The following is a 57,120-nucleotide window of genomic DNA, read 5'->3' as shown; positions in this document are numbered from 1 at the left end:
GAACACGCAGATCAGCGTGCCGTCCTGCTTGTAGCCCCTCGTCTCGACGTACACGATGCCGCGGTCGCTCTTGGACCTCGACGGCGTCTTGTCGAGCACGGTCGTCTCGCCGTAGACCGTGTCGCCGTGGAAGGTCGGCGCGACGTGCTTCAGCGACTCCACCTCCAGATTGGCGATCGCCTTTCCGGAGACGTCCGGCACCGACATGCCGAGCAGCAGCGAATAGATGTAGTTGCCGACGACGACGTTCTTTCCGAAATCGGTCGTCTTCTCGGCGTAGTTGCTGTCCATGTGCAGCGGGTGATGATTCATGGTCAGCAGGCAGAAGAGGTGGTCGTCGTATTCCGTGACCGTCTTTCCGGGCCAGTGCTTGTAGACAGCACCGACCTCGAACTCCTCGTATGTGCGTCCGAACTGCATGATCAGGCCTCCGGAGCTTCGAACGTGGAGGTGCGCTGCATGCCTGCCGCGCGTCCCTTGCCCGCGATGACCAGGGCCATCTTGCGGCTGGCCTCGTCGATCATCTCGTCGCCGAGCATCGCCGAGCCCTTCTTGCCGCCCTCCTCCGAGGTGCACCAGTCGTACGCGTCGAGGATGAGCTCGGCGTGGTCGTAGTCCTCCTGCGAGGGCGAGAACACCTCGTTCGCCGCGTCGACCTGACCGGGGTGCAGCACCCACTTGCCGTCGAAGCCCAGCGCGGCGGCGCGGCCCGCGACCTCGCGGTACGCGTCCACGTCGCGGATCTGCAGGAACGGGCCGTCGATCGCCTGGAGGTCGTGCGTACGGGCCGCCATCAGGATGCGCATCAGGATGTAGTGGTACGCGTCCGCCGGGTAGCCGGGCGGCTGCTGACCGACGACCAGGGTCTTCATGTTGATCGAGGCCATGAAGTCGGCCGGGCCGAAGATCAGGGTCTCCAGGCGGGGCGACGCGGCGGCGATGTCGTCGATGTTCACCAGGCCCTTGGCGTTCTCGATCTGCGCCTCGATGCCGATACGGCCCACCTCGAAGCCCATCGTCTTCTCGATCTGCGTCAGCAGCAGGTCCAGCGCGACGACCTGCTGCGCGTCCTGGACCTTCGGCAGCATGATGCAGTCGAGGTTCGGGCCCGCGCCCTCGACGACCGTGATGACGTCGCGGTACGTCCAGTGCGTCGTCCAGTCGTTGACCCGCACGACCCGGGTCTTGCCGGTCCAGTCACCGTCGTTCAGGGCGTCGACGATGTGGTGCCGGGCGCCCTCCTTGGCGAGCGGCGCGCAGGCGTCCTCCAGGTCCAGGAAGACCTGGTCGGCCGGCAGGCCCTGGGCCTTCTCCAGGAACCGCGGGTTCGAGCCGGGCACGGCGAGGCAGGAGCGGCGCGGACGCATCCGGTTCACGGGCGTCGTGGGCGTGGTCATGCGGAGACCTCCAGAGGGTCGAGCTTGTTCGCTTTCCGGATCTCGTCGACGATACGACCGATGATCCGGGTGATGCCGAAGTCCTTCGGGGTGAAGACGGCGGCGACGCCGGCTTCGAGGAGGGCGTGCGCGTCGGCCGGGGGAATGATGCCGCCGGCGATCACGGGGATGTCCGGCGCGCCGGCCTCGCGCAGCCGGTTCAGCACGTCCGGCACCAGCTCGGCGTGCGAGCCGGACAGAATGGACAGGCCGACGCAGTGCACGTCCTCGGCCAGCGCGGCGTCGGTGATCTGCGCGGGCGTCAGCCTGATTCCCTGGTAGACGACTTCGAAGCCGGCGTCCCGCGCGCGTACGGCGATCTGTTCCGCGCCGTTGGAGTGCCCGTCGAGGCCCGGCTTGCCGACCAGCAGGCGCAGTCGTCCGACGCCCAGGTCCCCGGCGGTGCGTGCCACCTTCTCGCGGACCAGAGCCAGAGGGGTCCCGGCCTCCGCGGTGACGGCCACCGGCGCGGACGAGACACCCGTCGGCGCCCGGAACTCGCCGAACACGTCGCGCAGCGCCCAGGACCACTCACCGGTGGTGACACCGGCCCGTGCGCACTCGACGGTCGCCTCCATCATGTTCGCGGTGCCCGCCGCGGCCTTCTTCAGGGCCGTCAGCGCCTCCGTGGCGCGTGCCTCGTCACGGTTGTCGCGCCACTCGTGCAGCGCGGTGACGACCCGGGCCTCGTTCTCGGGGTCCACCGTCATGATCGCCGCGTCCAGGTCGGCGGTCAGGGGGTTGGGCTCGGTCGTCTCGTAGATGTTGACGCCGACGATCTTCTCCTCGCCGCCCTCGATCCGGGCCCGCCGCGTGGCGTGCGAGGAGACGAGCTCCGACTTGAGGTAACCCGACTCCACGGCGGCCATCGCGCCGCCCATCTGCTGGATCCTGTCGATCTCGGCCAGCGACTCGGTGACCAGCTCGTCGACCTTGGCCTCGATGACGTGCGAACCGGCGAAGATGTCCTCGTACTCCAGCAGATCGCTCTCGTGCGCCAGCACCTGCTGGATGCGGAGCGACCACTGCTGGTCCCACGGACGCGGCAGCCCCAGTGCCTCGTTCCAGGCGGGCAGCTGTACGGCGCGGGCGCGGGCGTCCTTGGAGAGGGTGACGGCCAGCATCTCCAGCACGATGCGCTGGACGTTGTTCTCCGGCTGCGCCTCGGTCAGCCCCAGGGAGTTGACCTGCACGCCGTAGCGGAAGCGGCGCTGCTTGGGGTCGGTGATGCCGTACCGCTCGCGTGTGATCCGGTCCCAGATGCGGCCGAAGGCGCGCATCTTGCACATCTCCTCGATGAAGCGGACTCCCGCGTTCACGAAGAAGGAGATGCGGGCGACGACGTCGCCGAACCTCTCCTCGGGCACCTGGCCGGAGTCGCGCACCGCGTCGAGGACCGCGACGGCCGTCGACATGGCGTACGCGATCTCCTGGACCGGTGTGGCCCCCGCCTCCTGCAGGTGGTAGCTGCAGATGTTGATCGGGTTCCACTTCGGGATGCGGTTGACCGTGTACGTGATCATGTCGGTCGTCAGCCGCAGCGAAGGACCCGGCGGGAAGACGTGCGTCCCCCGTGACAGGTACTCCTTCACGATGTCGTTCTGCGTGGTGCCCTGCAGCTTGTCCGGATCGGCGCCCTGTTCCTCGGCGACGACCTGGTAGAGCGCCAGCAGCCACATCGCGGTGGCGTTGATCGTCATCGACGTGTTCATCTGCTCCAGGGGGATGTCCTGGAACAGCCGCCGCATGTCACCGAGGTGCGAGACGGGGACCCCGACCCGGCCCACCTCGCCTCGGGCGAGGACGTGGTCCGGGTCGTAGCCCGTCTGCGTGGGCAGGTCGAAGGCGACCGAGAGCCCCGTCTGGCCCTTGGCGAGGTTGCGCCGGTAGAGCTCGTTGGACGCCTCGGCGGTCGAGTGACCGGCGTACGTCCGCATGAGCCAGGGACGGTCCTTCTGACGTTCGGTCATCGTCGGCCTCAGACGTCACGGAAGCGGTTGATGGCGTCGATGTGCTGCTCGCGCAGCTCCGTGTCGCGCACGCCCAGGCCCTCGCGGGGCGCCAGCGCGAGCACGCCGACCTTGCCCTGGTGGCGGTTGCGGTGCACGTCGTACGCGGCCTGGCCGGTGTCCTCCAGGAAGTAGACCTTGGAGAGCGTCGGGTGGATCCTGCCCTTCGCCACCAGCCGGTTGGCCTCCCAGGCCTCGCGGTAGTTGGCGAAGTGCGAGCCCACGATCTTCTTCAGGGACATCCACAGGTAGCGGTTGTCGTACTCGTGGTTGTAGCCCGAGGTCGAAGCACAGGTCACGATGGTGCCGCCCTTGCGGGTCACGTACACGCTCGCGCCGAAGGTCTCGCGGCCCGGGTGCTCGAAGACGATGTCCACGTCCTCGCCGCCGGTCAGTTCACGGATGCGCTTGCCGAATCGCTTCCACTCGCGCGGGTCCTGGTTGTGCTCGTCCTTCCAGAACCTGTAGTCCTCGGCGTTGCGGTCGATGATCGCGGTCGCGCCCATCCTGCGGCAGATCTCCGCCTTCTGGTCACTGGAGACGACACAGATCGGGTTGGCGCCGCCGGCCAGCGCGAACTGTGTCGCGTAGGAGCCCAGTCCACCGCTGGCACCCCAGATCAGCACGTTGTCACCCTGCTTCATGCCCGCGCCGTTGCGCGAGACGAGCTGGCGGTACGCGGTGGAGTTGACCAGGCCCGGAGCCGCGGCCTCCTCCCAGCTGAGGTGCTTCGGCTTCGGCATCAGCTGGTTGGACTTGACGAGGGCGATCTCCGCCAGTCCGCCGAAGTTGGTCTCGAAGCCCCAGATGCGCTGCTCCGGGTCGAGCATCGTGTCGTTGTGGCCGTCGGAGGACTCCAGTTCCACCGAGAGGCAGTGCGCGACGACTTCGTCACCCGGGGTCCAGGCGTTGACGCCGGGACCGGTGCGCAGGACGACACCCGCCAGGTCGGATCCGATGACGTGGTACGGGAGGTCGTGGCGCTTGGTCAGCTCGCTGAGCTTTCCGTAGCGCTCCAGGAAACCGAAGGTCGACAGCGGCTCGAAGATCGAGGTCCAGACGGAGTTGTAGTTCACCGAGCTGGCCATCACGGCCACGAGGGCCTCGCCGGGACCGAGTTCGGGCACGGGCACCTCGTCCAGGTGCAGCGACTTACGCGGGTCCTTGTCGCGGGTGGCGAGACCGGCGAACATCTCGGTCTCGTCCTTGTGCACGGTCACCGCGCGGTACGACTCGGGGATGGACAGGGCCGCGAAGTCCGCAGCCGTGCTGTCCTGCGATTGGATCGCGTCCAGGATTTCCTTCACGGTGATGCCTCCGGCAGATCGGGTGTCCGGCGTCGGGGGAAACGCTCGGAGGACCCCTGTGGTCAGGGGAGTGGTGCGGTGTGGAGGTGTGCCGTCGGTTCGGCGGGTGCTGCTCTGGGCCTGCTCGGTGGAGCAGAAGGGTTTGCCTGTGACGCAGGCGTCCGGGCGCGCGGACACGTGGTCTGCGGGGACAGCCGGCGTACGAGAGATCTCTGCACGCCGGCCGCCCGGACACTTTCAACGTATGGCACTGCGTGACAGGTGGCAAGGCACCCAGTGCCAACAATTTCTCTCAGTTGTCATCTCGTAGGCACGCATGAGCAACATCATGGGCGGTATGTCATGGTGCTCCCCCTTTTATGCGTGCTACGGCGCGGTGCGGTACACGTACGGCGTCGTCGTGCTCAGGGCGGTGAAGCCGAGCCGCCGCAGGATCGGGGCGGACTGATCCGTAGCGTCGACCTGGAGGAAGCGGTAGCCGAGCCCGGCGGCGAGGCTCGCCCGGTGGGCGATCAGGGCCCGGTAGATCCCCTTGCCCCGCCAGGGCGCCGCGGTTCCTCCTCCCCACAGCCCGGCGAAGCCGGTACCGGGGTGCATCTCCATGCGGGCCGAGCTCACCGGTTCGTCGCCCGCCATGGCGACCACCGCGACGAACGTGTCCGGTGCCTCGGCGAGGCGGGCCAGCGTCCGGTGGCGCAGCCGCGAGCCGTCGGTGCCGAAGGCCAGCTCATGGGCCCGGACCATCAGCTCCACCCCCGCCTCATCGGTCACGTCCCGCATGACGACGCCCTCGGGAAGCTCCACCGTCGCGGCCTGCTCCGCGACCGGTGCCACCAGCAGGGTCTCCGGCGGTTCGGACGCGAACCCGGCCGCAGCGAGGAGTCCGCCCAGGCCATCCGGGCCGTCGTGCGCGTACAGCTTCCACTCGAACTCGTCGAGCCCCCGGGCGGTGTAGTGCTCCACCTGTGCCGCGATCCCCGACTCCGCCCGGGCGGGGGTGAGGTCCGGAGCCGTCCACACGATGCCGTTCCAGTCGTCGGGGCCGCCGGTCTGCCGTACGACGTCACCCACCCTCTCGACTCTGGTGCCGGGGCCGTCGGGCCGGGCGTGTTCGCGCATCTCGCGGTCGAAAAGGGCCAGCGTCCCGTCAGGTTCCATCCGCGCATCAGAGCACGCCGGCCCCGGCCCGACCACCGGGTTTACCCGGCCGGTGCGTCAACCGGCGGCCGTGGGGCAGACGGAAGTGATCTTGATGTGGCCGTAAGGGACAAGGGGTGGGTACGCGATGGGCCTACAGGTGCGCAGAGGCGTCCGGAAGGGCCGCACGCCCGAGTTCGACGTCCGGCGGACAGCGTTCGGCTTCGTGCTCCTCGCCGTCCTGGTCTGCGGAGCCGGACTCGCGGTGCGCACGGTCCTGACGAGCGCCGAGCGGCATCCGGTGGTGGCTGTGGCCTCGGCCGTCGTGCTGGTGGCCGGGATCGCGGCGCTCCTGCGCGTGCGTCGCAACCGGAGGGCGGCGGCCAGGGCGGCCGCGGCAGCCGTCGGGACCGCGTACGAGGTCGTGGACGCCGCCCTGGAGGAGCCGCCGACGGCCGGCGCCGTCCCGGGGGGCCCCGAGCCGGTACGGCCGGTCGACTACGCGGCCATGGACCCGTACGACTTCGAGGAGGCCGTGGCCGCTCTCTGCCGACGAGACGGCTGCCTGGACGCCGAAGTCGTCGGAGGCGCCGGTGACCTGGGCGCGGACGTGGTGGCCACCACTCCGGACGGCCGCCGCCTGGTCGTGCAGTGCAAGAGGTACACGAGCGGCAACAAGGTCGGCTCGCAGGAGCTGCAGCGCTTCGGCGGCACCTGTTACGCGGTGCACGAGGCCGAGGCGGCCGTCGTCGTCACCACCGGCGAGTTCACCGAACCCGCCCTGGAATACGCCGGACGGTGCGGCATCGTCTGTGTCGGCCTCGACGAGCTCGCCGCGTGGAGCGAGGGCGCTGCGCCGCCGCCCTGGTACGCGGGAGCGGCCGTGCGGCCCGCCGAGGGGTGAGAACGCCCGCCGGAGACAGGCTTCAGCGGTCCTTCAGGGCCTGCTGGATCGTGCGCATGACCTCGTCGAGCGGCGCGTCGGTCCGGGCCACGGCGACCAGCACCTCACCCTCCCTGGAGACCGACGCCGCGGGGGCCCTCCCGGAATCGGCCCCCACGGTCCGACCGGCCCCGATCCCCGTGCCGAAGGTCTCCCGCACGATCGCGAACGCGTGGTCGAGCTGCGACTCCACGTCGCCCTGACCGTCCGCGCGCAGCCAGCGCCGCAGTACGTGGTTGTGCGCCGTCACCACGGCGGACGCGGCGACCTCGGCGAGCAGCGGGTCGTCATTGCCCACGTGGTGGTCGCGCTCATCGAAATGGCCCAGTAGATAGCGCGTGAACAGTCGCTCGTAGCGGGCCACCGAGGCGATCTCGGCCTCGCGGAGCGTGGGTACCTCGCGGGTCAGCTTGTAGCGCGCCACGGAGACCGCCGGCTTCGCCGCGTACATCTTCATGACCTCTTTGATGCCGCGGCACACGGTGTCGAGCGGGTGCTCGTGCGCGGGTGCGGCATGGAGGACGGCCTCGGCCCTGACGAGGGTGTCGTCGTGGTCCGGGAAGATGGCCTCTTCCTTGGAGCGGAAGTGGCGGAAGAACGTGCGCCGGGCGACTCCGGCGGCCCCCGCGATCTCGTCGACCGTCGTCGCCTCGTACCCCTTCGTGGCGAACAGTTCCATCGCCGCGGCCGCCAGTTCGCGGCGCATCTTGAGCCGTTGGGCGGCGGCCCGGGTGCCGGCGGCGCTCTCCGGGGCGTCCGTCGTGGCGGAGGAACGAGGGGACTTGGCGGGTTGGGACATGAGGTGAACGTAACCCATCGGTGCAGGGGAGTGCGCCTGCGGGTGCGGGGCGCCGGAGGGTCCCAGCAACCCGCCCCACCCGGCCCCGGGGGCAGAGGGCCCGGTTGCGGGCGTCGTGGCGTCGCGGGGGCGGGGCACGCACCTCGCGGCGTTGTCGTCCCTCATGGCTCCTTCATCCACGACGCCTGCCGCCGACTCCTCAGCGGCGGGCGTACTCGCGGAAGCCGCGCCCCGTCTTACGGCCGAGGCAGCCCGCCGCCACCAGATGCTCGAGCAGCGGCGCCGGGGCGAGACCCGGGTCGCGGAACTCGCCGTGCAGAACCTTCTCGATGGCGAGCGAGACGTCCAGGCCGACGACGTCCAGGAGCTCGAAGGGCCCCATGGGGTAGCCGCCGCCCAGCTTCATCGCCGCGTCGATGTCGTCGAGCGTCGCGTAGTGCTCCTCGACCATCTTGATCGCGTTGTTGAGGTAGGGGAACAGCAGCGCGTTCACGATGAAGCCGGCCCGGTCCCCGCAGTCGACGGGGTGCTTGCGCACCTTCACGCAGACCTCGCGGACCGTGGCGTGGACATCGTCTGCGGTCAGCACCGTGCGGACGACCTCGACCAGCTTCATCGCGGGCGCCGGGTTGAAGAAGTGCATCCCGACGACGTCCTCGGGGCGCGAAGTCACCCGGGCGACCGCCACGACCGGCAGCGACGAGGTGGTGGTCGCGAGCACCGCGCCCGGCTTGCAGACCTTGTCCAGGGTCTGGAAGAGCTGCCGCTTGACCTCCAGGTCCTCGGCGACGGCCTCGACCGCGAGATCGACATCGGCGAAGGAGTCCAGTGAGCCCGCCGGGGTGATCCGGGCGAGCGTCCCGTCGCGTGCCTCCTCCGTCATCCGTCCCTTCGAGACGGAACGCCCCAGGGACGTGGCGATCCGCGACTTGGCCGTGTCCGCCTTCTCCTGGCTGCGCGCGGCGAGCACCACGGAGTACCCGGCCTTCGCGAAGACCTCCGCGATGCCCGAGGCCATCGTGCCCGACCCGGCCACGCCCACCGAGGACACCTCGCGCCCGGCGACCGCGCCCGCGCTCTCCGTCGGCGTCAGCGCGTCCGGCACCACGGCCTGGCCGCCGGGGGCGTCGTACGTGTAGAAGCCGCGGCCCGCCTTGCGCCCGGTCAGACCGGCCTCGCTGAGCTGCCCGAGGACCGGGGCCGGTGCGTGGAGCCGGTCGTGGGACGCGGAGTACATGGCCTCCAGGACCGTGCGGGCCGTGTCGACGCCGATCAGGTCGAGCAGAGCCAGGGGACCCATGGGCAGCCCGCAGCCCAGCTTCATCGCGGCGTCGATGTCCTCACGGGAGGCGTAGTTCGCCTCGTACATCGCCGCGGCCTGGTTGAGATAGCCGAACAGCAGACCGTCCGCGACGAAGCCGGGCCGGTCACCGACCGCGACCGGTTCCTTGCCCAGTTCACGGGCGAGCCGGGTGACGCTCTCCACGGCGGGCGGGGCGGTCAGCACGGAGGAGACCACCTCGACGAGCTTCATCGCGGGCGCCGGGTTGAAGAAGTGCAGGCCGAGAACACGCTCGGGGTGCTGGGACTCGGCGGCGAGCCGGGTCACGGACAGGGCGTTCGTGCCCGTCGCGAGGATCGCGGTGGGGGAGACCACCGCGTCGAGCTCCCGGAAGACCTGCTGCTTGATCTCGTACGTCTCCGGCACGACCTCGATGACCAGCTCCGCCTCCGCGGCGGCCTGCAGGTCGGTGAACGTACGGAACCGGGCGAGGACGTCGTGCCGCTCCTGCTCCGTGATCCGCTCACGGAGCACGGCGCGTGCGGTGGAGGCCTCCAGGGAGGCGACGGCCTGCCGGGCGGCGGCTTCGCTGATGTCGATGCCGATGACCTCGCGGCCCGCACGGGCCAGGACCTCGGCGATGCCGGTGCCCATGGTGCCGAGGCCGACGACGGCAATGGTGGTGAGCGGGGTGTCCATCACGGGACTCCAGGGTGAGTGACGACTGAGAGGAGCACGGCGGCGCGCATGGTCGGGATCAACCGGCGCTCGGTGTGCGGAAAACGCGTGTCGTGGTGCACGGTCCCGGCCGCTCGGAGCGCACCGGGGGAAGGGTGACGGGCTCTGTCCCGAGCCACGTCTCTCGAACTGCCGAACCGACAAGCACTCCGGATGGCTGCGTCACCAGGCCACCGGAGCCGGCGGGTGTGTGTCCCGCTCACTTGAGATTAACCGGCGAGTAATGAGCGCGCCAGCCCTGGCCGTCTGTGCACTGGCACACACTTCGGTGAACACAGTGCGTGCGCGTCGATAAACTCACCGTCATGGATGAGGAGTTGCGCTCGCTGACGGACCGGCTCGGGGACGAGGCCGGTGAACCGGAGGTCTTCCGCCGGCTGCTCGCCACGGAGGACGACGAGGAGCTGGCCGGGGTCCTCGTGGAGCGCGAACGCCCGCTGTGGGCCCGCGAGATCGCGGCGTTCCGGCTCGGCTGCCGGGGCGACCGCCGGGCCTTCGAGGCGCTGGTCCTGCTCCTCAACCACCGCGATCCCGACCGCTGCGTATCGGCCGCGCACGCCCTCCGGCTCCTCGGCGACCCCCGGACGCCCAGAGCGGCGGCCGCGCTGGCCACCAACAGCCTGCGGACGGCCTACGCCCTGCATCCGGTGCGGCTGCTGACCGCCCTGCGCGCACCCGAATCGGTGCCTGCCCTGGTCAGCACCCTGAACAGGCTGCTGGCCCCCGACGAGCCGCACTGGCGCGTCGCGCTCGCCTGCGTCGAGGGTCTGGGGAGCCTGGAGGACGCCAGGGCCCGCCCGGTCCTGGAGGCAGCCCTGCCGCACCCGCGCCTCGGCACGGCGGCGGCGGAGGCGCTCAGGCGGCTGCCGGCCCGTTGAGCGCGCGCACGGTCTCCTTGGCGGAGCGGCCCACAGCATGATCCGTCGTGCCGAAAGGAGGACGCGGTGGTCCGGGACTTCTCATCGTCCGGCGGCCACCAGCGGCGCCAGGAACGGGCTCGGTGTGCCATGCCAGAAGATGTCCAGGCTGTCGCGGGCCCGCGTGGTGGCGACGAACAGCAGTGAGCGTGCTTGCTGGACCTCGCGCCGGTAGCGGACCGGATCGGTGCCACGCCTCCGATTCACGTCGTCCCTGGGGATCAGCCCGTCACTGACTCCGGCGACGACCATGCGCTGGTACTCGAGACCTTGAAGCGGAACATCGTGCCGATGTGCACGCCGCCGTCACCCCGTGGACCGTCGGGGACGATCTCCACGGCCCGGATTCCGTGCTCCGCCAGAGTGGTCGCCGTTTCGCTCGCCATCTGGTTCGTCGGCACGCAAATCGCGATCTGCTCGTGCGGGATGTCGTCCCAGCTGCCGATCAACATGGCGATGGCCTCCCGTTCGGCCCCCCAGGCGGTGCACCCGTGCAGGTCGGGCACTCCGCCGCTGAGGACCGACCGATACCCGGCAAGCGTCTCCTCGTTGCCGTCAAGGTCGTCGTACTTCTCCCGGCTGAGTACGTGGAGCGCCGAGCGCAGGATCTGCCGGGTCGTGCGGTAGCTCAGGCTCAGCTTCGACGCACGTCCACGGATGTTGATGCCGAGGCTGCCGAGCGTCACCTGGTTCTTCGAGCCGGCGGTGCCGAATCCCGCCGCGCGTCCGCATCCGCTCCAAGAGCCGTCGTGAGGTACTGGGTCAGACTGCCGCGCAACTGTGCGGTGGCCAGGGTGGGTTCACGAGGCGCCCTTTCGCGTACATGTCCGGAGGGGGCGGTCGGCGACAGCCGACGATCACGGACAACCGTATTCCCGGTCACCGACAGTTGCTCCCGCAGTGCTGGAGATCCGTCGCCACCCGGCCACCGCTCGTCGCCGCCGACGAGCGACCTCGGCCGAGTACTGCCAACTGGGAAGACGGACCTGCTGGGCTGGACGGTTCGGCGAGGGAAGAGCGCCCGTTGAACAAACGCCTGCAGGTGGTACGAACTCAATATGCGACGGGGCATGTCTGAACAAGCCATTGACGGCCGGAAAATGGAATCTGCTTGTACGTGCGTGAAGTGAATCAGTAGTCTCAGGCGGATTGGATCTGAGCGAGGGTGCATACGGGGGAAGGTTCCGAAGCTATGTCCTGGGATGAGTGGGAACATCTGAAGTCCGAGGCAGCCGAACGGTAGTCGGCAGGGATGCAGATAAACCAGGCGCCGGCCGGCCCCGGAGGCAGCACGGGTGCAGGACGGGGCGACCTCGTGGTCAACCAGGATGACCTGGGTGCTGTGGGAAATGAAGCCTTCATTCTGCACGATCACCTCCGAAGGCAGGCGGACATCGCCGGCGCAGGCATGGACAAGAACGGCTCCGGCTCATCCATGCAGGCCGCAGCATCGCTGAAGGGGCACAACTTTGGCTTGGGCTCCGCGCTTGAGACGACCGTGTCCATGTGGGACTCCCAGCTCAAAACACTGCTCCAGGCCTGCGCGCATATATCGAACCACTTGGACTACTCCAAGGCTCTGCATGCCAACGATGAAGATCAGATCGCCGCATCCCTTCGCCAGCGGAACGGCGAGGCTGTGCCAGCGTCACGGCTCAACGAGTACTTCAAGTAGAGGAACCTGCGGTGCCTACCCTGACTTTCATGGATGTAGCCGAGGTTGACCTCGGCAAGCTTGGAACTGCCGTCACGGACTGGAAGAAGGCCGTAGACAATCGACGAGGCGCGCTCCCATCAGATTCGCGAAGATTTCAAGGACCCTGAAGAGCAGCGCAACTTGGAAGAGGAGAAGAAGGGCGAGTGGCGAAAGTTCGGTGTCAGTACCGGTGTCGCCACGGTGGTCGGTGTCGGAACCGCTCTCGTCGTCGGCCCGGCGGCGGGCGTTGTGGCCGCCACGGCTGTACCTCTTCTCATGGAAACGGGCGGCGGGGCAGTCAATACGGCTTACGGAAGTCATACCTTGCAATATCTGAAGGACAACGAGTACAAGAACGATCACGAAGCGGTACAGGGTGTCCAGACACACGAATGGATCGCCGAACGTGGGGCTTGGACCCCCGTCGCCAACTATGCCGACACGCTCGGTATGACGACAGAGCAGAAGGACGTCCTCAGTACGCGCGTCGAGCAGTCTTACCAGTCCGGAAAAGACATGGTGGAAGATCTGGAGAAGGTGAACTAGGTTGACCAGGTGGGCCGTCGGCAGTGTGTTGTTCGTGGCAATGTCCCTGGTCGTCACTGGGTGCTCCAGCGAGGAGCCCAGGCGTGGGGAAGCCCCCAAGGGCTGGGCCGCCTGTGACGACTTCTTCGGCGCCGAGAACGTCGACGCTCTGGACAAGCAGATGGGCGAAGGTGTTCTGCGGGTCGAAGGCCAACTCGCTTCCGTCGACGAGGTGGCGAAATGGATGGCGTCACTGGCCCTGCACTGGGAGCCGGGCAGCACCGCCCACTGGGTGAACAGGGTCACGCCATGTGAGATCGGCCTGTCGGACACGAGGCAGCAGCTCTCCTCGGCGGTGAGTTGGTCCAATTCTTCTCTCGAAGACTTGAAGTCCGGTAAGCAGCCACGGGGCTGGCGCAGCGTAGGCGGAGATGTCTTCGCTTACGAGGAGGCCAATAGGAGGACGCTGATAGCAGCCTTTCCCTGCAAGGTGCCGGACGCGGGTGAGCAGCAGGAAGCCGGCCTTCCGATGGAGGTGAGAGTCAGCGGCAGAGCGATTCCCGGCTTCAAGGATCACTTGAGGGGAAAGTTGGCTTCCGCTCTCGCCCGAACGATGAGCGGCGCGTTGAAGTGCGTCAACGAGCCCGTCATCCCCTCAAGGTTGTAAGCGTCGCACACTCCCGTACGGCGAGCCCGAGCAGTGAGGCGGGTAACGGCGTGCCCGTCCACGCTCGTCCTCAACCCGAGAGTCCCTGCCGTCGACACGGGCAGCCGCAGCACTGAGCCGGCACTCGTCGGACCGTCCTCTTCGCGGTGCTCAGCGCACCCGGTGGAGTTCCGTGATTGCGGCCTCCGTGTTGGACGTCCTGATGTGCGTGGTGCCGTCCGTGTCGCCCAAGGTGTAGCTGTACAGCCCGTTGAAGGGCGGGCACCGGGGATAACCTGCGCGCGGTTGGGCGCCGGTGGTACTCAGGTGCCCTTCCTCGTATGCGAGCGGAGCAGCCTGCCAGCGGCAGGTGCGGCCCTCATCTGTCAGTTCACCGAGCACCGCGGTCTGACCGAGGCCGCCGTCACGGATCGTGATCCGCAGCCCTGACTCGTCTTCCCAGACGCCCTTGAGCTCGGGAGGCACGTAGGCAGGGCCAGGTTCCATGCTGTCCACGCCCTGACCGCCCTCACCGTTTACCAGACTGACCCCCCTGTCCCCCTCGTAAATAAAACGCATGGTGGCAGAGACGCCACAGGCCTGAACGGTGCCGGAAGTGGCCTGCAAGGTGAAATCGGTGACGACAAGGATGCTGCTGTGCTTCGGAACAGTATGAGCGGTCGCGCTGCCCACACACACGGCGTCCGCAGTGGCTGCCGCCACTTCCACCTCCACGTTCGTGTCGGATCCGGGTCTCGCAGGCACATCCATCCGCATGGTGAACAGTGGTTTCGGAGGATCCTGGACGAGCACCCAGGCACCCGAAAAGTCGAACTCCGGGGCGGCCACGGCTGCCGGGTCCGGCCGCTGGGTGTCGTCCGCCGACCACCCCGCGTAGGTCAGGGCCGAGGCCACGAGCACCCCGGCGGCGACAGCGGCGACCTTCGTTCTGCGGCGCCGCTGTCGCGTGCTTTCCGAGTGCGCCGTCTCCTCAGTCGGCTGGGACGTCGTTGCGCTGTCTGCGAGGACCTTGTCCAGCTCCGTGTCCCACTCGACGGAGGGCACCGACACACACAAGGACAGGACGCCCACCTTCGGACGGGTGCCATCCGGCTCACGAGCGGCGTTCCGCGGCACCGGGGCCGAGGCCATGTCGACGACTCGGGCGAGCAGGGAGGGCGGTAGCCACGCGCCGTCCGGGGCAGCCTCCGTCCACTCCGCTATCCGCGCAGGGCTCGGACGGTCGGCGGGATCCTTCGCCAGGCACTCCTGGACGAGATCGGCCACCGACTCGGGCACCCCGGCGAGGTCTGGATCCTCATAGGCGATACGGAAGAGCAGGGCGTGCACCCCGGCTTCCGCACCACCGAACGGCGTCCGCCCTGTAGCCGCGTACGCGAGTACACAGCCGAGGGAGGACACGTCGGTCGCCGGTGTCACCGCCTGGCCACGGACCTGCTCAGGGGCCATGAACTGCGGTGACCCGGCGGCGGAGCCGGTCGACGAGAGCGTATCGGCGTCGGTCCCCTCAAGGGCGCGCGCGATGCCGAAATCAATGACTCTCGGTCCGTGCGGCGTCAGCAGTACGTTGGAGGGCTTGACGTCCCGGTGGACGATTCCGGCCTCATGGACGGCCATGAGCGCCAGCGCCATCCGGTTGGCCAGGACATGGGCGGAGGCCGACGGCAGCGGACCGAAATCGCTGTCCACCACCTGCTGCAGGGTCGGCCCGGCGACGTACGCGGTCGCGATCCAAGGAGGCGTCGCCTCGGTGTCCGCGTCGAGCACCGGGGCCGTCCACGTATCGCTGACCCGCTGGGCCGCGCGAACCTCCCGGGCGAACCTTGCCCGGAACCTGGCGCTGTCGGCGGTCTCGGTCCGGATCGTCTTCACAGCGGCCAGCCTGCCGGTCGGGGCATCGCGGTGTCGGCCGAGATACACGCGTCCCATTCCGCCGGCTCCGATACGGCTCAACAACCAGTAGGGCCCCAGATGTGTTGGGTCGTCCTGCGTGAGCGGCTGCATGAGTGAAGTACTCGCCCCCGAGAGTCTGCGTGGGCTGATGATGCCATGCCAACAACACGCTGATGGAAGACTTCTCGACGTTGGGCGCTGGATGCATCCCTGCCGGGGTCCGCGACGTGTGGGAGTGTGGGAATCCCGGCGCATGAGCTCGTGAGGAAGCACCGACCCGGTCGCCACCCTGCCCGTATGTGTAGCCCCGGGGGCAGCTCGTGAGGGCCGGCGCGTCAGTCGCAGGCGGCAAGCAGCTCGCGGACGGCGGTTCTCACGGATTCATCCTGGACAAAGCCCCGCCATCCGCCGCTGCTGCGAAGCCGCTGATCATGGGCGGGCACACCACGCACGAGCTCGGCGGCGGGCCGGGCGGCACGGCCGATTCGAGTCAGGTAGCGCACTGTGGGGAGCATGACCGGTAGCCATGTACCCTCGGCCAACCCCCGTACGGCAGTCATCAGCGCCGGTACGGAGCTTTCGGTGTCACCGGTCACTGCCCACAGGGCGTGTGCTGCTTCGACACGGGTCCAGGGTTCGGGATCGGAGGTCATGGCCCGGAGCCGGTCCGCGTGGTGGGCGGCGTGCGTGCCCAGGTCGGCGAGCATCTGCAGGGCAGGGCGCGGGAAGCCTCTCTCGGCGACGGTTCGTCCGAGTGCTTCCAGGGCGGGGGCGGGTTCGCCACCGACCTTCCAGTAGGCCCAGGCCGCGAGTTCCGTGTTTGCCCCGCCGGCGGCCGACCGGGCCAACAGAAGTTCAAGCGCCTCGTTCCCAGCTCTTCCGATCCCGGCTAGCGCTTTCGCTGCCGAAGTCCAGGTCTGGTCGTTCTCCAGCAGGCCGAGCAGTTGCGGTACCGCTCCATCTGCAGCGGGCCCCCAGCCCGCGAGCACCTGGCAGTACGAGCTGAGTACGTGGTCGTCCGTAGCGGTATCGAGCTGGCCGCAGACCATGGGAAGGAGCAGATCGGCATGGTCGGGAAGATGGCCGACGACCTCATGGAGCGCAGGGAGGACCGCGTAATGCCAGTCAGCGGAGGGGTAGTGAGCAGAATTCGAAGCGAAGCCGGATTTGGGGTGAGCCGCCGCATCGATCAGGCCCGGCACGCAGCGAGGGTCGTTCATCCGGGCCAGCGCCCACACGGCGGCCTCGGCGACGGTCTCCCGTTTACGCGTGGTCCGGGCACAGGTGTCGCCGATCAGCGCGGCGACCTCATCGGCGTGAGCCGAGGCCGCCGAACCCAGGCAGGCCAGGAGCTCGGCCGCCCGGAAACGGACCTCGCCGCCGGCATCGTCCAGACGCGCGACGAGGTGTGGAAGAAGCGCAGTGGTAGGTGAGCGCCACTGGGCCAGCAGCCCGCCTGCACGGGCCAGGCCGCCGATCCGCTGTTCGACGTAGGGGTGGTCATCCAGCAGGCCGAGTGTGAAAGAGGGAGACGGGCCGGTGAGCAGCGCAGCCGTCCAGTGGTGAACACCCTGCACACCGGTCTCCACCGCGCTCGTGTGCTGCCACAATTCGACGCTCGGATCCCGTACGGCTTCCAGCAGTAGGCCCAGCTGTTGCGCCGGAAGGGCCGGGTCGGCCGGGGCGATCGCGTGCACCGCTGCCAGGCGAATTTGTGTCTCCGGAGCGTCGAGCAGCCCGCGGAGCAAGGCGCGGGCCCCGGGGCCATGTTCGCCGGTCGGCTCCTGGAGCACCGCATGGCCGAGTGCAAGGACCAGGTCAAGACGCGTCGCCGGATCGTCCTCCGCCTCCCAGTGCCGTAGCAACGCAGGCAGAGTGAGCTCACCGGGACTCCGGCAGGAGCCGATCACGTCGGCTGCGGCTCGCCGTATCTCCGGCTCAGGAGCGTAGAGCAGAGCAAGAACCTCCGGCAAGGCGCGCTCCCATGCCGATGGCCACCCGGGGTCCACCCACTTCTCGGCGACCTGCACGGCCTCGGACGCCAGCCTCGATACCAGGTCCAGCAGCGTGCCACGGCTCGGCACGTCCGGCGTCGCGGCCAGGCGCAGCAGAAACGGACGCGCGGCCGGGGCGGCGGAGCATATCCAGCCACCCTGATGGAAGAGGTGATTGAGGAGGTCGTCCGCAGCGCGCTCCGCATCTTCCGGATTCTTCCCCGCGCACCGGCGCAACAGTCCGGGCACGTCCTCGGCGGACCCGTAGTTGTGCCTCAGCGCTGCCCAGTCGATCAAATCCACTTCCGCCCACATGCGCGCGACCCTACGTCGGACGGTCAACCGTCGTCGCAGCGGACGTGGTGAGATGCCTTCGCACACCCGGAGCCACGCGCTCGCCACGATGCAACGGCGGGTTGAGCTGTCTCAACAGTTGGACGAGCGGCGTGGGGCGTCGGCAGGAGATGAGACGTACGCGGCTCCGGCCAGGTAAAGCTTCGGTGTGAGGTCACCGTGTGATCGGCCAAGCGCCCGCATCCCCACCCCTGGTCTGACAGGAGTAGCAGTCATCCCGGAAGCGTGACGGTCCCGCAGGCTAGGCCTCCGAGGGCAGCGCAGGGAACACGACCACCGAGCCGTCCTTGTCGCCGGCGATCTCGATCGCCACGTCTGTCGCGCGGTTGTTGACCGTGATGCCATCGTCCAGCTGGTGAATCCGGTGGGTCGCGCGCATCAGGCGATCGACTTCACCAGGCATGAAGACGGGCCGCAAACCGTTCGGGCGGGCCAGCTCCAGCGCCGACAGGCGCACCAGGACACCGGCGATGCCCGACTCCAGTTCACCGAGGCGCTGTTGGTCGCGCCTGAGTACGCGGGTGAAGCTCTCGAACAGGTGGCCAGGGTCGTTCTGGACATGCTCGACGGCTTGCAGGACGATGACCCGACGCTTCAGCGCAAGGGCCAGGGCGGCGAGTCCGAGGTGGGCGCGGAACGTGCCTCCCTGGTCATCCACACCGGGGAACTTGTCGAGTGCGCTCCGCCACCGGGCAAGGCGACGATCAGCCCTGCCCGGCGTTGTGTTGATGGCATGCACCGCCGAGTCCAGCCCCAGCGAGACACCGAGCTTGCCCTGGTCGAGCAGGATGGCGGTGGCTTTGTCGATGGCGTCGCGGCAGCCGTCGAGTTCACTGTGCTCGTCATCGAGCTTATCTTCGTGCAGCCGCTCCAGCAGCTCTGTGATGTGTTCGATGGCCTGGTGGCGCTGGTGGTCGGCATGGGGCCGCCACCCTCCAGCGGGCGGACGTGCGGGAACGCGGCAGGGAAGAGGAGTAACCACGCCTCCGACTCCCAGGCTGCCAAGGAGAGTGCCGCATCGCATGGGCTCTGGCGCGCGAGCTCACCGGACAGCGTCTTGCGTACAGTGCGGTAGCGGTCGTCCGTGAAGCGGTCCAGGTCTTCGTGGATGGCCAGACCGACCAGCGGGCCGCGCTGCTGGAGCGGCTCACCCTTGGCCTTGCCGACCAGTGTGCTTACTGGCGGCGCAGTCGTCGAGGATCATGCCGCGTACACGCACGCCGGGGGCGTAGGCGGAAGTGGCTGCGTGGTCACGCCGTCCATCCTCGCGTACGCCCCCGGTGAGGGGCCCGGCATCCCTCAGCCGCGGAAGCCCAGCAGCCCGTGCAGCGTGCTGCCCCTCGTGTTCGCGCCCGCCTTCGTGGCCGGGGCGGGCTTCGGCTCCGGCAAGGCGTCGCAGACGGCGTCCGCGCCGCTGCCGCCGCCGGCCGGGAGGGTGCCGTCGGTGAGGTAGTCCACCAGGTGGGCGTCCAGGCAGTCGTTGCCGCTCAGCGTGATGCCGTGGTTGCCGCCGCCCTGCTCGACGACGAGGCCGGAGCCCTTCAGCCTGCGGCTCATGGTGACGCCGCCCTCGTAGGGCGTGGCCGCGTCGTCGGTTGCCTGGAGGATCAGCGCGGGAGGGATCCGGTCGTTGGTGACCCGCACGGGCTCCAGCGGCTCCACGGGCCAGGTGGCGCACGGGGCGTTGTACCAGGTGTTGTTCCACGTCATGAAGGGCGCCTTGCGGTGTGCCTGCCAGCTGTCGTTGCGCCAGGTGTTCCAGTTCCGGGGCCAGCCGGCGTCGCGGCACTGGACGGCCGCGTAGACGGAGTACCCGTTGTCACCGCTCTTGTCCACGGCGGCGAAGTCCTCGTACGCAGTGGTGAGCGCGCCCTGGTCCTTGTCGTTCACGTACGCCGCGAACGCCTCGGCGAGGCGCGGCCAGTAGCCGTTGTAGTAGGCGCCCGGCATGAAGGTGTCCTCGAGCTCGCCCGGCCCGACCTTTCCGGCCGCGGGGTGCTTCTTCACCGCGTCCCGCATCCGGTACCACGCGGCCTCGACCGCGGCCGGGTCGTCGCCGAGCCCGTACGTGGCATCGTTCTTCGCGACCCACGCGGCGAAGGCCTTGTGGCGCGCGTCGAACGCGTGGTCCTGGCCGAGGTTGTCCTCGTACCAGACGCCGTCCGGGTCGACGACGGAGTCCAGCACCAGACGGCGTACGCGCTCGGGGAACAACTTGGCGTAGACCGCGCCCAGGTAGGTGCCGTAGGAGTAGCCGAGGTAGTTGATCTGTGGTGCGGAGAGGGCACGGCGGATGACGTCGAGGTCCTTCGCGGCACTGACGGTGTCCATGTACGGCAGCAGGTCGCCGTGCTTCTCGCCGCAGGCGGCGGCGAAGGACGCCGCCCGGTCGCGCGCGGTCCTCTCCGCCTCGTAGGAGTCCGGCACGCTGTCGGGGCGTACGGGCGCGAAGTACTTCGGTACGCAGTCCAGGGCGGGGGTGCTCCTGCCGACCCCGCGCGGGTCGAACCCGATCACGTCGTACTGCGCGGCGAGCTTCGAGGGCAGCGAGGACGCCACGAAGCCTGCCATGGCGAGCCCGCTGCCGCCGGGGCCGCCGGGGTTGACCAGCAGCGGGCCCTGTGACTTCTTCGCCGTGTGCGGGATCCGGGAGAGGGCGAGGGTGATCTGCCGGCCCGACGGGTTGTCATGGTCGAGCGGGGCGCGGACGGTCGAACACTGCAGAGCCGGATACGACTTCGTCCCGCAGCCGGCCCACGTGAGCGGCGCGGCGGGCGCCCCCCTTCCGGCGGACGTGGTGGACGGCGCGGACGCGGTGGTCGCGGTGGACGGCGCGGCGGTCACCAGGCCCGCGACCGTGGCGCCGACGGCGACGAGAATTCCTGCACGCTTCGTCATATGGCCTCCCGTGGTCGGGTGATGCGGCTGTGGGTGGCACAGCCCCCGCCGCATGCTTCCCGGATCCGGGCACGGAAGGACGCACGGCGCCGAGAGTTGACCCGTTCGAGGCAGGGAGACCGGTGCGGTCAGAGCAGGGTCAGCTGGGTGGGGCCGGGCGCGTGATCCGCCGCCAGGTCCGCCGGGACCTGGCGGGCGACACGGCGGGCGCCGCCCCGGTCGGCCGGGCCGATGCCGAACTCGGTCGCCAGTTCGTGCACGCGGCGCGTGATGCCCCGCTGATACCAGGTCGGCGCGTACGCCCCGTCCGCGTACATCTGCTCGTAGCGTCGCACCAGGTGCGGATGGTGGTGCGCCAGCCACTGCATGAACCACTCACGGGCGCCGGGCCGCAGGTGCAGGACGAGCGGCGTGACCGAGGTCGCTCCGGCGGCGGCGATGGCGCGGACCGTGGCGCGCAGCTGGTCGGGACGGTCGCCGAGGAAGGGGATGACGGGGGCCATCAGGACTCCGCAGCCGATCCCGTTGTCCCTCATGGCGCGGACCACGTCGAGGCGGCGCTCGGGGGAGGGGGTGCCCGGCTCGACCGTGCGCCACAGTTCGGGGTCGGTGAATCCCACGGAGACGGAGACGCCGACCTCGGTGACCTCTGCGGCCTGCCGCAGCAGGTCGAGATCGCGCAGGATCAGCGTGCCCTTCGTGAGGATGGAGAAGGGGTTCGCGTGGTCGCGCAGGGCCGCGATGATGCCGGGCATCAGCCCGTAGCGGCCTTCGGCGCGCTGGTAGCAGTCGACGTTCGTGCCCATCGCGATGTGCTGGCCGTGCCACTGGCGGGAGGCCAGGTGGCGGCCCAGCAGCTCGGCGGCGTTGACCTTGACGACGATCTGGGAGTCGAAACCGAGACCGGTGTCCAGGTCCAGATAGCTGTGGGTCTTGCGTGCGAAGCAGTAGACACAGGCATGGGTGCAGCCCCGATACGGGTTCACGGTCCATTCGAACGGCATGCGGGAGGCCCCGGGCACCCGGTTCACGATCGAGCGGGCCCGGATCTCATGAAAAGTGATTCCCCTGAATTCCGGGGTGTCGAAGGTGCGCGTCGTCACCGCGTCTGCGGCGAAGAGTGCGCCGTTCCCTGTCTTTGTTATGTTCTCTGCCAGATTGTCCCAGCGCATGAGCGCCTCCTTGGTAGCACTCCGCAGAGAATAGAACATGTGTTCCCTTGATCGTGCGCGGCGGGGTTCCGGGCCCGATTTTGAGGGGCCGCACCCGAGGTGGTTGGCTCAGCACGACCCCGAACAACGAGTGCTGGAGGAGCAGGCATGGCGCAGGTCGAGGCCACGACAGAGCGGATCATCGCGGCGGACGCAGAGACGGTGTTCGATGCGCTGGCCGACTACAAGGAGGTCCGGGGCAAGGTGCTGACCGGGCACTTCAGCGAGTACGAGGTGCGTGAGGGCGGCGACGGCGAAGGCACCCTCGTCCACTGGAAGCTCCAGGCCACGAGCAAGCGGGTTCGCGACTGCCTGCTCGAGGTCACCGAGCCTGGGGGCACCTCCCATGCCGGAGGCTATGGGGGAGGGCAGCTGATCGAGAAGGACCGCAACTCCACGATGGTCACCACCTGGACCGTGACCCCGGCCGGTGAGGGGAAGTCCAAGGCCGTCGTCACGAGCGTGTGGAACGGCGCCGGTGGCATCGGCGGGTTCTTCGAGAGGACCTTCGCGCCCAAGGGGCTCGGCCGCATCTACGACGAACTGCTGCAGAACCTCGCCACCGAGGTCGAGAAGTAACCCTGCTCCCACCGCTGTTGACGTCACGGCCGGCCTCACCGGAACGAGTGGTTCTCCGGGGTGGCCGGTTGTGCGTCGTAGCGCCTCCCACCGGCGCATGAGCCCGCTGTGCGCGCCGTTCGCGCGCCCGGCCGCGTTTGCCCCGCCCCACCTCCTGATGCGAGAAATGGGCGGCGCAGCTGCGATGAGGGGAGTGTCAGGGGGGTGGGTGGGATCACTCTGGTCGAGGACGAGCCGGGCGGCCAGGAGTGCCTGCCGCCCGGGCCCCGGGCAGAGAGCCGGGGGGCGTGGTGGAGTCCGAGCCGCCCCCGTCGGCGTCCGCCGCCGGAACACCCGCACCGGGTGAGAGCGGCCCCCAGGATCCGGCTGGTCTTCCTCGGGCTGATGCTCACCCCGCTGCTCGCGGCGCTCGACCAGAACCCGCCCCGCGCGACGCCTGCATCCAGGCGTACGCCGACGCGATGCCGCGGATCTTCCTCTACCTGGTGCCGGTGCTCCTGCTCGGCCTGTTCCTCGCCTTCTTCCTCAAGGAGAAACCGCTGGTGTCCCACCACACCCCCCGGACGGCCCCCGACCCGACCGTGGCGCACTCCACGATCCCCGCGGCCCGCACCGACCCCGGCCCGCCGCTGCCCGGTCCGCTCTCCGGGATCCCGGTGTGCGGATGCGTCCAGCACCCCGACGGTACGGAGGTGGGGGGCGCCGCGCTCACTCTCATCGACGTCCAGGGCCGCCGCCAGGTCGGACGGGGGGCGAGCGGCGACGACGGGCGGTACGCGCTGAGCGCGCCCGGGGCCGGTTCCTACGTACTGATCGCCGCCGCGGGCGGACATCAGCCGCAGGCCGTCAACGTGACCGTCGGCGACCGGCCGGTGGAGCTCGATGTGGTCCTGGGCGGGGCGGGACGGCTCGCCGGCGCGGTCCTCACACCCGACGGCGCCCCCGTCCACGACGCGGCGGTCACCCTCACCGACGTACGGGGCGAAGTCGTCGCGACCACCCGCTCCGGGCACGAAGGCGCCTATGTCATCAGCGAGTTGGTGGCGGGTGAATACACGCTGACGGCCGGCGCCCCGGCCTTCCGCCCCGCCGCTCTCCCGGTCAGCGTGCAGGCAGCCCGGGAGACCAGGCAGGACATCGAGCTGGCGGGCGGTGCCGTGCTGCGCGGGATCGTGCGCGCCCCGGGCGGGCGGGCCGTCGATGACGCCAGGGTCACTCTGCTGGACGCGGCGGGCCATGTGGTCGACACCCTCACCACCGGCTCCGACGGGGCGTTCAGGTTCGCGGACCTGTCGACCGGTGAGTACACCGTGATCGCCGCCGGTTACCCGCCGGTCGCCACGGTGCTCCAGCTTCCCGGAGGGGGACGGACCGAACGCGATCTCCAGCTGGGACACGAGGGCTGAGGGGCGGTCAGGCGGTGGGCGGCCTGTTCCGAGTTGCCCTGTGCGCCGCCGGCCTGTGCGGGGCCGGCCAGTGCCGCACCGCGCTCCGCGTCGGATCCCTCCTGCTGCTGCGCGCCGCTGACGGTGGTGAAGGTGTAGCCCTTCGCCTTCATCTTCTTCATGTGCGACGACGCCGCTTCCCTGCGTGCCTTCGCCGCCCGCCAGGGAGTCGGCGCGCTTTCCCTGTGGACGCGGGCGCGTTCGCCGAGGCACTGAGCGGGTGAGGGACGGCCGGGCAGCCCCTCCCGGTTCAGCGGACGCTGTCGGTTTCGGTTCAGCGCAGCGGGGCCTCCCGGACCAACGCCATCAGCGCCCGCGCCCCCGGGCTCATGGCCCGGGCGGGCGGGAGCACCACGACACTCTCGTAGAACGGCCGGTGTGCTCCGTCGAGCTCCACCGCGACCAGGCCCCCCGCCTCCGGCTTACGGGAGAAGTGGTGCGGTACCACCGCGATCCCGAGGCCCTCGTGCACCAGCTCCAGCAGGCTGTGCACATCGTTGACCTCCAGCGCCACCGTGCGGCGGACCCCCGCCGAGCCGAACGCCTCGTCCGCGGCGCGCCGAGGCCCCCAGTCCGGGTGGAAGTCGATGAACGACTCGCCGCGCAGCTCGCTCCACGCCACCCGCGCGTCCTCCTGGGCGAGCCGGTGGCCGGGGGAGCACAGGACGACCATGGGCTCCCGTGCCAGCGGCACGAGCTCACCCCGCCACTCCGGCGGGCTGACGGTCGCGGCGAACGCGAGGTCCAGCCGCCCGCCGGCCACCCCTTCCAGCAGGCTGGACGTGCCCTCCTGCCGGAGCCTGATCTCCATGTGCGGATGCTCCCGGTGGAAGGCCGCGAGGAGCCGCGCCGGGCTGACCCCGGCCACGCACTGCTCCACCCCCAGCGTCAGCGTGCCGCGCAGCAGCCCCCGTACGGCGTCGACGGCGTCCCGCGCCGCCCTGGCACCCGCCAGCGTGCGCTCCGCCTCCACCAGCAGGGCCGCCCCCGCCTCGGTGAGCCGGACCGTCCGTGTCGTACGGCTGAACAGCGGCGTCCTCAGCTCGTCCTCCAGCGCCCGGACGGACGCGGACAGTCCGGACTGGGACACGGCCAGACGTTCGGCCGCGCGGGTGAAGTGCCGCTCCTCGGCGACCGCGACGAAGTGCTCCAGCTGACGCAGTTCCATGATTGAGCAATTTATACGATGAATCTCAGCGGAATCTCCTGTTGGACCGCTGGATCGTTCTCCGCCAGTCTTGAGGCCGCGCACCAGATCTGGCGCGCTACGCCGTGTCCTGTGGAGTGCTCACATGTACCTTCCGTCCGCCGACCGCTACTCAGCCATGCCCTACCGGCGCACCGGACGCAGCGGCCTGCTGCTCCCCGCGCTGTCGCTCGGGCTCTGGCACAACTTCGGAGGCGACCGGACCCCCGAGAGCCAGGGCGAGATCCTGCGCCGGGCCTTCGACCTCGGCATCACCCACTTCGACCTCGCCAACAACTACGGCCCGCCGCCCGGCTCCGCCGAGACCGCCATGGGCCGCGCCCTCAGGACGGACTTCGCCGGACTCCGGGACGAGATCGTGATCTCCACCAAGGCCGGATACCACATGTGGGAGGGACCGTACGGGGAGTGGGGGTCCCGCAAGAGCCTGCGTTCCTCGCTGGACCAGAGCCTGACCCGGCTCGGCCTGGACTACGTCGACATCTTCTACTCGCACCGTTTCGACCCCGACACCCCGCTCGAGGAGACGATGGGCGCGCTCGACACGGCGGTGCGCCAGGGCAAGGCGCTCTACGCCGGCGTCTCCAACTACTCCGCCGAGCAGACCCGCGAGGCCGCCCGCATCCTGAACGAGCTGGGCACCCCCCTCCTCATCCACCAGCCGCGCTACTCCATGCTGGACCGCTGGGTCGAGGACGGGCTGCTGGACGCCCTGGACGAGCTCGGCACCGGATCCATCGCGTACTCCCCGCTGGAGCAGGGCATCCTCTCCGACCGTTATCTGCACGGCATTCCGGAGGGATCGCGCGCGGCGGGGACCAGCCCGTTCCTGTCGGCCGAGGCCGTCACCCCGGACCTGGTGGAGCGGCTGGGCGCGCTGAACGAACTGGCCCGTGAGCGCGGGCAGTCCCTCGCCCAGATGGCGCTCGCCTGGGTGCTGCGCGGCGGCCGGGTCACCTCCGCCGTCGTCGGCGCGAGCAGTGTCGCCCAGCTGGACAACAGCGTCGAGGCCGTCCGCGGCCTGGAGTTCGGCGATGACGAGCTCGCCCGGATCGAGGAGCTCGTCAAGGGCACCGCCCGCGCGTGACCCCTGAGCCGTCCGCCGCCCGGCACCCCGCGGCGGACGGCTTCACCGGACTGGACCAGTGACAGTCCACTGAGGCTCTGGTCCGGCGCTGTCCCGGGGCGTACCGTGATGCGGCACGAAGATCCTCTTCCCGGGAACGGGCGGGGGAGCGACCGACCAGCGACAGGACCGCGCACGTGAAGATCCTCGTCAGCGCCGACATGGAGGGCGCCACCGGAGTGACCTGGCCGGCCGATGTGCTGCCCGGCACCCCGCAGTGGGAGCGGTGCCGTGCGCTCTTCACCTCCGATGTGAACGCCGCGGCACTCGGCTTCTACGACGGGGGCGCGGACGAGGTCCTCGTCAACGAGGCCCACTGGAGCATGCGCAACCTGCTCCTGGAGCGGCTCGACGAGCGCGTCCAGATGCTCACCGGCAAGCACAAGTCCCTCTCCATGGTCGAGGGCATCCAGCACGGTGATGTCGACGGCGTGGCGTTCGTCGGCTACCACACGGGCGCCGGCACGGAGGGTGTGCTCGCCCACACCTACCTCGCCAACTCCATCACCGGGGTCTGGCTGAACGGGGTCCGCGCCAGCGAGGGCCTGCTCAACGCCCATGTCGCGGCGGAGTACGGCGTCCCCGTCATCCTGGTCACCGGCGACGACCTGACCTGCGAGGACGCCGTCGGCTACGCCCCCGGGGCACGCACCGTCGCGGTGAAGGACCACGTCTCGCGCTACGCCGCCGTGTGCCGCACCCCGACCCGTACCGCCGCCGACATCAGGGCGGCCGCCGCCGGGGCGACGGCACTCGCCGTACGCCACGCGCCGGTGACGAGCGGCTCGTACACGGTGGAGCTGGAGTTCGACGCGGAGCATCTGGCGGGCGCCGCGACCGTGGTTCCCGGCGTGGCGCCGAGCGGCGAGCGGCGCGTCGCCTATACCAGCGGGACGATGTACGAAGGTATTCGCACGTTCAAGGCGGTGACGACGATCGTGTCGGCCGCCGTGGAGGAACAGTATGGCTGAGGCGAACAATCCCACCGGGGCGGTCGACGAGCGGGCGCTCGCGGAATCGGTGACGTTCACCTCCGAGCTGATCCGCGTCGACACGACCAACCACGGCGACGGCGGCTGCCGGGAGCGCCCGGCAGCCGAGTACGTCGCGGAGCGGCTGGCCGGCGCCGGGCTGGAGCCCGCCCTCCTGGAACGCACGCGGGGACGGACGAACGTCGTGGCGCGGATCGAGGGCACCGACCCGTCCGCCGACGCCCTCCTCGTGCACGGACACCTCGACGTGGTGCCGGCCGAGGCCGCCGACTGGACCGTGCACCCCTTCTCCGGAGAGGTGCGCGACGGCGTCGTCTGGGGGCGCGGCGCCATCGACATGAAGAACATGGACGCGATGGTCCTCGCCGTCGTCCGGGCCTGGGCGCGCGCCGGCGTACGTCCGCGCCGTGACATCGTCGTCGCCTACACGGCCGACGAGGAGGCGAGCGCGGAAGACGGTGCCGGCTTCCTCGCCGACTCGCACCCCGGGCTCTTCGAGGGCTGCACGGAGGGCATCAGTGAGTCCGGGGCCTTCACCTTCCACGCCGGGCCCGGTATGCCGCTCTATCCCATCGCGGCGGGCGAGCGCGGGACGGGCTGGCTGAAGCTGACCGCCGAGGGCAGGACCGGTCACGGCTCCAAGGTCAACAGGGCCAACGCCGTCAGCAGGCTCGCCGCCGCCGTCGCCCGGATCGGCGCGTACGAGTGGCCGGTTCGGCTGACGCCGACGGTACGGGCGGCCCTCACCGAGATCGCCGCACTCCATCACATCCGTGTCGACCCCGACGCCCCCGGATTCGACGTGGACGAACTCCTCGGCAAGCTCGGTCCGGCCGCTGCCCTGGTCGAGCCGACCGTGCGCAACAGCACCAACCCGACGATGCTGGACGCCGGTTACAAGGTCAACGTGATCCCGGGCCGTGCCACCGCCCAGATCGACGGACGTGTGGTACCCGGCGGGGAGGACGAGTTCCGCGAGACCCTGGACCGGCTGACCGGCCCCGGTGTCGACTGGGAGTTCCAGCACCGCGAGGTCGCCCTCGAAGCCCCGGTCGGCTCACCGACGTACGCGAAGATGCGCGCCGCCATCGAGCTGTTCGACCCGGACGCGCACGTCGTCCCGTACTGCATGTCGGGCGGCACGGACGCGAAGCAGTTCTCCCGCCTCGGCATCACGGGCTACGGCTACTCCCCGCTGAAGCTGCCCGTCGGCTTCGACTACCAGGCGCTGTTCCACGGGGTCGACGAGCGGGTCCCCGTCGACGCCCTGCACTTCGGCGTCCGCGTCCTGGACCACTTCCTGCGCACCGCCTGACGATCCGCACCGCCCGACCGAAGAGGGGGAACCGACCATGGTGTCCACAGCGGCGTACGGCACATGGCCGTCACCGATCGACGCGGCCCTGACCGCCTCGCACGACGGCCGGCCGGAGTTCGTCGGCACCGTGGGCGACGAGGTGTGGTGGACGGAACCGCGCCCGGCCGAAGGAGGCCGCCGCGCCCTCGTGCGCCGTCGGGCCGACGGAAGCACCCGGTCCGTGCTTCCTGAACCGTGGAACCCCCGCAGCCGCGTCATCGAGTACGGCGGGACGCCGTGGGCCGGCGCGGCACGCGAGGAAGGCGGGCCGCTGGTCGTCTTCGTCCACTTCGCCGACCAGCGGCTGTACGCCTACGCGCCGGACGGGCCCGACGAACCGTGGCCGCTCACCCCCGTGTCGGACCTCGGTGGCGGACTGCGCTGGGTGGACCCGCAGGTGCACCTCGGCCGTGCCGAGGTGTGGTGCGTGCTGGAGGAGTTCACCGGCGAGTCGCCCACCGATGTGCGGCGGGTGATCGCCGCCGTGCCGCTGGACGGATCCGCTGCCGGGGACCGCGCCGCCGTACGCGAACTCACCGACGACCGGAACCGGTTCGTCACCGGCCCCAGGCTGTCGCACGACGGCGGTCGGGCCGCCTGGATCGCGTGGGACCATCCGCAGATGCCGTGGGACGGCACCGTCGTGAAGATGGCCGACGTCACCGCGGAGGGCGAATTCACCGGCGTCCGGCCCTTGGTCGGCGACATCGACGAGTCGGTCGTCCAGGTGGAGTGGGACCGGGACGGATCGCTGCTCTTCGTCTCGGACGTCGGAGGCTGGTGGGAGCTCCAGCGGCTCAGGCCCGACGCCGTCGCCGACGCGGTCGTGCCCAGCAGCCGTCTCTGCGCCGTGCGGAGCGAGGAGTTCGGCGGACCGCTGTGGAAGATCGGCCTGCGCTGGTTCCAGCTCCTGGACAACGGGCTGATCGCCGTCATCCACGGCCGGGGCACCACCGCGCTCGGTGTGCTCGACCCGGAGACCGGCGAACTCGTCGACGCCGTGGGCCCCTGGACCGCGTGGGCGGAGACGCTCGCCGTGCAGGACACCAGGGTCATCGGCATCGCCGCGAGCCCCCACACGGCGTACGAGGTGGTCGAGCTGGACACGGCCACGGGGCACACCCGGACGATCGGCGCGCCCCACCAGGACGCGGTCGACCCCGCCTACCACCCCGAGCCGGTGATCCGCACCTTCACCGGGCCCGGCGGCCGCGAGATCCACGCCCAGGTGTACCCGCCGCGCCACCCGGACCGCACCGGACCCGAGGACGAGCTGCCGCCCTACGTCATCTGGGCGCACGGCGGCCCGACCGGTCACGCCCCGCTCGTACTCGATCTGGAGATCGCCTACTTCACCTCCCGGGGCATCGGTGTCGCCGAGGTCGACTACGGCGGCTCGACCGGCTACGGCCGCGCCTACCGCGAACGGCTCCGCGAACAGTGGGGTGTCGTCGACGTGGAGGACTGCGCGGCCGTCGCCCTGGGGCTGGCCGAGGAGGGCACGGCCGACCGTGACCGGCTGGCGATCCGGGGCGGAAGCGCCGGGGGCTGGACCACCGCCGCCTCCCTCACCCGGACGGACGTGTACGCCTGCGGAGCGATCAGCTATCCGATCCTCGACCTGGAGGGCTGGGCGACCGGTGAGACGCACGACTTCGAATCGCAGTACCTGGAATCGCTCGTGGGCCCGTACGCCGAGGTACCCGAGCGCTACCGGGAGCGCTCGCCCGTCAACCACACGGACGGGATCACCGCGCCGTTCCTGCTGCTCCAGGGCCTCGACGACCCGATCTGCCCACCGGTCCAGTGCGAGCGCTTCCTCGCCGCGACGCAGGGGCGCGGGATCCCGCACGCCTACCTCACCTTCGAGGGGGAGGGCCATGGATTCCGCCGCGCCGACACCATGAGGTGCGCACTGGAGGCGGAACTCTCCCTGTACGCACAGACGTTCGGTATCGAACGTCCCGATGTGCCCCGGCTGGAGCTGAAGAAGTGACCCTTGAGCCACTCGCCCGCCCTGCCCGGCTGCGGCCCGGCGCCAGGGTCGCGGTCGTCGCTCCCAGCGGCCCCGTGCCCGCCGAACGGCTGGAGCGCGGCCTCGACCTGCTGCGCGGCTGGGACCTCGACCCTGTGGTGGCCCCCCACGTACTCGACACGCACCCGGAACTGGATCACCTCGCGGGTACGGACGCGAACCGTGCCCGGGACCTCCAGGACGCGTGGTGCGACCCGGCCGTGGACGCCGTGCTGTGCGCCAGGGGAGGGTACGGCGCCCACCGCATGGTCGATCTCCTGGACTGGTCCGCGATCCGGGCGGCCGGGCCCAAGGTGTTCGTCGGCTACAGCGACATCACCGTGCTGCACGAGGCGTTCGCTCTGCGGGCCGGGTTCTCGACCCTGCACGGACCGATGATCGCCACCGACGTCTTCCTGAAGGACGCGGCCACCCGACAGGCCCTGCGCTCCACCTTGTTCGAACCCGAGTCGGTACAGACCCTGGGCCTGGACGCGGCGGCCGCGCTGGTCCCCGGCACGGCCCGGGGGATCACCTACGGCGGCTGTGTGAGCCTGCTCGCCGCCGACGCGGGCACCCCGTGCGCCCGGACCTCCGCCCGGGGCGGGCTGCTGGTGATCGAGGACATCACGGAGGAGCCGTACCGGCTCGACGGCATCCTCACCCGGCTGCTGCGCATGGGCGCCTTCGACGGGATATCCGGGGTGGTGTGCGGCTCGTGGGAGGCCTGCGGACCGTACGGGGCGGTGCGGTCCGTGCTCGCCGACCGGTTCGGCGGTCTCGGGATTCCGGTGGTCGAGGAGCTCGGCTTCGGCCACGGCCCCACGGCGCTGACCGTCCCGCTCGGCGTACCGGCGGTGCTGGACGCCCAGGCCGACGGCGGCAGGTGCACGCTCACCGCCCAGGTGCCGGCGCTGCTCTGACGCACCGACCGGAGACACGGGGCCGTGGAAGTGCGCGCGGATGATCTCGACACACGCGGGTTCCCGCACGTTGACATCGGTATGAGGTGTGTCACACCATGGGCCGGGCCCGGTACTTACCGGTCGGTAACGTGTCCTCGGTGTGGAGGTCCATGTGTCGCGTGCTGTGCCCAGATTCCGCCGTCCGCTCACCTTGCTCGCCGGGGTGGCGCTTCTCGCCCTGCTCGCTCCGACCGGCGCCCCACCGGCGTCAGCGGCTGATCAGTACACCGTCACCGCCCTGGAGTTCACCGTGCGCGCCGGTGACCGGTCCTGCACGGTCGACGCCGACCTCTACAAACCGGCCGGAGTGGACGCGCAGCACCCGGCCCCGGCCGTCCTCGCCACCAACGGTTTCGGCGGCAGCAAGTCCGACGGCACCACCGACGTCATCGGCAAGGCCTTCGCCGAACGCGGTTACGTCGGCCTCGTCTACTCGGGCCTGGGCTTCGGCAGGTCCGGCTGCCTCATCACGCTCGACGACCCCGCGATCGACGGCAGGGCGGCCTCCGGGCTCGTCGACTTCCTCGCCGGTACACGCGCCGCCGACGACGGCACCAAGGCCGACTACGTCACCACGGACGCGCCGGGCGACCCGGTGGTCGGCATGATCGGCGGCTCGTACGGCGGGGCCGTCCAGCTGGCGACCGCCTCAGCGGACCACCGCGTCGACGCGCTCGTCCCTCTGATCACCTGGAACGACCTGGCGTACTCGCTCGCCCCCAACGCCACCGGAGCGGCCCAGGGCGTCTCCTCCGGCACGCCAGGCGCTTTCAAGTGGCAGTGGACCAACGGCTTCTACCTGCTGGGTGAGGCTCAGCCCCTGCTGGTCCCGAGCCTCGACCCGTCGCGCTTCGGCGGCCTCCGCTGCCTGCACTTCGCCGCGCGGGCCTGCGACACCATCCGTCTCCTGAACTCCGGCCGCTACCCTGCCGCCGCGACCCAGGAGATGCTCACGTACGCGCGGAGCGTCTCACCGGCCTCGTACCTGTCCGGTGTCACCGCGCCCACGCTCCTCGTCCAGGGCCAGGCCGACAGCCTGTTCAACCTCAACGAGGCCACCGCCACCTACCGGGCGCTCGAGGCCCAGGGCACCACGACGAAGATGATCTGGCAGGCCTGGGGCCACAGCGGCGGCTCGGTGCCCGGTGAACTCGACCTCGGCGCGGGCAATCTGGAGACCAGTTACGTCGGGCAGCGCATCCTCGCCTGGTTCGACCGTTACCTCCACCACGAGGAGAGCACCACCACCGGCCCCGAGTTCGCCTACTACCGTGACTGGGCGAGTGGTTACGGCACCGCGGCCGCCGTGCCCGGCCTGTCCCGCACCATGTACCTCTCCGGCGACGGCGCCCTGGTGGACAGCCGCTCCGAGGTCACCAGCGGCAGCCGGCAGTACACCAACTGGCTCCTGCCGACCAGCCACTCCGAGAGTTCCCTCGCCGGGCTGACCGGGCTGCCCGACCCGGCACCGTACGACACCGAGGGCACCTACCTCGGCTGGACCAGTGCACCGCTGTCCGCACCGGTGGACGTCGTCGGCGCGCCGAAGGCCACCCTGAAGGTCGTCTCGCCGAAGACGGAACGGGTCCAGAACAGCGGCGACGCCGCGGACAAGCTCGTCCTGTTCGCGAAGGTGTACGACGTGGCACCCGACGGGACCCAGAAGCTGGTCAACCGCCTGGTCGCCCCGGTGCGCGTCCCCGACGTCACCCGCCCCTTCACCGTCGAGCTGCCCGGCGTCGTGCACCGGTACGAGGCGGGGCACCGGCTGCGGTTCGTGGTCGCGGGGAGCGACACGGCGTACTTCGGCAACCGGGGCACCAAGCCGGTCACCGTGGTCAGCGCCCCGCAGGACACCGGTGTCCTGGAGCTCCCCGTGGTCGGCTGACCGTCACCCGTACGGCGCCGCCCACCGGTCCCCGGTCCCCGGACGAAGGCATCCTGGGGTCGGGGCCCGCCGTTTCCCGGCCCCGGACCCCAGGACCCAGCGAAAGGGCCGCCCATGAGCCCCAAGGACGTATCCAGCGGCACCGCGGGCGCGTTCAGCCCCGCCCGGATCATCGTCATCCTGCTGGCGGTGCTGACGATCGTCTTCATCTGTGTGAACACCGCCGAGGTCACCATCCGCGTGATCATCCCCAAGGTCACGATGCCCCTGTGGGCCGCGCTGCTGGGGGTCTTCCTGGCAGGCGCTCTCTGCGGGGCCTATCTGTTCCGCAAGCGGGCCGCCCGCTAGGGGGCTACGGACGTGCGGACCGTCGGCGTCGAGGAGGAGCTCCTGCTCGTCGACACGGAGAGCGGTGCCCCCCAGGCGCTGTCGACCGCGGTGCTGGCCCTGGCGGAACGCCGCTCCGAGGGGGATTCCGTCTTCGAGTCCGAACTGCACGACCAGCAGCTCGAGTTCGCCACCGAACCGCGCGGTGTGATGGCGGATCTGGCGGAGGAGATCGTTCGCCGGCGGGCGGAGGCGGCACGGAGCGCGGCTCAGGCCGGTGCCGCCGTGGCGGCCCTGGCGACCTCCCCGGTGCCGGTCAGCCCCTCGATCGGAGAGGGCGAACGCTACCGGTGGCTGGCGCGGCGGTTCGGCCTGACCGCACAGGAGCAGCTGACCTGCGGGTGCCATGTGCACGTATCGGTGGAGTCGGACGAGGAGGGCGTCGCCGTCCTGGACCGGGTGCGGCCTTGGCTGCCGGTCCTGCTGGCGCTGAGCGCGAACTCCCCCTTCTGGCAGGGGCGGGACACCTCGTACGACAGCTACCGCAGCAGGGTGTGGGGCCGCTGGCCCTCGGCGGGCCCGGTGGAACTGTTCGGCTCCGCGGGCCGGTACCGCGAGCGGATCCGGGCGCTGATCGCCACGGGAGTCCTGCGCGACGAGGGGATGATCTACTTCGACGCCCGGCTCTCGCACCGCTACCCCACGGTGGAGGTCAGGGTGGCCGATGTGTGCCTGGATCCGGCGGACACGGTGCTGCTCGCGACGCTCGCCCGCGGCCTGGTGGAGACGGCGGCACGCGCCTGGCGGTCCGGAGAGCCGCCGGACCCGGTCGAGGTGAGTGTCCTGCGCATGGCCGCCTGGCAGGCCGCCCGCTCCGGGGTGGAGGGCCGGCTGCTCCATCCCCTCAGCATGCGCCCCGAGCCGGCCGTCGACGTCGCGCACGCGCTGCTGAGCCACGTGGGCGACGCCTTGGAGGACAGCGGGGACCGCGCATCGGTGGACAGGGCCCTGCGGGCCGTGCTGACACGGGGGACCGGTGCCCGTACCCAGCGGGAACTGCTCGCCGCTTCGGGCAGCCTCCGGACGGTCGTGGCCGAGTGCGCGGCCAGGACCCGTGGCTGACGCTCGCGACCGTCACCCGGCGGGACGGCCGGGCCGGTCCGCCTGCGCGTCGACCACCTTGGCCAGCCGCCCCAGCATGGCGCGGTGCCTGAACTGGAGCACCGCGTCCAGGGCGACGTTGTGCAGGGCTCCGCCGAGTCCTTGCAGCGGGTGCTCGGTGAGCAGCACCAGCGTCCTGTCACCCCAGGGGCGGATGTCGAACGCGATGCGTGCCGTGCCCAGCGGCCCGCTGTGCGCCTCCAGTTCGAGCACCTCCGGCCGTTCCAGCCGGCGCACGGTGGTATGGCCCTGGAACTCCTTCGGGCCGAGGCGCACGGTGTACCCGATGGAGGATCCGACCTCGGGCCACCGCCCTCTCAGGGGGTGGGACTCCTGCGTTCCCACGACCCACTTCCCGTACTGGTCCGGTTGCTCCAGCACCGACCAGAGGGCCGAGGGCGGGTGATGGATCAGCTGATGGCGAATGGCCATGGACGCCTCCACACACAGAAATCGGACGGGTGGGAACGGCGAGATCACCAGCCATGCTACGCGGGCTGCCCGGAGCCGACATGTCGGCTCCGGGGCCGGCGGGAGGCAGCCCGGGGTGTCACTCGATCGGCCTAATGGGAGGCCTGGTCGCCCCGCAGGCGGGCCCGCGCGCCCGGCCGGTCCCCGCGGCCGGGGATCTGCCCCAGCTCCTGTTCACGGTATGCGCGGGAGCGCGGTAGAACGGAGGGACGGGGCGACGAGCGTGAACCCACTCGGACGAGCGAGGAGAAGGCGCATGCGTGCACTGACCTGGCACGGACGGCGGGACGTCCGTGTGGAGACGGTCCCCGACCCGGTCGTCCAGGACCCGACGGACATCATCGTCCGGGTCACCTCGAGCGGCATCTGCGGATCGGACCTGCATCTGTACGAGGTCCTCGGCCCCTACCTGGAACCGGGCGACATCCTGGGGCACGAGCCGATGGGAATCGTGGAGGAGACCGGCCGTGAGGTGACCGCGGTCAAGCGTGGGGACCGCGTCGTGGTCCCGTTCAACGTCTCCTGCGGCGACTGCTTCATGTGTGACCAGGGGCTCCAGTCGCAGTGCGAGACCACCCAGGTCCGGGAGCACGGAAGCGGCGCCGCGCTGTTCGGCTACACCAAGCTCTACGGGCAGGTGCCCGGCGGGCAGGCCGAACTGCTGCGCGTCCCCTTCGGCAACACCCTGCCGGTCAAGGTCCCCGAGGGCCCGCCCGACGACCGGTTCGTCTTCCTCTCCGACGTCCTGCCGACCGCCTGGCAGGCCGTCGAGTACGCGGCCGTGCCACCCGGCGGCAGCCTGACGGTCCTGGGACTCGGGCCGATCGGGGACATGGCGGCGCGGATCGCCCTGCATCGCGGTGCCGGGCTGGTCATCGGTGTGGACCTGGTGTCCGACCGCCTGCAGCGGGCCGCCGCGCGCGGTGTCCGGATCCTGGACCTGCGGGAGTACGGCAAGAACCTCGGAGACGCCGTGCGCGACCTCACCGACGGCCGTGGCACCGACGCGGTCATCGACGCGGTCGGCATGGAGGCGCACGGAGCGCCCGTGGCCAAGGCGGGGCAGTGGGCCGTGGGCATGCTGCCCGATCCCGCGGCGCGCGTCCTCATGGAGCGGGCGGGCATCGACCGCCTCAGCGCTCTGCTCACCGCCATCGACGTGGTGCGCAGGGGCGGCACCGTGTCCGTCTCCGGTGTCTACGGCGGTGCCGTGGACCCGCTGCCCCTGCTCAAGATGTTCGACAAGCAGATTCAGCTGCGGATGGGGCAGGCCAATGTCAGGAACTGGGTGCCGTCCATCCTGCCGCTGCTCGTCGACGAGGACCCGCTCGGTGTGGACGGCTTCGCCACCCACCACCTGCCGCTCGCCGACGGGCCGAAGGCGTACAAGACCTTCCAGGAGAAGGCGGACGGCATGGTGAAGACGCTGCTCACACCGTGACCGCCCCGTACCCCGACCGCACGGCCGGGGCGCTGCTCGGCTGCACGTTGTCAGGCGGGCACGTTCCGGTCGACGTACTCGAAGACCGAGCCGTCCGGGTGCAGGGCGATCAGATTGCGTCCTGCCGGGGTGGGCACGGGGCCCGCGATGACCTTCGCGCCCACCCGCGTGAGTGCCGCGTGCGCCTCGTCCACGTCCTTGACCGCGATGGTCGCCGACACCTTGCGCAGCACCTCCAGTTCCGCCTCGGGGCCGCTCATCAGCAGAAAGCAGCCGATCGCGGCCACCGAGACCCCGCCGCGCTCGAAGCGCAGTGCCGGAGTGCTGGTCAGGCCCTCGTAGAAGGCCACCGAGGCCTCCAGGTCGTCGACGCAGATACGCAGCGTGGTTCCCAGGATTTCCATGCAGACGAGGGTAGTTGCCGACCGGTCCGCATGTGATCGATTCCGGAACCCGTCACCGGATCACACCCGGCAGAGCACTTCGCCGTGGGGCACCATGAACCATGCGTCGGACTCCTCGCCCCACGCGTGCCAGGCGTCCGAGATCGCCGTCAGTTGTCCGGTGCTCGCATGACCGCCGTCCACCGCCAGCTTCGCGTACACCGACGCGGTCGTGCGGTCCGCCCACAGCCCGCTCCACCAGGCACGGTTCTGCGGGGTGGCGAAGCACCAGGCCGCCGCCGTAGGGGTGATGTCGGTGAATCCGGCCCGCTGTGCCCAGGACAGCAGCCGGCGCCCGGCGTCGGGCTCGCCGCCGTTGGCGCGGGCCACCCGGCTGTACAGCTCCTGCCACTCCCGCATCCCGGGCACTTCCGGATACCAGGTCATGGACGCGTAGTCGCTGTCGCGGGCCGCGACGACGCCGCCGGGCCGGCAGACCCGCCGCATCTCGCGCAGCGCCTGCACCGGATCACCCACGTGCTGGAGCACCTGATGGGCGTGGACCACGTCGAAGGAGTCGTCGGGGAAGTCCAGGGAGTGGACGTCAGCGGTGGCGAACTCCACGTTGTCCAGGCCGCGGTCGGCGGCAGCCGCCGCCGCGCGGTCCAGGATGTCGCGGTTGGTGTCGACCGCGGTCACCCGGCCGGGCGCCACCAGCGCGGCGAGGTCCGCAGTGATGGTGCCCGGTCCGCAGCCGACGTCCAGAACCGCCTGGCCCGGACGGAGTTCGCCGAGCAGGTACGCCGCCGAGTTCGCGGCGGTCCGCCATCGGTGCGAGCGCAGTACCGACTCGTGGTGGCCGTGTGTGTAGACGGCTGTCTCCTTCGGCATGGCCGTACGTCCCTTCTCGGACCTCAGTCGCGGGCGTGGGAGTCGACGGTACGCCGCGATGTCGGATTCTGAGATAGGCGTCTCATCATGCGGTCGTCTTTACAGCGGCATCGGGCAGTACACCGTCAGCGCTTCCGGCAGCTTGTCGATCAGCAACTCCTTTCCGGAGTGCGCCACTTCGCCGTCGTAGGCATACGGAGTGCCCGGCGTGAGCCCGGCGAGCCGCACCTTGCGGCGGCGTACGGCCGCGTGGACGGGCGACCGGGACAGCGGTCCGGCGACCGCTGCGGCGAGCAGCCGGAGGCCGGGGGTGCGGCCGCCGTGCACCACGCGTACGTCCAGCAGGCCGTCCGCCAGGTTGTGGCGGCGGCCCGGTGCGGGACCCACTCGCTGGAACAGCCCGTTGCCCACGAAGAGGAGCCACAACGGCCGTCGTCGGCCCTGGAGTTCGGCCGTCAGGGGGCGTGAGCCGCGCAGTGCCTCGAGGGCCGCGAGCACTCCCGCGGGCCAGCCGCCGATCCTGGGTGCCCAGTGCTCCCGGGTCCGCACGAGTTCCGGATACACGCCCAGGCTGAAGGCGTTGAGGAAGTAGCCGTGTGCCCCGCCCGGCCCCTGAGGTCCCGGCCGGAAGCGGCCCAGGTCGACCCGGACCGCGTCGCCCGAGGTGAGCGCCGTCACCGTGTCGTGCACGGTCTCGATGCCGAGGTCGTACGCGAAGTGGTTGAGGGTCCCGCCGGGGAACACGGCGAGCGGCATGCTGTGCGTCGCGGCGACGGCCGCCGCCATGTTGACCGTTCCGTCGCCCCCGCAGACCCCCAGGGCCTTGCCCTGCCGGGCCGCCTTCTCCAGACACCCCGGAAGATCGGCGGGCGCGCACTCCACCGTCTCCGCGAGCGGCAGCGCATCGCGGATGAGGGTCGCCGCCGCGGTCGCGGAACCGGACTCCCGGTTGACGACCACCACCAGATCCTGGCCGGCGGGCAGTGCGGGGGCCTCGGCCGGCGGCCGGCCCGGAGCCGGCAGCTGTCCACGGGTCGGCACGACGCCCCGTAGGGCGAACGCGGCCCCTATGCCGAGCGCCGCACCGGCCAGTACGTCGCTCGGATAGTGGACCCCGGTGTAGACCCGGGAGGCGGCCACGGCCGCCGCCACCGGGGCGACGACCGCGCCCCAGCCCCTGGACTCCAGGGCGACGCCCGTCGCGAAGGCCGCCGCGGAAGCCGCGTGCCCGGAGGGGAAGGACGTGGTGAACGGCTGCCGCTTCAGCTGCCTCATGACCGGGACCAGGTCCACTGTCGGGCGCTCCCTGCGCACCGCCCCCTTGCCCACGGTGTTGATGGCGGCCGAGGCCACGGCCAGCGAGGCGATCCCGCGCAGCGCCGCCCTCCTGGACCGTGCCCCGGAGCCCAGCGCCGCCATGCCCGCGGCGGCCCCGAACCACAGCAGGCCGTGATTGGCGCTGCGGCTGAGCCGAGGCAGGACCGACTCGGCGCCGGGCCAGTGTCTTTGCGCCACGCGCTGGAACGCGGCGAGATCGCGCTGGTGGAACCGGGCCCGCCAGCGGCCGGGGTGGGGGAGGCTGCTCGTTGTCGACATGGGACAGCGAATACCCTGCGACCGGGTGGTGAACCAGGAGACGCGCAGGGTGGACTCCGCCGACTCCCGGTCGAATCAGAGGGAATGCGGTGGATTGCCCCCGTCCCGCCCGCTCCGTCGCGCCGAGGACGTTGCCCGGACAAGTTCCCTGCGGTTAGCCTGCGTTCGTGATTCCGGTCATTGACCGGAGTGTCGAACGAGATTGGCGGGCGATCATGGGACGACTCGTCCCTGCGGTGACCAGGGCGCTGGATGTTCTCGAACTCTTTCTCCAGGGCGAGGGAACCCTTTCCGCCCCCGAGGTCACGCGCAAGCTCCAACTGCCGCGGACCACCGTCCATGAACTGCTCACCACACTCGCCGCACGGTCCTACCTGGTCACGGTGCCGGAACAGCCGGGCCGCTACCGGCTGGGCGTGCGCACGTACCAGCTCGGCAGCCGTTACGCCGAGCAGCTCGACCTGGCGGCCGAGGGTCAGCAGGTGGCCCGTGAGGTCGCCGAGACATGTGGCGAGACGGTTCATGTGGCGATCCTGGAGGGCACCGAGGTCATCTACATCGCCAAGGTGGACTCCACGCACGCCGTTCGTATGGTCTCCGCCGCGGGCCGTAAGCTGCCCGCCCACTGCACCTCCGTCGGCAAGCTGCTGCTCGCCGCCCTCCCGGAGGCGGAGCTGGACGCCCGCCTCGACGGGCGCGAGCTCATCGCCATGACCGACAACAGCCTCACCGACGCCCTGGAACTGCGGGCCGCGCTCGCCGTCGTGCGCAAGCGGGGCATAGCGGTGGAGCACCGGGAGTCGAACCCGGATGTGAGCTGTGTGGCCGCGCCCGTCCGGGACCGGTCCGGACGCGTCGTCGCCGCGCTCTCCATCTCCGTGCCGATGATCCGCTGGAGCGAGGAGCGCGAGGCGGAACTGGCCCAGCTCGCGGCGGGCGGCGCCGACGCGCTGTCCGGCCGGCTCGGACACCACCGGGGCCAGGTATGAGGCCGGCCCTGGAAGTGGCCGTGCGGGAGCGGGCCGAGCTGGGTGAGGGCCCCACCTGGGACCAGGCGGGCGGGCGGCTGATCTGGGTCGACATCCTCTCCGCGCGCGTCCACACCTACGACCCGTCGACCGGCCGCCGTACGGTCATGGCCACCGGCCAGCACGTCGGAGCCGCGAAGCCACGGGCGGGCGGCGGCCTCGTGGTCGTCCTGCGGGACGGCACGGGACTGTACGACGCCGACGGCGCCTTCTCCTGGCTGGTCCACGAGCCCGTTCCCGGGCGGCGGGGCAACGACGCGGCCGTGGCACCGGACGGCGCGCTCTGGGCGGGCACCATGCGCTACGACGAGGCGGAGGGGGGCGGCTCGCTGTCCCGGATCGCCCCGGACGGCACGGTGAGCGGCGTCCTGGACACGGTGACGGTCAGCAACGGCACCGGATGGAGCCCGGACGGCCGGCTCATGTACTACGCCGACACCCCCACCCGGCGCATCGACGTCTTCGACGTGGCGGGGGAGCGTGTCCTGAACAGGCGCCCCTTCGCCACCGTGGAGCAGGGTTCCGGCTGGCCGGACGGCCTGACGGTGGACGCCGAGGGCTGCGTGTGGACCGCCCTCTGGGACGGTGCGGCGATCCACCGCTACACCCCCGACGGCCGGCTGGACCGGGTCGTGGCGCTTCCGGTCCGGCGGCCCACGGCGTGCGCGTTCGGCGGGCCCGGCCTCCGCGACCTGTACGTGTCCACCGCCCGGACGGGTCTGGACGCACCTCATCCGCTGTCGGGCTCCCTGCTCGTGCTGCCGGACGTGGGTCAGGGGCTGCCGGGGACACCGTTCGGCGGATGAGCGGACGGAGGGCCGGAGTACGTATTTCCGGCGCATCCGCAGCCGGTGCGGGGGCGGACCCCGGGGAACCTCCGTATAAAGGGCCTGAGGGCGACGCAGTCGGAGGGAGGCACCGGGATGCACGCGAGCGCGCGGAAGCCTCCCCGCCCCCTCGGGGAGGACCACGGTCCGGTCCGGTACGGGCCGCCCGCCCCCGACCCCGGCCTTCCCGTGCTGCCCGAGCTCGCCCGCGTACTGGCCGCGTCGGCCGCGCGGACCCGTCCCGAACCCCCCGGAGGCGGAACGATTCTGCGGGAAGCGGCCGCCGCCTACTGGGACCGGCGGGGCCTGCACGGCGGGCCCGAGAACATCGCGGCGGCCCCGGGTGCCCAGCCGCTCCTGCTCGCCCTGATCGCCGCGTACGGCGGCGACGTGCTCATGCCCCGGCCCTGCCCCGCCACCTGGATGCCGCAGGCAAGGCTGCTGGGCCGGCCCGCCTACCATGTGCCGACCCCCGCCGAGTGCGGCGGTATCCCCGACCCGTACGCCCTGCTGGAGACCGTACGCAGGGTGCGCGCCGAGGGCGGTAGGCCCCGACTGCTCCTGATCTCCGTGGTCGACGACCCGACCGCGACCCTCGCCCCGCCGGAACTGGTCCGCGAGGCGTGCGAGGCCGCGGTCTCCGAAGGGCTGCACATCGTCAGCGACGAGACCTGGCGTGACACCTTGCACCGGCCCCACGACACCGTCCTGCTCAGCCCCGCCGAGATGTGCCCCGACGACGTCACCGTCCTGTCCGACCTGGCCGGATCCCTCACCCCGTCCGCCTGGCCCGTCGCCGTAGCACGCTTTCCGGCCACCGCCCGCGCCGCAGCGCGCCGTGCCCGGGTCCTCGACATCCTCACCGCGCTGGGCGCCCTCGTCGCGGAGCCGGTCGCCAGAGCGGCCGCCCACGCGCTGGACGAACCGGAGGCCGTCCGGGCGAGGATCCGGCAGGCGGCGCACCTCCAGGCCCACGTGGCCTCCGCCGCACACCGCGCGGTGCTCACCGTCGGCGCCCTCGCCAGGCCGCCGCAGGCCGGCCGCCACCTCTACGCCGATCTCGGCCCGCTGCGCCCCCGGCTGGCCGCCCGGGGTGTCACGGACTCCATGGAGCTGGAGGACTACCTGACGCAACGTCTCGGTGCCCCCGCTCCCGGCGGTCACCGGTTCGGGGACGAACTGGGAGCGCTGCGGGTGCGACTGAGTACCGGTCCACTGCTCGGCTCAACCCCGGAGCAGCAGAGGGAGTCCCTCACTGCGGTGGAGCCCCTGGAATTGCCCCATGTCGCCCGAGCACTGAGCATTTTCGCAGCAGCCCTCGATGAACTCCGATGACAGGAGCCTCTCGATGACGGAACAGACCGAGCGTCCGTTCGTCGGCGCCGGCCGCGCGCCCACAGGCCGTCCCGTCGCCCCTCCGCGCCGCCTCGGCGAGCTCCGGAGCTGGCCCCGCAGCTTCGCCGACCGGCTCACCGCACCCCTCCCGGGTGTCAGGGGCATGACGCGTCTGGCCAGGGAGCGCGCCCTGCGGCCCAACGCCGAGGGGCTCCGGGGTATTCACCGGCTGCCGTACGCACCCCGGCCGCTGCCCGTCACGGACACGGACACGACGGCGGTCACCTGGGCCGGACACGCCAGCTGGGTCGTCCGCATCGGCGGGCTCACCGTTCTCACGGACCCGGTCTGGTCCCGGCGCATCCTGGGCACCCCGGCCAGGATCACCCCGGTCGGCGTCCGCTGGGAGGAACTGCCGGATGTCGACGCGGTCCTGATCAGCCACAACCACTACGACCACCTGGACGCCCCGACCCTCCGCAGGCTGCCGAGGGACACCCCGCTCCTCGTACCCGCCGGTCTCGGCCGCTGGTGCCGTCGCCGCCGCTTCACCTGCGTCACCGAGCTCGACTGGTGGGAATCGGTGGAACTCGACGGTGTCCGGTTCGACTTCGTGCCCTCCCACCACTGGTCCAAGCGCACCCTCCTGGACACCTGCCGGTCCCTGTGGGGCGGCTGGGTGATCGGCGACGCGGCGGGACGGCGGCTCTACTTCGCGGGGGACACCGGCTACGGCCACTGGTTCAAGGAGATCGGCCGCCGCTACCCCGGCCTGGACCTGGCCATGCTGCCGATCGGGGCGTACGAACCGCGCTGGTGGCTCTCGGACGTGCACACCGACCCCGAGGAGGCCGTCCAGGCGTACGAGGACCTCGGGGCCCGCGCGATGGCCCCGATGCACTGGGCGACGTTCCTGCTCTCCGCCGAACCGGTGCTCGAACCGCTGACCCGGCTCCGCACGGCCTGGCAGCAGGCCGGATACCCGCGCGCCGACCTCTGGGACCTGCCGGTCGGCGGCTCACGCGTCCTGGAAGCCTGACCGGTGTCCGGCCGGCGCACCGGCCCCTCAGTCGGCCATGCGAGTCCGCAGCCGCCGCCAGAGCGCAGGGGCTCCACTGATCAGCAGCGTCAGCACGACCGCCGCGAGCACGCCCTCCCACGGTTCGGGGAACAGCGAACCGCCCAGGAGACCGATCAGCTGATACGTCGCCGCCCAGGCCAGGCACGCGGGCACATCGCCACGGGCGAACCGCCGCAGCGGCATCCGGGCGAGCAGACAGGCCAGCATCACCGGTATCCGACCGGCCGGGATCAGGCGGGACAGCACCAGCACCGTCCCGCTCTGCTCGTCCAGCTTCCGCCGCGCCTGGGCGAGCCGCTCCGGAGCGGCCCGGCTGGTGATCGCCTCCAGCCACTTCGAGCCGTTCTTGGACCGCACCCCGCGCTTGCCCAGCCAGTACAGGCATATGTCCCCGAGGAACGCCGCGCCCGAGGCCACGGCGAACACCACGAGCAGGGCGATCGGTGACGTCTGGTGGAACGCCACCACGGCCGCCGAACTCACCAGCACCCCCGTCGGCACCACGGGCACCAGCGACCCCAGCGCCACGAGCAGGAACAACGACGGGTAGCCGACGGCCTGCTGCGTCGCCTCGGTCGGCAGCTGCCGCAGCACTTCGATCATCTTCGGGCCTCCGGCCTCACATGCTCGCCGTGCCCCAGCCGGTGCACCGTCACTTCCGGTGCCACCCGCGCCGCCTTCCGGACGAATTCGTCCCCCGGCGCGTGGAACTCGTGCGGCCGGATCCCGTCCATCCCGATCGGCCAGTACGTGCCGTAGTGCACCGGCACCGCGGCCCGCGGCTCCAGCAGGGTCAGCACCTGCGCGGCGCGGGCCGCGTCCAGATGGTGAGGGCCCAGATGGGGCCCCCAGCCGCCGACCGGAAGCAGCGCCACATCGACCGGACCCACCGCGTCGGCCATGTCGTCGAACAGCCCGGTGTCCCCGGCGAAATAAGTGCGGGCCTCGCCCTCGACGACGTACCCGAGAGCGGGCGCCCGGTGCGGGCCGACCGGCAGCCGGCGCCCGTCGTGCAGGGCCGGAACCGCGCGGACCAGGACCTCGCCGACCCGCACCACGTCACCCGGGGCGACCTCGGAGATCCGCAGTCCCCGTGCCCGGCGCAGCAGGCGGAGGCCAGGGACGGCCCGGACGGCGCCCCGGGGCACGATCAGCAGGCTGCCGGGGGCGAGACGGGCCAGGGAGGGCAGATGCAGATGGTCGGAGTGCAGGTGGGAGATCAGGACCGCGTCGGCGACCGCGGCCTCCGGCGGCGGGACGTCACCCCGGCGCCGGCGCAGATGCGCGAAGCGCCGCGCGAACAGCGGATCGGTCAGCACCCGGACCCCGGTGTCCTCGATCGTGCAGGTGGCATGACCCCACCAGGTGACCTCCACCGACCCGCCTCCTCGCCCGCGCCCCCGTCGTCCCCGTACGCGTACGAGGGTAGGCGCTCCGCGCCCGTCCCACGCCGGAGTGCTTCCGCACACCGGTTCCGGAACGGCAGCGGGCGGCTACGGAGGGCTACGGCAGGGGTAGGGTCGTCGCCAGCATCCGAGTACGGGGGGATCCGTCGATGGACGACGTCAGCGCAGGCTTACGGGTGGCGGCCATCGCCAGCCTCACACCGCTGGAGGAGCTCGACGGCGACCCGTTCCTCGTCGACACCCGCAGCCAGCACGCCATGTGCGCACGCTGGGCCGCCGACCGGGGATACGTCGTCACCCGCCAGCTCCGGGTCTACGGGCTGCGCCCCGATCACCGTGCCCTGTGGTCGGGGGGCGAGGACGGACAGGTCGAGCTGTTCGTGGCCCCCAACGACCGGGTGCTCGCCCGCGCACTCGCCTCGGTGCCGGACTTCGAGGCGGAGTGCGAGCGACGCGGCGTCCGGCTGGAGATCGCCGGCCTTGAGGAGCCCCTCTACACCGCGCGCACCAAGGCCAGTGTCCACCGCAGGCTCTCCATGCCGACCGCGGGATACGACGGCTGCTGATACCCGCAGAGGGCCCGGGGCCTCGAAGAAGCCGGAAAGGGCTATGACAGGCTTGACACGGGCCCATGACGAACACCGGGCCCGGACGTGAGGTGGAACGGCGTGAGTGACGGGCGATGGCGTAGAGCTGGGGGAACCCTCATACGCGTGATCTCGGTGTGGGCCGTCTCCACCCTCACCATGCTGGCACTGGCGGGGATCCTGCCCGACTTCCAGCTCCAGGCGGACGACGGGGACACCGTCACGAGGACCGCTTTCACCGCGGCCTGGGGTGCGGGTGCCTTCGGTCTGCTCTCCGCGCTGGTGTGGCCCGTGCTCGTCAGAGCCCTGCTCATCGTTCCAGCCCTGGTGCTGGGCGCCCTGGTCTTCTTCCTCAACGGCTCGCTGCTGCTCATCGCCCTGCGACTCATCCCGGACGGGCGCGGCGACGCCGCCCCGGAGACCGCCGTCCTCGTGGCGGCCGTCATGTCCGCCGTCGCCTCCGCGACCTCCACCGCCCTCGCGGTCCGTGACGACGACGCCTACCGGCGCAGACTCTCCCGCCTCGCCGACCGGCGCCGCAGACGCAGCGGCACACCGCAGAGCGCGGACGGCGGGCGCGGCGGCCCGCCCGGCATCGTGTTCGTCCAGCTCGACGGTGTCGGCCACGACGTACTCGGACAGGCCGCGGCCGACGGCCTCATGCCGACCGTGGCCGGCCTGCTCGCCGACGACGCCGGCCACCGGCTGACCCCGTGGACCACCGACTGGTCCAGCCAGACCGGCGCCAGCCAGCTCGGCATCCTGCACGGCAGCAACTTCGACGTACCGGCCTTCCGCTGGTTCGAGAAGGAGACCGGCACCGTCATGGTCTCCAGCAGACCGGCGAGCGCACTCGAACTGCAGCGCAGGGCCATCGCCCGCACCCACGACGGCGGGCTGCTCACCGTCGACGGCGCGAGCCGGGGCAACCTCTTCAGCGGCGGCGCGGACCAGCTCGCCCTGGTCCTGTCGATGGCCGCCAGACTGGGCAAGGGGCGCCGCTCGCGCGCCGGCTACTTCGCCTACTTCTCCGACCCGGCCAACGCCGTCCGTACGGCCCTTTCCTTCGTCGCCGAGGTGGGCCGGGAGATGGGCCAGTCCGTCCGGGCGCGGGTGCGGAAGGAGTCACCCCGGGTCAAGCGCGGCGGTCTGTACCCCTTCATCAGGGCGTTCGCGACCGTCGTCGAACGCGACGTGGTGGTCGCCGCGGTGATCGGCGACATGTTCGCGGGACGCACCGCGGTCTACGCCGACCTGGTCGCCTACGACGAGGTCGCCCACCACTCCGGGCCGTTCAGCAGGGACGCGGAGAAGGTCCTGACCCGGCTCGACCGCTCCCTGGGCCTCATTCTGAAGATCGCGGACCACACCCCGCGCGACTACCGCATCGTGCTGCTGTCCGACCACGGCCAGAGCCCCGGGGACACCTTCGCGGGACGGTACGGCCTCACCCTCAAGGACCTCGTACGGGCCGGCTGCGGGCTGCCCGTCCCGCGCCGGGCGCAGCGCACCCGCAGCGCGTCGGAAGCCCGCGACGCGGTCCGCATCGCACTGCACAGGCCGGTCGACGGGGAAGAGGAGGCGGAGCACCCCGAAAAGCCCTCCGACCCGGTGGTGCTCGCCTCCGGGAACCTGGGGCTGCTGTCGTTCCCGGACATCGAGGGACGGGCCTCGCGCGAACAGCTCGACCGCCGCTACCCCGCACTGCTCGGCACGCTCGCGGCCCATCCCGGGATCGGCTTCCTGCTCGTACGGAGCGGGAAACACGGGTCGGTGGTGCTGGGCCGGGACGGGACGGAGGTCCCGGTGGCGGAGCTCAGGGACGGGGAGGGGCCGATCGCCGTCTTCGGGCCGGGTGCGGCGGACGCGGTGCGGCGCACCGACACCTTCCCGCACGTGGCGGACGTCATGGTCAACTCGGTGTACGACCCCGGGACCGGTCGCGTACACGCTTTCGAGGAGCAGATCGGCTCGCACGGGGGGCTCGGCGGCGAACAGTCGCGGCCGTTCCTGCTGTGGCCGAGGACGCTGACGGACCCGCTCGACGCCGTGGCGGCGGACACCCCCGGGGCGGTGTCTCCGGCCGGGCCGGTGGGCGCGGAGGCGGTGCACCGGGTGCTGGCCCGCTGGCTGAGGGAGCTCTCCGGGCCCCAGGTACCGCTGCGGCAGGAGGGCTTCACCGGGGCGGTGCGGGCGGACGAACCGCTCCCGGACGCGCCGGCCGGCGCGGAGGATGTGCCCGACCCCGACCCCGACGACGCCGTCCCGGGCGCCCGCGGCTGAAGAGCCGCAGGTGTCAGGCGGACTCCCGCCGCACCAGCGTCGGATGGAAGACCACGGACGGTGCGGGGCCGTCGCCCGGTCTGCCGATCTGCTTCAGGAGCAGCCGGGCCGTCTCGGCAGCCATCTCCTCCACCGGTTGACGCACCGTCGTCAGCGGCGGATCGCAGGCGACCGCCGCGTTGCTGTCGTCGAAGCCCACCACCGCGACATCCCCCGGCACGTCCCTGCCCGCCCGCAGCAGCACGGGCAGAGCCCCCAGGGCCATCAGGTCCGAGGCGATGAACACCGCGTCCAGGTCCGGCCGTTCGCGCAACAGCTGCCGCATGGCCGAAGCCCCGCCCGTGTGGGTGAAATCCCCCTCGGCGGTCACCACGTCCCCGATGCCGTGCTGCTCCAGCGCGTCCAGGAAGCCGGTCAGGCGGACCTGGCCCGCAGGCATGTCCTGCGGGCCCGCCACCGTTCCGATCCGCCGTCGGCCCAGGGCCGCCAGATGGTCGGCCGCCAGCTGCGCCCCGGCCCGCTGGTCCGCCTCGACATAGGTGAGCGGCGAGGGTCTTCGGGGCCGGCCGGCCAGTACGGCGGGCAGCCGGGTGTCATGGAGCAGGCCGGGCAGCGGGTCGTCGGCGTGCGAGGAGATCAGCACCACCCCGTCGACATGTCCCTGGCGCAGATACGACAGGAGCTGATTGCGGGAGGCCTCGTCGTCGGCCAGCATCAGCACCATCTGGATCCCGGCGGGACGCAGGACGTCCATCAGCCCGCCCACCACGCGCCCGAAGTGCGGATCGGAGAACATCCGGCCGATGAACGGCTCCGGGACCGGGCGCCGTTCGCGCTCGGACACCACCAGGGCGATCGAGTCGGTCCGCCTGGTCACCAGCGAGCGCGCCGCACGATTGGGGACGTAGCCCGTGGTGGCCACCGCCTCCTCCACGACCCGCCGCAGTGCCGGGTCCACCGTGGTCGCGCCGTTGATCACACGGGACACGGTCGCCCGGGAGACGCCCGCCACCGCGGCCACGTCCTCCAGGGTGGCGGGACGTGCGGGCGGCGGAACGTCGGCTGTCATGCAGTCTTTATACCGGGTGATCCGACGGGCACGCGAAGGGTTCCGGCACGTCAGCGGCCCTGCGGGAGCGTTGTCAGTGGTGGGCGGCAGGATGGTGGTCATGACGACGAACTCAGTTGGTGTGCTCGCCGACACCGCCGCCTACGCGGCTGCCGTGGAAGAGGCGAAGCGTGCCGCCGCCGCGTATTACACCGCAGGTGAGAGCGCGCTCGACGACGACGCGTACGACCGGCTCGTGCGAGGGATCGCCGCCTACGAGGAGGAGCATCCGCAGGAGGTGCTGGACGCCTCGCCGACCGGGAAGGTCGCGGGAGGGGCGGCGTCGGGGGACGTGCCGCACACCGTCCCGATGCTCTCACTGGACAACGTGTTCTCCGCCGAGCAGTTCGTCACCTGGACCGCTTCCGTGGAGCGGCGGATCGGCCGGCCCGTCGCCGCCTGGAGCGTGGAGCCCAAGCTCGACGGGCTCGCCGTCGCCGCGCGCTATCGGCAGGGCCGGCTCGACCAGCTGATCACCCGTGGCGACGGGACGGCGGGGGAGGACGTCTCGCACGCCATCGGGACGGTGCTCGGCCTGCCCGAGCGGCTCGGTGCCCCGGAGACCCTCGAGGTGCGCGGCGAGATCCTCATGACCGACGAGCAGTTCGAACAGGCCAACACGGTGCGCACGGAGCACGGCGCCGCCCCCTTCGCCAATCCGCGGAACGGGGCGGCGGGCACCCTGCGGGCCAAGGACCGTCCGTACCGCGTGGAGATGACCTTCTTCGCGTACGGCGCTCTCGCGCTGCCCGATTCCGGTGAGCTGACGGCCGTCCTGGCCGAACTCCCGCACAGTGAGGTCCTGGAACACGTCGCCGGGCTCGGTGTGCACACGGCGGCGGACACCGCGGTCGCCCCGCGCACCGTCACCACGGCCGAGGAGGTGCGGGCGGGGGTGGAGGACATCGCCGCCCTGCGCGCCTCGCTGCCGTTCGGGATCGACGGCATCGTGATCAAGGCGGACCTGGCGGCCGACCAGCGCGACGCGGGCTCCGGGACGCGGGCACCGCGCTGGGCCATCGCGTACAAGCTCCCCGCCGTGGAGAAGGTCACCCGGCTGCTGGACGTCGAATGGAACGTCGGCAGGACGGGCATCATCGCGCCCCGCGCCGTGCTGGAGCCCGTCGAGATCGACGGATCCACCGTCAGCTTCGCCACGCTGCACAACCCGGCCGACATCACCCGTCGTGATCTGCGGCTGGGCGACCATGTGATGGTCTACAAGGCGGGCGACATCATCCCCCGCATCGAGGCCCCTGTCGCACATCTGCGGACCGGCGAGGAGCGGCCGGTCGCGTTCCCCGAGGTCTGTCCTCAGTGCGGCTCGGAGATCGACATGAGCGAGCAGCGCTGGCGCTGCACCCGGGGCCGTAACTGCCGCGTGGTCGCCTCCATCTCGTACGCCGCCGGGCGCGACCAGCTCGACATCGAAGGCCTCGGCACGACCCGCGTCGTCCAGCTCGTGGACGCGGGCCTCGTCCAGGACTTCGCCGACCTCTTCACACTGGAGCGGGACCAACTGCTCTCCCTGGAGCGGATGGGGGAGACCTCCACCGACAATCTGCTGGCGGCGATCGAGACGGCCAGGACCCGTCCGCTGTCCCGCGTCTTCTGCGCACTCGGCGTACGCGGCACGGGCCGCTCCATGTCACGCCGGATCGCCCGCTACTTCGCCTCGATGGACCGGATCGTCGCCGCCGACGCGGAGGTCCTGCAGCGGGTCGACGGCATAGGCACGGAGAAGGCCGCAGCCGTCGTCCTGGAGCTGGTGGAGCTGGCGCCGCTGATCGGCAAGCTGGTGGCCGCCGGAGTCACCATGACGGAGCCCGGTGCGACCCCGCCGCCGGAGCCCGGCAGCGAACCGGAGGAGGGCTCCGAGGTGCAGGGGACGGAAGGCCTGCCGCTCGGCGGTATGACCGTGGTGGTCACCGGTGCCATGACCGGAGCCCTGGAGAAGCTCTCGCGCAATCAGATGAACGAGCTGATCGAGCGGGCCGGCGGAAAGTCCTCCTCCAGCGTCTCCAAGCGCACGAGTCTGCTCGTCGCGGGGGAGAAGGCCGGATCCAAGCGCACCAAGGCGGAGGAGCTGGAGATCAGGATCGCCACGCCCGAGGAGTTCGCGGAGCTGGTCGAGCCCTATCTGGCCCTGGAGGTGTGAAGGCACGAGCGCGCGTCCGCACCTTGGGATTACCAAGGGAGTGGCGTTTCCATGCCTTGTATCGCATAGTGAAGGATCGATCATGCCTCTCTATCGGCGGTTCGGCGCGAGCCGGCGGCTGTAGCGGCAAGACCTGAGGGTGAGGGCCGATGCGTGCTTCGCGTGACGGACGGCGGCGCGGCCGGCCGGCCCTCGGGCGGCGGGAGGCACCTGCCGTCGCGGCGCACCGGCCGGGCCCCCTCAGGGGACTGGCCATCGACCTGGGCAGCTCCGGAGCCCGCGCCTGGGTCCCGGGGCAGGGCCTCGTCGGCGGACCGTCCGGCTGGGAGGACGGTGTCGGCCGGCCGGTCCGGCGGGGACGCATCGTCGATCCCGAGTCCTGCGCCGGGCTGCTGGGCCGCCTCGCCGACACCGCGCTCGGCGCACACCGGCAGGACAGTGTGATCGTGCTCAGCCATCCGGTTCTGGCCGGGCACGGACACCGCGTGCTGGCGAGGGAACTCCTCGCAGGTCTGGGTGTGTCCGGTGCCGTGGTCCTCAACAGCGCGGGCGCTGTGGCCGCGTGCGCGGGAGGACCGGACGGCGGCCCCATGCTCGTCGTCGACATGGGTGCCGAACTGACCGAAGTGGCCCTGCTCGTCGACGGGACCGTCGTCGACGCCCGCCAGGCCGAGGCGGGACTCAGTGACCTCGAGCCGCTGTCACTGCCTGCCGGACTCGCCCGGAACGTCCTCGATATGATCACGTCCATGTGGCGTGAGGACCAGCACGGCGCGGTACGCGGAGCACTGCGCCGTGGCCCCGTGCTCACCGGCGGCGGAGCGCTCCGCCGCGATGTCACCGACCGGATCGCGGGCTGCCTCGGTGTGCCGGTGCGCGTCGACCCCGATCCCTCGACCGCCGTCGTACGCGGCGCCGCGCTGATCCTGGGCTCCGTCCTGGGTTCCGTCGGCGCGGGCGCGGGCGCGGTGTCCGTCCGCCCGGTCCGGCTGAGGTGAGCCCCCTCCCGGGGGCGCCCCGGGGGAGCGCGCCCCCGCGGGGCCCGCACAGCGCACCACCGCACGTGGCGCGGCACATCCTCGCCGCGCTGCTCCTCGCTGTCGTGGCTCTTCTCGGCGGCGCGCCCGCGGCAGCCGGAGCCGCGCTTCCCGTACGGGGCGCCGCCGCCGCGTATGCCGCACCCGATTCCACGGACCTCTCCGGGCGGAAGACTGTTGTCCGGGCCGTCCCCGCCCGGTGGACGGAGGCCGTCCCCGCACCGGCGCCGCGTGCGGGCGCCGACCGCCCGCACGTCCCGCTCCACGTTCCGCCTCCCGGCCATGGCGCCCTGCCGACGCCCACGCAGTGCCTTCGTCTGCCCCGGGGCGTCGCGCCTCTGGCGGCCGAACCCCCTTTCGTGGCCGTGAGGGCCCAGGCGGCACTGCCCGGTGTCCGGGGTCCTCCAGGGGAGACGGCCGGCCAGCCGGCCCTTCACCTGCCCTGTTCCACAGAGCTGTCGCCCCGCCCTCCTCGCTGAGTCCAGGGCGGACGACGCCCACTCGAGGGGATTTCCATGACTCGCGCCACCACGGTGCGAGCGGTTCTGGCTGCCGCCGTTCTGCTCGTCTCCGTGTTCATCACGCTGACCATGTCACCCAGACTCGGCCTCGACCTCCAGGGCGGCACCCGGATGGTGCTGCAGGCCAAGGACTCCAATTCCGCGAAGGCGGACCGGGAGAGCACCGATCGCACCGTGGAGGTCCTGCGGCAGCGCATCGATTCCCTCGGTGTCTCCGAACCGACCCTGACGCGCTCGGGCGACGACCGCATCATCGTCGAGCTGCCCGACGTACAGGACCCGCGCCAGGCCGCCGACGTCATCGGCAGGACCGCACAGCTCGGCTTCCACGCGGTCCAGGGCCCCGGAGCCGGACAGACGGACGGAGGGAAGACGCTCACCGACGAACAGGGCACTCCGCTCGTACTCGGCCCGGAGCGGCTCTCCGGTGCGGGCGTCAAGGACGCCGCCGCACAGTTCGACGCCCAGCAGGGCGCGGGCTGGACCGTCTCGCTCGACTTCCACAAGGACGCGGGCCAGGAATGGAAGCGGCTCACCGGGGACGCCGCATGCAACCCGGCCGGAGACGAACGGCGTCGCGTCGCGATCGTCCTCGACGAGAAGGTCATCTCCTCACCTCAGGTGGACCCGTCGATCGGCTGCGAGGTCGGGCTGCCCTCGGGCTCCACGCAGATCACCGGTTCCTTCAGCGCCGACGAGGCACGCGATCTCGCCCTGCTCATCAAGGGCGGCGCGCTCCCCGTCCCCGTCGAGATCGTCGAGCAGCGGACCGTCGGCCCGACGCTCGGCGCCGCCGCCATCGACGCGAGCGCCCGGGCCGCACTCATCGGCGCCGCCGCCACCGCGCTGTTCATCACGTTCGTGTACCGGCTCTTCGGCGCCCTCGCCGCGCTGGCGCTGGGTGCGTACGGCGTGATCTCCTACGCCACCCTCGTCGTCCTCGGCGTCACCCTGACCCTGCCGGGACTCGCCGGATTCGTCCTCGCCATCGGCATGGCGGTCGATGCCAACGTCCTTGTCTTCGAGCGGGCCCGCGAGGAGTACGCGGGCCGCACGAACCGCTCGCTGCGCTCCGCGCTGACGGCCGGATTCCGTAACGCGTGGAGCGCGGTCGCCGACTCCAACGTCACGACCCTCATCGCGGCCGCCCTCCTCTTCTTCCTCGGTTCCGGGCCGGTCAAGGGCTTCGGGGTCACACTCGCCATCGGTGTCCTGGCCTCGATGTTCTCGGCGCTCGTCATCGCCCGCGCGCTCACCGATATCGCGGCCGGCTCCAGGTTCGTCAACGACTACCGGGGTGTGAACGGCATCGCCCGGCCCGGCCGCGTCCGCACCTGGCTGAACTCGCGTGACGTCCAGCTGTTCCGTTCGCCGCGCCGCTGGCTGATGATGTCCGCCGCACTCGTCCTCGTCGCCGTGACCGGCATTCTCGTGCGCGGCATCGACCTGGGCGTCGAGTTCACCGGCGGGCGACTGATGGAGTACTCCACCAGTCGCCCCGTCGGCGTCGAGACCGCACGCGACACGATCGCCGCCGCGGGCTTCGACGACGCCGAGGTCACCACCACGGGCGATCAGGACCTCTCCGTACGCACCGGGAAGCTCGACAACGACGGGGAACACGCCCTGCGTGCCGCCCTGGCCGAGGCGGGCGGCGAGACCACCAAGGTGCGTGACGAGCTGATCGGGCCCAGCCTCGGTGACGAACTCCGGCGGAACGCGCTCATCGCACTGGGCGTCGCCGTGTTCGTGCAGCTCGCCTACCTCGCGGCCCGGTTCCGGTGGACGTTCGCCGTCGCCTCGGTCGGGGCGCTGGTGCACGACGTCATCATTCTGGTCGGCGCCTTCGCCTGGCTCGGACGCCCCGTCGACGGGATCTTCCTGGCTGCGTTGCTCACCGTGATCGGCTACTCCGTCAACGACTCCGTCGTGGTCTTCGACCGGGTACGGGAGCTGTGGGCCCGGAGCCGTCGCACACCGGTCGCCGACGTGGCCAACCGAGCGGTGCTGCAGACCGTGCCGCGTACGGTCAACACGGGAATGGGGGCCCTGTTCATCCTGGTCGCTCTCGCGGTGCTGGGCGGCGACTCGCTCGCGGACTTCGCCCTCGCCCTCCTCATCGGCATCTGTGTCGGAACGTACTCCTCCGTGATGACCGCGGTACCGGGGGCGCTCCTTCTGGAGAGGAGCAGGAAGGCCCCGCCGCCGGCCAGGAAGCGGGCCCCGAAGCTCGGTAAGCCGGCCGGGCGGACACGCCGGGATCCCGCCGACAACGGGGCGCGCGTATAACGCGGACACCCGATGCGCAGGGCAGGGCGGACAGGATCTGCCCTGCCAGGCGCGTACGGCCGGCCCGACCGCCGGGCTGCGGCACCATCCATGAGGCGGACACGGCCGGCAGTGGTGGCTCCGCCCTGTGTCAGGCGCGACAGCCGGTGTACCCGGACCGTAAGGTCACGGGCACCGTTGACCGCACCGATACGTATCAGGAGCCGCCGTCATGCCCGCTGAACCGCTGTCCGCTCACGACATCGAGGCCGGTCTGCGCGAACTGCCCGGCTGGCAGCTCGAGGGGGACCGGATCACCCGCACCTACCGGCTCCCGTCCCACTTCGCCGCGACCGGGCTGACCGTCCACGTCGCCCAGATCCAGGAGGAGCTCAACCACCACTCGGACCTGACGCTCGGTTACAACACCGTGGCCCTCGCGGTGAACACGCATGACGCGGGCGGGGCCGTCACGCGGAAGGACCTCGCACTGGCCGCGCGCGTCGAGGCGATCGCGGCCGGGCACGGCGCGCGGACGACGTAACTCCGGCTCCACACACGTACGTCATGGCCGAAGGCAGGCACCTTCAGGACGTCCGGCGGTCGTGACCGGTGAAGCCGAGTTCGCCGGACACGGGCAGGCGCTGCGGCTGCTCCGGAACAGTCCCGCCCACCCCTGGACGGTCGTCCCGCGACCGCCCACCGCACGGGCCGGCCCGTCGGTGATCACCGGGGCCGGGCATCCGGACGTCAGTCGGGGCGTGCGCCGACAGACGTCGCTCATGGGCGTGCCGCCGTCCCGGCACACGACAGCGCCCCCGTCGCGCGGACGCGGTGGGGCGCCGTCGGATGCGGGTGCGGCTCAGGCGCCGAGGTTGAACTCGGCGGGGTCGGCGCCGAGGCGCTTGCCCTCGTCGAGCGCGGCGAACGCGGCCAGGTCGTCGTCGTCCAGCTCGAAGCCGAAGACGTCGATGTTCTCCGCGATCCGTGACGGCGTCACGGACTTGGGGATCACCACGTGGCCCGTCTGCAGGTGCCAGCGGAGCACCGCCTGGGCCGGGGTCCGGCCGTGCTTGTGCGCGACGGCGACCACGGTCGGGACCTCCAGGAGGCCCTTCCCCGAGCCCAGCGGCGACCAGGCCTCGGTCACGATGCCGCGCTCGTCGTGGAAGGCGCGGGCGGCGGCCTGCTGGAGCTGCGGGTGCAGCTCGATCTGGTTGACCGCGGGGACGACGGAGGTCTCGCCCAGCAGGCGCTCCAGGTGCTCCGGGTGGAAGTTGGACACACCGATGGCCTTCGCGCGGCCGTCGGCGAGGATCCGCTCGAAGGCCTTGTACGTGTCGACGTAGGCGTCCTTGGCCGGCACCGGCCAGTGGATCAGGTACAGGTCGACGTGGTCCAGACCCAGCTTGTCCAGCGACGCGTCGAACGCGCGCAGTGTCGAGTCGTATCCCTGCTCGGTGTTCCACAGCTTGGTGGTGACGAACAGCTCCTCACGGGCCACACCGGAGGCGGCGATGGCCTTGCCGGTGCCCGCCTCGTTCCCGTAGATCGCGGCGGTGTCGATGCTCCGGTACCCGGCCTCCAGGGCCGTGGCCACGGCCGTCGTGGCCTCGTCGTCCGGCACCTGCCAGACGCCGAAACCGAGCTGCGGCATCTCGAGGCCGTTGTTGAGGGTGATGGTGGAGACCTGGCTCACGAGCAGTCGATCCTTACGTTGTCGATTGGGTACTCCGAGGAAGAACGAACAGGGGAGCCTAACCATTCCCACCTGCCCGGATCCGGCGAACCGGAAGAATGTTCCCCTGACGCGGCGCACCGTCGAGCGCGTC

General features: G+C 71.0%; 45 protein-coding genes and 3 pseudogenes (1 of these 48 only partly in view). 26 read left to right on the top strand and 22 right to left on the bottom strand.

Annotated features, from left to right (window positions below; translation table 11 throughout):
• From ACFYQ5_RS10290 to ACFYQ5_RS10270, 5 genes are all read right to left on the bottom strand, one after another.
• A protein-coding gene (locus tag ACFYQ5_RS10290) for a MaoC family dehydratase (protein ID WP_389195928.1) crosses the window boundary here: on the bottom strand, positions 1-420 show its 5' portion. Its footprint begins 114 nt before the window's first position; only the first 420 of its 534 coding nucleotides appear in the window; its start codon is at positions 418-420; its stop codon lies beyond the left edge, outside the window.
• Between the two features lie 2 nt (positions 421-422).
• Positions 423-1,397 (bottom strand): HpcH/HpaI aldolase/citrate lyase family protein, encoded by a 975-nt coding sequence (locus ACFYQ5_RS10285; RefSeq protein WP_389195925.1) that lies wholly within the window; start codon positions 1,395-1,397, stop codon positions 423-425.
• Positions 1,394-3,406, bottom strand: a complete 2,013-nt coding sequence (locus ACFYQ5_RS10280; RefSeq protein WP_389195922.1) for a protein meaA — start codon at positions 3,404-3,406, stop codon at positions 1,394-1,396. Before ACFYQ5_RS10280 ends, ACFYQ5_RS10285 begins: the two co-directional genes overlap by 4 nt.
• 8 nt (positions 3,407-3,414) lie before the next feature.
• Positions 3,415-4,752, bottom strand: coding sequence for a crotonyl-CoA carboxylase/reductase (gene ccrA, locus ACFYQ5_RS10275; RefSeq protein WP_389195919.1), 1,338 nt, complete (start codon positions 4,750-4,752; stop codon positions 3,415-3,417).
• 366 nt (positions 4,753-5,118) lie between these two features.
• Positions 5,119-5,910 carry a GNAT family N-acetyltransferase gene (locus tag ACFYQ5_RS10270; protein WP_389195916.1) on the bottom strand — a complete coding sequence of 264 codons (792 nt, stop codon included), beginning with the start codon at positions 5,908-5,910 and terminating at the stop codon, positions 5,119-5,121.
• 127 nt (positions 5,911-6,037) lie between these two features.
• Here ACFYQ5_RS10270 and ACFYQ5_RS10265 point away from each other — a divergent pair, with 127 nt between their 5' ends.
• Positions 6,038-6,793 (top strand): restriction endonuclease, encoded by a 756-nt coding sequence (locus ACFYQ5_RS10265; RefSeq protein WP_389195913.1) that lies wholly within the window; start codon positions 6,038-6,040, stop codon positions 6,791-6,793.
• 22 nt (positions 6,794-6,815) lie between these two features.
• On the opposite strand, the gene ACFYQ5_RS10260 is transcribed toward ACFYQ5_RS10265, so the two are convergent.
• Both ACFYQ5_RS10260 and ACFYQ5_RS10255 read right to left on the bottom strand, forming a co-directional pair.
• Entirely contained in the window at positions 6,816-7,631 is an 816-nt protein-coding gene (locus tag ACFYQ5_RS10260) for a TetR family transcriptional regulator (RefSeq protein ID WP_389195910.1), read from the bottom strand.
• A gap of 199 nt (positions 7,632-7,830) precedes the next feature.
• Entirely contained in the window at positions 7,831-9,612 is a 1,782-nt protein-coding gene (locus tag ACFYQ5_RS10255; RefSeq protein WP_389195907.1) for a 3-hydroxyacyl-CoA dehydrogenase family protein, read from the bottom strand.
• Between the two features lie 344 nt (positions 9,613-9,956).
• On the opposite strand from ACFYQ5_RS10255, the gene ACFYQ5_RS10250 reads away from it, so the two are divergent.
• Positions 9,957-10,529 (top strand): adenylosuccinate lyase, encoded by a 573-nt coding sequence (locus ACFYQ5_RS10250; RefSeq protein ID WP_389195904.1) that lies wholly within the window; start codon positions 9,957-9,959, stop codon positions 10,527-10,529.
• 81 nt (positions 10,530-10,610) lie between these two features.
• On the opposite strand, the pseudogene ACFYQ5_RS10245 reads toward ACFYQ5_RS10250, so the two are convergent.
• Positions 10,611-11,263 (bottom strand): annotated as a pseudogene (locus ACFYQ5_RS10245) (DNA helicase); the annotation flags it as partial.
• A 557-nt stretch (positions 11,264-11,820) separates the two neighbouring features.
• Between ACFYQ5_RS10245 and ACFYQ5_RS10240 the strand changes: the two are divergent.
• From ACFYQ5_RS10240 to ACFYQ5_RS10230, 3 genes are all read left to right on the top strand, one after another.
• Positions 11,821-12,243: a hypothetical protein gene (locus ACFYQ5_RS10240; protein ID WP_389195901.1), complete on the top strand. Its 423-nt coding sequence runs from the start codon at positions 11,821-11,823 to the stop codon at positions 12,241-12,243.
• Between the two features lie 162 nt (positions 12,244-12,405).
• A complete protein-coding gene (locus ACFYQ5_RS10235) occupies positions 12,406-12,810 on the top strand; it encodes a hypothetical protein (protein ID WP_389195898.1) in 405 nt (134 codons plus the stop codon).
• A gap of 1 nt (position 12,811) precedes the next feature.
• Complete coding sequence (locus ACFYQ5_RS10230; protein WP_389195895.1) at positions 12,812-13,456, top strand: hypothetical protein; 645 nt, start codon at positions 12,812-12,814, stop codon at positions 13,454-13,456.
• 150 nt (positions 13,457-13,606) lie between these two features.
• Here ACFYQ5_RS10230 and ACFYQ5_RS10225 read toward each other — a convergent pair whose 3' ends face one another.
• The 5 genes and pseudogenes from ACFYQ5_RS10225 to ACFYQ5_RS10205 all read right to left on the bottom strand — a co-directional run bounded on the left by ACFYQ5_RS10225 (position 13,607) and on the right by ACFYQ5_RS10205 (position 21,767).
• A complete protein-coding gene (locus ACFYQ5_RS10225) occupies positions 13,607-15,460 on the bottom strand; it encodes a serine/threonine-protein kinase (RefSeq protein ID WP_389195892.1) in 1,854 nt (617 codons plus the stop codon).
• A gap of 224 nt (positions 15,461-15,684) precedes the next feature.
• Complete coding sequence (locus tag ACFYQ5_RS10220) at positions 15,685-17,658, bottom strand: HEAT repeat domain-containing protein (RefSeq protein ID WP_389195889.1); 1,974 nt, start codon at positions 17,656-17,658, stop codon at positions 15,685-15,687.
• Positions 17,659-17,938: 280 nt separating this feature from the next.
• Positions 17,939-18,631: pseudogene (locus ACFYQ5_RS10215) on the bottom strand (hypothetical protein); the annotation flags it as partial.
• Positions 18,632-18,996: 365 nt separating this feature from the next.
• Complete coding sequence (locus tag ACFYQ5_RS10210) at positions 18,997-20,595, bottom strand: alpha/beta hydrolase (RefSeq protein ID WP_389195886.1); 1,599 nt, start codon at positions 20,593-20,595, stop codon at positions 18,997-18,999.
• Between the two features lie 128 nt (positions 20,596-20,723).
• Complete coding sequence (locus ACFYQ5_RS10205) at positions 20,724-21,767, bottom strand: Rv2578c family radical SAM protein (RefSeq protein ID WP_389195883.1); 1,044 nt, start codon at positions 21,765-21,767, stop codon at positions 20,724-20,726.
• Positions 21,768-21,914: 147 nt separating this feature from the next.
• Here ACFYQ5_RS10205 and ACFYQ5_RS10200 point away from each other — a divergent pair, with 147 nt between their 5' ends.
• Both ACFYQ5_RS10200 and ACFYQ5_RS10195 read left to right on the top strand, forming a co-directional pair.
• Positions 21,915-22,385 carry an SRPBCC family protein gene (locus tag ACFYQ5_RS10200; protein ID WP_389195880.1) on the top strand — a complete coding sequence of 157 codons (471 nt, stop codon included), beginning with the start codon at positions 21,915-21,917 and terminating at the stop codon, positions 22,383-22,385.
• 416 nt (positions 22,386-22,801) lie between these two features.
• A pseudogene (locus tag ACFYQ5_RS10195) lies at positions 22,802-23,791 on the top strand (collagen binding domain-containing protein); the annotation flags it as partial.
• Positions 23,792-24,104: 313 nt separating this feature from the next.
• On the opposite strand, the gene ACFYQ5_RS10190 reads toward ACFYQ5_RS10195, so the two are convergent.
• A complete protein-coding gene (locus tag ACFYQ5_RS10190; RefSeq protein WP_389195877.1) occupies positions 24,105-24,998 on the bottom strand; it encodes a LysR family transcriptional regulator in 894 nt (297 codons plus the stop codon).
• Positions 24,999-25,122: 124 nt separating this feature from the next.
• On the opposite strand from ACFYQ5_RS10190, the gene ACFYQ5_RS10185 reads away from it, so the two are divergent.
• The 8 genes from ACFYQ5_RS10185 to ACFYQ5_RS10150 all read left to right on the top strand — a co-directional run bounded on the left by ACFYQ5_RS10185 (position 25,123) and on the right by ACFYQ5_RS10150 (position 34,828).
• On the top strand, positions 25,123-26,124 hold the full coding sequence (locus ACFYQ5_RS10185; RefSeq protein ID WP_389195874.1) for an aldo/keto reductase: 1,002 nt from the start codon (positions 25,123-25,125) through the stop codon (positions 26,122-26,124).
• Between the two features lie 176 nt (positions 26,125-26,300).
• The gene (locus ACFYQ5_RS10180; protein ID WP_389195871.1) at positions 26,301-27,134 is read left to right on the top strand and encodes a M55 family metallopeptidase; all 834 of its coding nucleotides are present in this window, start codon (positions 26,301-26,303) and stop codon (positions 27,132-27,134) included.
• Positions 27,127-28,470, top strand: a complete 1,344-nt coding sequence (locus ACFYQ5_RS10175; protein WP_389195868.1) for a M20/M25/M40 family metallo-hydrolase — start codon at positions 27,127-27,129, stop codon at positions 28,468-28,470. Before ACFYQ5_RS10180 ends, ACFYQ5_RS10175 begins: the two co-directional genes overlap by 8 nt.
• Positions 28,471-28,507: 37 nt before the next feature.
• Complete coding sequence (locus tag ACFYQ5_RS10170; protein WP_389195865.1) at positions 28,508-30,508, top strand: S9 family peptidase; 2,001 nt, start codon at positions 28,508-28,510, stop codon at positions 30,506-30,508.
• On the top strand, positions 30,505-31,449 hold the full coding sequence (locus ACFYQ5_RS10165; protein ID WP_389195862.1) for an LD-carboxypeptidase: 945 nt from the start codon (positions 30,505-30,507) through the stop codon (positions 31,447-31,449). Before ACFYQ5_RS10170 ends, ACFYQ5_RS10165 begins: the two co-directional genes overlap by 4 nt.
• 154 nt (positions 31,450-31,603) lie before the next feature.
• On the top strand, positions 31,604-33,379 hold the full coding sequence (locus tag ACFYQ5_RS10160) for a CocE/NonD family hydrolase (protein WP_389195859.1): 1,776 nt from the start codon (positions 31,604-31,606) through the stop codon (positions 33,377-33,379).
• A 114-nt stretch (positions 33,380-33,493) separates the two neighbouring features.
• Positions 33,494-33,727 (top strand): DUF1049 domain-containing protein, encoded by a 234-nt coding sequence (locus tag ACFYQ5_RS10155; protein ID WP_389195856.1) that lies wholly within the window; start codon positions 33,494-33,496, stop codon positions 33,725-33,727.
• 12 nt (positions 33,728-33,739) lie between these two features.
• On the top strand, positions 33,740-34,828 hold the full coding sequence (locus ACFYQ5_RS10150; protein ID WP_389195853.1) for a glutamate--cysteine ligase: 1,089 nt from the start codon (positions 33,740-33,742) through the stop codon (positions 34,826-34,828).
• A 12-nt stretch (positions 34,829-34,840) separates the two neighbouring features.
• Here the strand turns inward: ACFYQ5_RS10150 and ACFYQ5_RS10145 are convergent, their stop codons facing one another.
• Positions 34,841-35,299 (bottom strand): SRPBCC family protein, encoded by a 459-nt coding sequence (locus ACFYQ5_RS10145; protein WP_389195850.1) that lies wholly within the window; start codon positions 35,297-35,299, stop codon positions 34,841-34,843.
• Positions 35,300-35,594: 295 nt separating this feature from the next.
• Between ACFYQ5_RS10145 and ACFYQ5_RS10140 the strand changes: the two genes are divergently transcribed.
• On the top strand, positions 35,595-36,779 hold the full coding sequence (locus ACFYQ5_RS10140; RefSeq protein WP_389195846.1) for an alcohol dehydrogenase catalytic domain-containing protein: 1,185 nt from the start codon (positions 35,595-35,597) through the stop codon (positions 36,777-36,779).
• Between the two features lie 50 nt (positions 36,780-36,829).
• Here the strand turns inward: ACFYQ5_RS10140 and ACFYQ5_RS10135 are convergent, their stop codons facing one another.
• From ACFYQ5_RS10135 to ACFYQ5_RS10125, 3 genes are all read right to left on the bottom strand, one after another.
• A complete protein-coding gene (locus tag ACFYQ5_RS10135; RefSeq protein ID WP_389195843.1) occupies positions 36,830-37,183 on the bottom strand; it encodes a VOC family protein in 354 nt (117 codons plus the stop codon).
• A gap of 60 nt (positions 37,184-37,243) precedes the next feature.
• Positions 37,244-38,053 (bottom strand): methyltransferase domain-containing protein, encoded by an 810-nt coding sequence (locus ACFYQ5_RS10130; RefSeq protein WP_389195840.1) that lies wholly within the window; start codon positions 38,051-38,053, stop codon positions 37,244-37,246.
• 99 nt (positions 38,054-38,152) lie between these two features.
• Complete coding sequence (locus ACFYQ5_RS10125) at positions 38,153-39,649, bottom strand: bifunctional phosphatase PAP2/diacylglycerol kinase family protein (RefSeq protein ID WP_389195838.1); 1,497 nt, start codon at positions 39,647-39,649, stop codon at positions 38,153-38,155.
• Positions 39,650-39,864: 215 nt separating this feature from the next.
• On the opposite strand from ACFYQ5_RS10125, the gene ACFYQ5_RS10120 reads away from it, so the two are divergent.
• From ACFYQ5_RS10120 to ACFYQ5_RS10105, 4 genes are all read left to right on the top strand, one after another.
• Positions 39,865-40,638, top strand: a complete 774-nt coding sequence (locus tag ACFYQ5_RS10120; RefSeq protein WP_389195835.1) for an IclR family transcriptional regulator — start codon at positions 39,865-39,867, stop codon at positions 40,636-40,638.
• Complete coding sequence (locus ACFYQ5_RS10115; RefSeq protein ID WP_389195827.1) at positions 40,635-41,483, top strand: SMP-30/gluconolactonase/LRE family protein; 849 nt, start codon at positions 40,635-40,637, stop codon at positions 41,481-41,483. The genes ACFYQ5_RS10120 and ACFYQ5_RS10115 overlap by 4 nt, the downstream gene beginning before the upstream one ends.
• A 117-nt stretch (positions 41,484-41,600) precedes the next feature.
• Positions 41,601-42,839 (top strand): aminotransferase class I/II-fold pyridoxal phosphate-dependent enzyme, encoded by a 1,239-nt coding sequence (locus tag ACFYQ5_RS10110; protein WP_389195824.1) that lies wholly within the window; start codon positions 41,601-41,603, stop codon positions 42,837-42,839.
• Between the two features lie 13 nt (positions 42,840-42,852).
• Positions 42,853-43,878: an MBL fold metallo-hydrolase gene (locus ACFYQ5_RS10105; protein ID WP_389195821.1), complete on the top strand. Its 1,026-nt coding sequence runs from the start codon at positions 42,853-42,855 to the stop codon at positions 43,876-43,878.
• 27 nt (positions 43,879-43,905) lie between these two features.
• Here the strand turns inward: ACFYQ5_RS10105 and ACFYQ5_RS10100 are convergent, their stop codons facing one another.
• Positions 43,906-44,523, bottom strand: coding sequence for a DedA family protein (locus tag ACFYQ5_RS10100; protein ID WP_389195818.1), 618 nt, complete (start codon positions 44,521-44,523; stop codon positions 43,906-43,908).
• Complete coding sequence (locus tag ACFYQ5_RS10095; protein WP_389195815.1) at positions 44,520-45,296, bottom strand: MBL fold metallo-hydrolase; 777 nt, start codon at positions 45,294-45,296, stop codon at positions 44,520-44,522. Before ACFYQ5_RS10095 ends, ACFYQ5_RS10100 begins: the two co-directional genes overlap by 4 nt.
• A 179-nt stretch (positions 45,297-45,475) precedes the next feature.
• Between ACFYQ5_RS10095 and ACFYQ5_RS10090 the strand changes: the two genes are divergently transcribed.
• The gene (locus tag ACFYQ5_RS10090) at positions 45,476-45,892 is read left to right on the top strand and encodes a hypothetical protein (RefSeq protein ID WP_389195812.1); all 417 of its coding nucleotides are present in this window, start codon (positions 45,476-45,478) and stop codon (positions 45,890-45,892) included.
• Positions 45,893-45,994: 102 nt separating this feature from the next.
• Positions 45,995-48,196: a phage holin family protein gene (locus ACFYQ5_RS10085; RefSeq protein WP_389195808.1), complete on the top strand. Its 2,202-nt coding sequence runs from the start codon at positions 45,995-45,997 to the stop codon at positions 48,194-48,196.
• A gap of 13 nt (positions 48,197-48,209) precedes the next feature.
• Here the strand turns inward: ACFYQ5_RS10085 and ACFYQ5_RS10080 are convergent, their stop codons facing one another.
• Positions 48,210-49,265 carry a LacI family DNA-binding transcriptional regulator gene (locus tag ACFYQ5_RS10080; RefSeq protein WP_389195805.1) on the bottom strand — a complete coding sequence of 352 codons (1,056 nt, stop codon included), beginning with the start codon at positions 49,263-49,265 and terminating at the stop codon, positions 48,210-48,212.
• A 100-nt stretch (positions 49,266-49,365) separates the two neighbouring features.
• Here ACFYQ5_RS10080 and ligA point away from each other — a divergent pair, with 100 nt between their 5' ends.
• From ligA to ACFYQ5_RS10060, 4 genes are all read left to right on the top strand, one after another.
• Positions 49,366-51,462 (top strand): NAD-dependent DNA ligase LigA, encoded by a 2,097-nt coding sequence (ligA, locus tag ACFYQ5_RS10075; RefSeq protein ID WP_389195802.1) that lies wholly within the window; start codon positions 49,366-49,368, stop codon positions 51,460-51,462.
• A gap of 149 nt (positions 51,463-51,611) precedes the next feature.
• Positions 51,612-52,460 carry a rod shape-determining protein MreC gene (locus ACFYQ5_RS10070; RefSeq protein ID WP_389195799.1) on the top strand — a complete coding sequence of 283 codons (849 nt, stop codon included), beginning with the start codon at positions 51,612-51,614 and terminating at the stop codon, positions 52,458-52,460.
• A gap of 554 nt (positions 52,461-53,014) precedes the next feature.
• Entirely contained in the window at positions 53,015-55,309 is a 2,295-nt protein-coding gene (gene secD, locus ACFYQ5_RS10065) for a protein translocase subunit SecD (RefSeq protein WP_389195796.1), read from the top strand.
• 211 nt (positions 55,310-55,520) lie between these two features.
• Positions 55,521-55,832, top strand: a complete 312-nt coding sequence (locus ACFYQ5_RS10060; protein WP_389195793.1) for a 4a-hydroxytetrahydrobiopterin dehydratase — start codon at positions 55,521-55,523, stop codon at positions 55,830-55,832.
• A 318-nt stretch (positions 55,833-56,150) separates the two neighbouring features.
• Here ACFYQ5_RS10060 and ACFYQ5_RS10055 read toward each other — a convergent pair whose 3' ends face one another.
• A complete protein-coding gene (locus ACFYQ5_RS10055) occupies positions 56,151-56,987 on the bottom strand; it encodes an aldo/keto reductase (RefSeq protein WP_389195790.1) in 837 nt (278 codons plus the stop codon).
• Positions 56,988-57,120 lie beyond the last annotated feature (133 nt).

It is taken from the genome of Streptomyces sp. NPDC005794 (assembly GCF_042871445.1).
GTDB lineage: Bacteria > Actinomycetota > Actinomycetes > Streptomycetales > Streptomycetaceae > Streptomyces.
The sequence above is the reverse complement of the archived record's forward strand: the minus strand, read 5'-3'. Positions and strand labels throughout refer to the sequence as shown.

Bases quoted from the DNA above. Each gene is read 5' to 3' on its own strand.
- ACFYQ5_RS10100 (WP_389195818.1), bottom strand. From the start codon at position 44,523: ATGATCGAAGTGCTGCGGCAGCTGCCGACCGAGGCGACGCAGCAGGCC.
- ACFYQ5_RS10155 (WP_389195856.1), top strand. From the start codon at position 33,494: ATGAGCCCCAAGGACGTATCCAGCGGCACCGCGGGCGCGTTCAGCCCC.
- ACFYQ5_RS10200 (WP_389195880.1), top strand. From the start codon at position 21,915: ATGGCGCAGGTCGAGGCCACGACAGAGCGGATCATCGCGGCGGACGCA.
- ACFYQ5_RS10250 (WP_389195904.1), top strand. From the start codon at position 9,957: ATGGATGAGGAGTTGCGCTCGCTGACGGACCGGCTCGGGGACGAGGCC.
- ACFYQ5_RS10220 (WP_389195889.1), bottom strand. From the start codon at position 17,658: ATGTGGGCGGAAGTGGATTTGATCGACTGGGCAGCGCTGAGGCACAAC.
- ACFYQ5_RS10255 (WP_389195907.1), bottom strand. From the start codon at position 9,612: ATGGACACCCCGCTCACCACCATTGCCGTCGTCGGCCTCGGCACCATG.
- ACFYQ5_RS10115 (WP_389195827.1), top strand. From the start codon at position 40,635: ATGAGGCCGGCCCTGGAAGTGGCCGTGCGGGAGCGGGCCGAGCTGGGT.
- ACFYQ5_RS10225 (WP_389195892.1), bottom strand. From the start codon at position 15,460: ATGCAGCCGCTCACGCAGGACGACCCAACACATCTGGGGCCCTACTGG.
- ACFYQ5_RS10190 (WP_389195877.1), bottom strand. From the start codon at position 24,998: ATGGAACTGCGTCAGCTGGAGCACTTCGTCGCGGTCGCCGAGGAGCGG.
- ACFYQ5_RS10205 (WP_389195883.1), bottom strand. From the start codon at position 21,767: ATGCGCTGGGACAATCTGGCAGAGAACATAACAAAGACAGGGAACGGC.
- ACFYQ5_RS10125 (WP_389195838.1), bottom strand. From the start codon at position 39,649: ATGTCGACAACGAGCAGCCTCCCCCACCCCGGCCGCTGGCGGGCCCGG.
- ACFYQ5_RS10120 (WP_389195835.1), top strand. From the start codon at position 39,865: ATGGGACGACTCGTCCCTGCGGTGACCAGGGCGCTGGATGTTCTCGAA.
- ACFYQ5_RS10175 (WP_389195868.1), top strand. From the start codon at position 27,127: ATGGCTGAGGCGAACAATCCCACCGGGGCGGTCGACGAGCGGGCGCTC.
- ACFYQ5_RS10140 (WP_389195846.1), top strand. From the start codon at position 35,595: ATGCGTGCACTGACCTGGCACGGACGGCGGGACGTCCGTGTGGAGACG.
- ACFYQ5_RS10130 (WP_389195840.1), bottom strand. From the start codon at position 38,053: ATGCCGAAGGAGACAGCCGTCTACACACACGGCCACCACGAGTCGGTA.
- ACFYQ5_RS10090 (WP_389195812.1), top strand. From the start codon at position 45,476: ATGGACGACGTCAGCGCAGGCTTACGGGTGGCGGCCATCGCCAGCCTC.
- ACFYQ5_RS10185 (WP_389195874.1), top strand. From the start codon at position 25,123: ATGTACCTTCCGTCCGCCGACCGCTACTCAGCCATGCCCTACCGGCGC.
- ACFYQ5_RS10105 (WP_389195821.1), top strand. From the start codon at position 42,853: ATGACGGAACAGACCGAGCGTCCGTTCGTCGGCGCCGGCCGCGCGCCC.
- ACFYQ5_RS10270 (WP_389195916.1), bottom strand. From the start codon at position 5,910: ATGGAACCTGACGGGACGCTGGCCCTTTTCGACCGCGAGATGCGCGAA.
- ACFYQ5_RS10145 (WP_389195850.1), bottom strand. From the start codon at position 35,299: ATGGCCATTCGCCATCAGCTGATCCATCACCCGCCCTCGGCCCTCTGG.
- ACFYQ5_RS10285 (WP_389195925.1), bottom strand. From the start codon at position 1,397: ATGACCACGCCCACGACGCCCGTGAACCGGATGCGTCCGCGCCGCTCC.
- ACFYQ5_RS10135 (WP_389195843.1), bottom strand. From the start codon at position 37,183: ATGGAAATCCTGGGAACCACGCTGCGTATCTGCGTCGACGACCTGGAG.
- ligA (WP_389195802.1), top strand. From the start codon at position 49,366: ATGACGACGAACTCAGTTGGTGTGCTCGCCGACACCGCCGCCTACGCG.
- ACFYQ5_RS10265 (WP_389195913.1), top strand. From the start codon at position 6,038: ATGGGCCTACAGGTGCGCAGAGGCGTCCGGAAGGGCCGCACGCCCGAG.
- ACFYQ5_RS10070 (WP_389195799.1), top strand. From the start codon at position 51,612: ATGCGTGCTTCGCGTGACGGACGGCGGCGCGGCCGGCCGGCCCTCGGG.
- ACFYQ5_RS10260 (WP_389195910.1), bottom strand. From the start codon at position 7,631: ATGTCCCAACCCGCCAAGTCCCCTCGTTCCTCCGCCACGACGGACGCC.
- ACFYQ5_RS10240 (WP_389195901.1), top strand. From the start codon at position 11,821: ATGCAGATAAACCAGGCGCCGGCCGGCCCCGGAGGCAGCACGGGTGCA.
- ACFYQ5_RS10110 (WP_389195824.1), top strand. From the start codon at position 41,601: ATGCACGCGAGCGCGCGGAAGCCTCCCCGCCCCCTCGGGGAGGACCAC.
- ACFYQ5_RS10060 (WP_389195793.1), top strand. From the start codon at position 55,521: ATGCCCGCTGAACCGCTGTCCGCTCACGACATCGAGGCCGGTCTGCGC.
- ACFYQ5_RS10280 (WP_389195922.1), bottom strand. From the start codon at position 3,406: ATGACCGAACGTCAGAAGGACCGTCCCTGGCTCATGCGGACGTACGCC.
- ACFYQ5_RS10170 (WP_389195865.1), top strand. From the start codon at position 28,508: ATGGTGTCCACAGCGGCGTACGGCACATGGCCGTCACCGATCGACGCG.
- ACFYQ5_RS10080 (WP_389195805.1), bottom strand. From the start codon at position 49,265: ATGACAGCCGACGTTCCGCCGCCCGCACGTCCCGCCACCCTGGAGGAC.
- secD (WP_389195796.1), top strand. From the start codon at position 53,015: ATGACTCGCGCCACCACGGTGCGAGCGGTTCTGGCTGCCGCCGTTCTG.
- ACFYQ5_RS10210 (WP_389195886.1), bottom strand. From the start codon at position 20,595: ATGACGAAGCGTGCAGGAATTCTCGTCGCCGTCGGCGCCACGGTCGCG.